Genomic DNA, 57,671 nt, shown 5'->3' on the forward strand with positions numbered 1-57,671 from the left:
TCGCAACCCCGGAACGCCCGGCCGCAGCGGCCGCCGCATCGCCGGCCCCTGCCCCGGCAGCCGCAAATGGCGCCGCCGCTCGGCCCGGCGAGATCAATTCCCGTGGCGATGTCGAATTGGCGCTGGATCGGATCGTGGCCTTTTACGAACGCACCGAACCATCAAGCCCCATTCCACATGTCGCGCGCCGCCTGCGACGGATGGTCGCAATGGATTTCCTGCAATTGATGACCGAAATCGCGCCATCAGGATTGAAGGAATTCCGTAATATTGCTGGAATAGAAGAAAATAAAAAGTAATTGTTAACTGCACAACTCGGAAACTAGAAAGGGTCCGCGGATGAGCGAGAGCAAACAGAAGGTGATCGAGCGGAACAGGGCGCCGCGCGTCCAGATCGCTTACGACGTTGAGCACTATGGCAGTCCGACGACCATCGAACTGCCTTTCGTGATGGGTGTGATGGCCGATCTTGCCGGCGAATCCGAAACCGCCGAGGCCAAGAGGCCGGTCGGCGACCGGAAATTCGTCGAGACCGATGCCGGACGCTTCAACAAGTTCATGGAGTCGCTGTCGCCGCGGGTGAAGACGCGGGTGCCGAACGCCCTGCCCGCCGCCGAGGGCGCCGAAGCCGACGAGGAACTGTTCGTCGATCTCAGCTTCAAGAGCATGAGCGACTTTGCCCCCGACAAGATCGCCCAGCAGGTGCCGGCGCTGAATGAACTGCTGAAGATGCGCCAGCAGCTGGAGCAGTTGCTGAGCTACATGGATGGCAAGGTCGATGCCGAAAAGCGCATCGCGCAGTTGCTGAACAACGAACCCTTGCTGCAGCAGGCGGCCGAGCAGGCCATGGCGGCGGGCAAGTCGGGTGAGGAGGGCTGAACATGGCTGACGCGAAACAGGAAGCCGCCGCGGGCGGTGCTGCCGAGGCCGAAGCCATCGACCTGGCCGAGTTCAGCGAGCTTCTGGAAAAGGACTTCCGGGTCAAGGACAGCGAGGGCGAAAAGCTGAAGGCCCTCGTCTCGAACCTTGCCATCGCCGCGAAGGAACGCTCGGGCACGGCGACCATCTCGGGCAATGCGATCAAGTCGATCAAGTCGCTGATCGCCGGCATCGACCAGATGCTGTCCAAGCAGATGAACGAGATCCTGCATGACGAGAAGCTGCGCAAGATCGAGGGGACATGGCGCGGGCTGCATTACCTGGTCAACAACACCGAGACCGATTCCAAGCTGAAGATCCGGGTTCTGAACATCAAGAAGAACGAACTGGCCGATATCCTCGAGGATTACGAGGGCCAGATGTGGGACCAGTCGCCGGTCTTCAAGAAGATCTATACCGATGAATACTCGATGTTCGGCGGCGAGCCGATCGGCTGCATCATCGGTGATTACGAGTTCGGCCATAAGCCCAAGGATGTGGGCATGTTGCGCAACCTGTCGGGCATCTGCGCCTCGGCCCATGCGCCCTTCATCGCGGCGGCGGCGCCGCAGCTGTTCCGCATGGAAAGCTGGCAGGAACTGCCCAATCCGCAGGACCTGCAGCAGATCGTGTCCGGGCCGGAATATGCCAGCTGGCAGTCGCTGCGCGAAAGCGAGGATGCGCGCTATCTCGGGCTGGCCATGCCGCGGGTGCTGGGGCGGCTGCCCTATGGCGCGGATACGGTGCCGGTGAAGGGCTTCGACTTCGAAGAGGTCATCGACGCCAAGCATGACAACTATGTCTGGATGAACGCGGCCTTCGCGATGGGCGTGAACATCAACCGCAGCCACAAGCTTTATGGCTGGGGAACGCAGATCCGCGGGGTGGAATCGGGCGGCACGGTGCTGAACCTGCCGGTGCATACCTTCCCGACCGACGATGGCAGCGTGGCGATGAAATGCCCCACCGAGATCGCCATCGACGACCGGCGCGAGGCCGAACTGGCCAAGCTGGGGATGATGCCGATCCTGCATCGCAAGAATACCGATGTGGCGGCCTTCATCGGCGCGCACAGCCTGCAGGATGACGAGGCGCGGGCCGGGCGGCTGGTCGATCCCGATGCGCAGGCCAACGAACGGCTGTCGGCGAACCTGCCCTATCTCTTCCCGGTCTCACGCTTCGCGCATTACCTGAAGGCCATCGCGCGCGACAAGGTCGGCACGTTCAAGGAACGTAACGACATGCAGAAATGGCTGTCGGAATGGATCAACCGCTATGTGCTGGCCAATCCGTCCATGGCCGACGACCGGGCCAAGGCCAAGCGCCCGCTGGCCGCCGCCGAGGTCCAGGTCGACAGCGTCGAGGGCCGTCCGGGCTATTACAACGCCCGCTTCTACCTGCGCCCGCATTACCAGCTGGAGGGCATCAACGCGAGCCTTCGGCTGGTCTCGGAACTGCCGTCGGTCAAAGGCTGACGGCAGGCCCCGCGCCGGATGATCCCGAACAGGCCGGTCCCGGCCTGTTCAGCCTTAACACCGCTGGTCGCAGCCCTTTGGGCGATCAAACCCCTAATCTGGTACAGAAAGGAAGAACTCCATGGCATTCAGCGGCTATCTGAAAATCACCGACATCCCCGGTGAAAGCAAACGCGCCGACCACGAGGACGAGATCGTCATTTCGGCTTTCTCCTGGGGGGTCAGCCGGGCGGCGTTCCGCAACTCGGGCGGCCAGCGCGAAAGCGGCCTGGCCGATATCCAATCCCTGCAGGTCAGCAAGGATTACGACGCCTCCTCGCCCTATCTGGCCCTGGCCTGCATCAAGGCCAAGAACCTGGGCGAAACGGTCATGACGCTGCGCAAGGACCAGGGCGACGCCCATTCCGACTATCTGACGATCACCATGACCAATACGCTGGTCGAGAACTACCAGACCTCGGGCGGCGGCGGCGGCAATCCGGTCGACAGCTTGACCCTCAGCTTCGACACGCTGAAGATCAAGTATATCGCCGATGCCGACGACCTGACCGCCGGTGACGAGCACGAGGTCGAATACGACACGCTGGCGGCGAAATGAGCACTGCCTGCGGGCAAGGCTGACAGGTGGCGGAACGGGCAGATATGCAGCCATCCCTGCGCGAGGCGGTTCAACCATCCTTGTGGGACCGCCTCGTGGACGAATTGCATGGGCTGGGCGCCGAGTCGGCCGCGCTGCGGCGCGAGCTTGGCCGGAAACTGGGCGGCGAGGCTGCGGTGGATGCGCTCCTGTCCGACGGCCCCCGGACGATCGAGGCCGACGACTCGCTGGATGACGAGACCCGGCGGCGGGCGTATCAGCTGGCCGCGCTGGATCGACGCCGGCAGCGGCTGGAGGAGGGTGGCGTCATCGTCACCCCCGATGTGCTGCGCGAAGCGGTTCGTCGCGATATCGAGATGCTGTTCAACATCGAACGGTTCGAATCCAGCTATCTGCTGAGCGAGCGCGAACTGACCACCACCACCCTGCCCGAGGAACTGCTCGAGGATTACCCCGAGGTCCGCCGCTCGGTGGTGAATTACGGCGTGCCGTCCTTTTCTGGTCGGCACGGCTCGGATTTCGACCCCGATGTGCTGTCGCGCGAACTGGTCGAGGTGCTGCGCATCTTCGAGCCGCGGCTGAAGCGCGACAGCGTCAAGGTCAAGGTCTCGGCCAATGACAAGACCGGTCTCAGAATCGAGATCGACGCATTGCTGATGCTGTCGCCGGTGCCGGAACGACTGCGGCTGTCCACCATGATCGATCTGGACAATGGCCGCGCTGTCACCTCGATGGAGGAGCGGTGATGGACCGGGTGTTCCTCGACTATTACGAAGAGGAATTGCAGCATATCCGATCGCTCGCGACCGAGTTCGCGGCGCTGCATCCCAATGTCGCGCGCAACCTGTCGATGGATGCGATCCCCTGCCCCGACCCCTATGTCGAGCGGCTGCTGGAGGGCGTGGCCTTCCTGGCGGCGCGCACCCGGCTAAAGGTCGATGCCGAATCCAGCCGCCATGTCCGCGACATGATCGACGCGCTTTACCCCGATCTGGCGGGGCCGGCGCCGGCGATGACGATTGCGGAATTTGCGCCCGGTCCGCAGGTCGATGTCATGCTGGACGGCCATGCCGTGCGCCGCGGCACCCGGCTGGTCTCGGCCCTACGCGAAGGCACGCGGACTCGCTGCACCTATACCACGGCGCAGGCGGTGCAGATGTGGCCCCTGCGGCTGGTCTCGGCGGATTACCTGCAGGACAAGGGCGCGCTGATGCAGGCCGGCCTGTCCGAACGGGTGGCCCGCACAGCCAATGCCGGGCTGCGGCTGAAGATCGCGCGCCGGGGCGTCGGCCCGCTGTCCGAGCTGTCGCTCGACACGCTGCCGGTCTTCTTCGGCGCGGGCCAGCGCGGCGGCGTGATCTTTGACGCGATCTTCGGTTTCGGCGCGGGGGCGGTGGCGCGGCCCGCCGACAGCAAGGCGGTCTTCGCCCCCATCGCTCAGCCCACCATGGTCGGCATCGAGGACGACGAGGCCTTGCTGCCCCGTGTGCGCCAGTCCTTCGAGGGCTATCGCCTGCTGCGCGAATATTTCCTGATGCCCGAGCGGTTCCATTTCGCCCGGCTGAACGGCCTCGCGCGCAGCGTGCGGGCCTGCACGCAGGTCGGCATGGCGCTGGAGGTGGTGATCCTTTTCGCGCGCCAGCGCCCGGAACTGGCGGGTGTTTCCGCCAGCGATTTCCGCCTGTTCGCAACGCCGCTGGTCAATCTCTTCGAGCATGAATGCAACATCGTCGAACTGCGCAAGGGCCGCTCGGCGCACCTGGTCCATGCCGACCGGACCCGCCCCAAGGATTTCGAGATTTTCCGCCTGCAGCGTGTCCATGATGCTGCCGTCGAGGGACCGCAGGCCAGCCTCTCGCCGCTGATCTCGGTCGAGGCGCGGGCCGAGAGCGGCCATGTCTACAGCACCGAGCGCCGCCCCCGCCGCCCCGATACCGAAGAGGTGCGGCGCGGGCAGACCCGGTCCAGCTATTCCGGCGATGATTTCTATATCACCGTGGCCCGTCCCGCCGGGATGCCGAAGGTGGCGCCGATCACCCAGCTGGATATCCGCGCGCTCTGCACCAATCGCGACCTGCCGATCCTCGACGACCGCCCGACCCTGACGCTGGAAACCGGCGATCCGGTCCAGCAGGTCAAGCTTCTGGGTCCGATGCGGCGGCCGCGCGCCTCGCTGCGTGCCAGCCTGCCCTCGGGCGCGACCGATGACCGTCGGATGGATGACCTGACCTGGCGCTGGATCGCGCAGCTGAGCCTCAACCACCTGTCGCTGGCCATCGATGACAAGGATGCCGAACCGCTGCGCGCCGTGATCCGGCTTTACGCCGACCGGGGCGATCCGGCGCTGACCCAGCATGGCGATGCGCTGATCCGCGTCACCTCGCGCGCCGTGGTCGACCGGCTCGAAATACGTGGTCCGCTGTGCTTCGCCCATGGCACCGAGATCACGCTGGATATCAACGAGGCGCTGCTGACCGGCGGAAGCCAGTTGTTGCTGTCGGCGCTGCTGGCGCGGTTGTTCAGCCGGCAGGCGGCGATCAATTCCTTTGTCCGCACCCGCACGCGGTTGGTTCAGTCACAATTGGAGGTGGTATGGCCGATGACGACCGGCACCCGCGCACTGATCTGACCCCCGGTCCGGCAGAGGCGTCGGCGCCCGAGATCGCCAACATGGATTTCTTCGAGCTTCTGCGGCAGCTCGAAACCGCGACCCTGCGCTTTGGCCGGGCCGGCGGCGCGGCCACGGAGCCGGCGCGACTGTCGCAGCAGCCACGGCAATCCTTCGCGGTCAGCGACCTGGCCGAATTCACCCCGGGCGGCGAGGGCCAGCCGCCGCGCATCGCCGTCAATCTTCTGGGCCTGATCGGCCCCGAAGGCCCGATGCCCCTGCACCTGACCCGCTGGATCATCGCCCGCCAGTCGAGCCGATGGTTCGCCGGGGCGGAAAGCGGCGGCGCCTCGGCGGATACCTCGTTCCTCGATTTCATCAACATGCTGCAGCACCGGATGATGGCGCTTTACTGGCGGGCCTGGGGCGATGCGCGCTCGTCGGTTCAGCTGGCCCATGGCGATGGCGGCCAGGTGGTGGCGATGATGCGCACGCTGGCCGGGATCGGCCTGCCCGGGAGCCGGGGCGATGATGCGCGGCTCGACGGCTCGAAGCTCAGGCACGCGACCTCGCTGGCGCAGGAGGTGCGCGGACCCGACCGGCTGACCTCGTTCCTGCAATCGGTGCTGGGAGTGCCGGTGACGCTGGGGGAATTCGTCGGCGTCTGGCTGGACATCCCCGACCACCTGCAGACCCGCGTGGGCGTGCAGCACAACCATCTTGGGGCCGGGGCCATGGTGGGGGCCCGCCGCTTCGACCGCCAGTCGCGCGCCGAGATCCGGCTTGGCCCCCTGTCGCGGGCCGAGTTCGACCGCTTCACCGATGACCCGCAGATCCGCGCGCGGCTGCGCCACGCGCTGGTCTTTGCGCAGGGCAACGATATCGATTTCGACGTGCGCCTGATCCTGGCCGCGGATGAGGTCCCCCACGCCCGGCTCGGTGCCTGCCGCCTTGGCCTGACCACGTGGATCGATCCGATGAAGGGCCGCGATGCCGATGATCTCTGCTATACTCGGGTCAACGGGGACACTTCGGCAGCCGGCATGAAAGGTGCGGCATGAGTGTAAGACTGGTCATAGAATCCTCGCCCCATGCCCAAAGCGTGACCGAGCGCGTCTTTTCCGGCGGGCGTCTGGTGATCGGGCGCAGCGACGATGCCGATTGGGTGCTGCACGATCCCGACATGTACGTCTCGCGCCAGCATTGCATCCTGACCGAGCAGAACGGCAGGGTGATGGCGACCGATGCCTCGAGCACCGGCCTCTTCATCGACAATGCCGCGAACCCCGTCGGCACCAGCAAGGCCGTGCCGATCGAGCCGGGAATGCGCCTGCGCATGGGCGATTTCGTCCTGAGGGTCGAGGCGGTCTCGGGCGTAACGGCGGGACCCGCACCGCGCGCGCCTGTAACCGGCGGCATGGTCTTCGATTTCAGCCGTCGCGAGGACGAGCCGCTGCCGCCAGAGCCGGCGCCCCGCCCGAAGGACCTGCCTGATCCCTTCGGCCTGTCGAGCAGCGCCCGCAGCCACGAACGCCAGCGCCCGCCCGCACCGCCGAAGCCGCTGGATCAGGAGGATGCCTTCAGCCTCGATCTGCGCCGGGCCTTCGACCAGCCGGCGCCAGCGCCTTCACCATCGCCGACACCCGCACGCGCCGCGCCGCAAGGGACGGGTGGCGGCTATTTCGACAGCCCGGCTTTGGCAGGCACGCCCCCTGTCGCCCCGGCTCCGCCCCCCGTCGTGCCGGTCGAGACCCCGGCCGCCGCGCCCGATCTCTTTGCCGATTGGGGCCGCCCGCGCGAGGAAGCGGCAGCCGACCGGACCGAGGCCATCGAGGCCACCCCGGTCCTTTCCGCGCCGCCCGCCCTTGCGCCGGAGCCAGAGCTGGAGCTTGAGGCGCGGCCCGACCCCGCGCCCCAGGTTCCAGAGCCGGCCCCTGCGCGCGCGCCTCTGGACCAGTCCCCATCCCCACAACCTCAAAGCACCGGCGGCGATGCCTACGAGGCGCTGCTGCGCGGCATGGGTCTGGACCCGGCGCAATTCGCCGGCGATCCGGCGCAGCAGGCCGAGCAGATCGGCCGGTCGATGCGGATTCTGGTCGACGGGCTGATGCAGCAATTGCGGACCCGCGCGATGGCCAAGCAGCGGGCACGGGTGGCGCAGACCATCGTTGCCGGGGCCAATGTCAATCCGCTGAAATTCCTCGCCACGTCCGACGAGGTTCTGGCCAGTTTCCTGCAGCCGCGCGGCCGCAGCTACCTGGGCCCCGAGGAGGCACTAAACGAGGCCTTCCGTGACCTGACCGACCATCAGCTGCGCATGTGGGCCGCCTTGCAGACCGCCCTGCGCCGGATGATCGACCGGTTCGATCCCGAGCAACTTGAAAAGGCGATGGCCGATGTCGGCCTTCTGGAAAGCCTGATCGCCGGTGGCCGCAGCGCCAAGCTGTGGCGCCTTTACGAAGAGCGCTATCGCGAGATCGCCCGCTCCGCCGAGGATCAATTCCTCGGCGAGGTCGGGGCCGATTTTCGCGAGGCCTATGAAAGTGGAAGGAGTTAGCAGGATGACGAGCTATTTCGACAGGCGGGCCCTGCTTGCGGCATGCGCCACCGCGCTGCTGCTGGCCAGTTGCGGCCCCGGTGAAACGCCACCCACGGTCCTCGCGGTCACCGCGCAGGGGTCAGCCGGGATGAACCCCGGTCCCGATGGCGCCGACCGGCCGGTGACACTGAATATCCTGCAGCTCTCGGGCACGGGCGCGTTCGACGCCGCCGATGGTCTGGCACTGCAGGACCCGGCGACCGCGCTTGGCGCGGATCTGGTCAAGGCCGACCAGATCGTTCTGGCACCGGGGGCCAGCGCCTCGACATCGATCACCGTGCAGGCGGGCGTCACCACCATCGGCGTGACTGCAGGCTTCCGCGATCCCTCGGGGCGCAGCTCGCGCCAGAAGATCCCGGTTCCGGCGGCCTCGGCCCCGGTGACCATCACGGTCGGATCGGGTGGCCTGTCGGTAAGCGGCGGCTGAGCAGCGGGATTCGCATGACGGATAGAAACAAGGTCGTCTGGTCCGAGGGACTGTATCTGCGGACCCAGCACCTGCAGCAGCAGGACCGCCATCTCGGCTGGCTGGTGCGGCAGGCTTTGCGTGCCACGCCGCTGCAAAGCTTTGGCTTCGTGGCCCTGCAGCTCGACCGGGCGGCGCTGGATGCCGGGCAGGTCGCGCTCGAGATCGCCGACGGGATCATGCCGGATGGCACGATCTTCTCGGCGGTCGACAGCTGCCTGCCGATCGAGCCGGTGCCGGTCACCGCCAAGACCGCCGCCGGGCTGGTCCATCTTGCGATTCCCTCTGAAACCTCGGGCGGGGCCGAGATCGACCCCGCCCATGAAGACCCGTCCGGAATGCGCTATCGCGGTGATTTCACCACCATCCGCGATGCCATTGCCGGCGGCGCCGAGCCGACCGAGATCGAGATCGCCCGGTTGGCGCCCACGCTGCTGCTGCCGGGGCAGGAAACGCGCGGCTATACCACCCTGCCACTGGCGCGGCTGACCGGGTTGACCGCCGAGGGCGCGGTGGCGCTGGATGACGGTTTCCTTGCCCCCGCCCTGCATATCGGGGCGGTGCCCTGGTATGGGCAATTCCTCAAGGAGATGGTGACCGGGCTCGACCGGATCGCCGACGCCCATGGCTCGATGGTGCTGGGCGGTACCGGCGCCTCGATGGAGAACCTGCTGATCCTCGAACTGGCCAACCGCGCCCGGCCCCGGCTGGCGCATCTTCTGGCGCAGGACGATTGCCACCCGTCCGAGCTGATCTGCGAACTTGCCGGTCTGGCGGGGCAGATGGCGACCTATGGCGCCTCGGCCCGGCGGATGACGGAACTGCCGGTCTATGACCATGCCGATCCGCAGGCGGCCTATACCGCGCTGGCCGATACCCTGCGCTCGCTGATGCTGTCCCTGCGCCATGTCGAGCCGAAATCGCGCGCCCTGCCGGTCTCGCGCCATTCCGAGAACATCTGGACGGTGCGCATCGACAATCCCGAGATCATCAAATCCAGCCGCATCGTCCTGCGCATCGGCGGCGACCTGTCCGAGGCGATGCTGCGCAAGATCTTCGTCGATCAGGCGACGGTGGGTGCGGCGGGCGATTTCGACAAGCTGTGGAAATCGAAGCTGCCGGGCATCCCGCTGAAGCCCTTGAATTCGCAACCGCGCGAGATCCCCTATGACGGCGACCGGCTGTGCCTCGAGCTGGACCGGGGGTCCGAACATTACGCCGCGCTGGCCGATGCGCCGGGATTCGTGCTGGGCGTGGCGGGCAAGCTGGAGCGTGAACCGCAGATCGACTGCTATGCCGTGAACCGATAGGGCCGAAATGACCAATGACGATCCCTTTGGGCTGGATGCGGACGCCGGGCGAACCCGGGTCCGTCCGCGGCGTGCGGGCGGCGAAGCTCGACCCGCGACCCCCGCCGACGCGGCCCGGGGTGCGCCGCTGCGCACCGTGCGCGCCAGCGACAACCCGCTGGTTCGGGCCTTTGCAGCGCTTCTGGGGATCGCGCCGGAATTGCAGCGCGCCGTCGCCCCCGACAATCCCGACGTGCTGCGCACCCGGCTGCAGGACAACCTGACCCATGCCCGCGACGCGGCGGTGACCCTGGGCGTGCCGCTGACCCGCGCCGATCAGGGCGCCTGGTTCGTCGGCGCGCTTCTGGACGATGTGGCGATCAACACGCCCTGGGGCAGCGCCAGCGGCTGGCCGCGCCAGCCCCTCGTCGCCTCGATGTATGGCAATGTCGATTCCGGCAGCCGCTTCTATGACCTGGCCGAGGAATTGCTGCGCTATCCCGAACGCGACCCGCAGCTGCTGGAGCTGGTCTTCCTCTGCCTGTCGCTTGGCTTTCGTGGCAAGCACCGGATCAGCGGCGCCTCGGGCGAGGCCGAGATCGCCCGGCTGCGCGCCCAGATGGCCCGCGTGCTGCATGACCGCGATACGGCGGATGCGCCGCTGTCGCCCAACTGGCGCGGGGTCGAGGCCAAGGACGAGGATCGCAAGTTCATCGTCCCGATCTGGTCGCTGGCCTTGATGGCCATCGCCCTGACCACCGCCATCTATGTCGGCCTGTCGCTGCGGCTCTCGGGGCGCGGCGAGGACCTGTTCACGCTGGCGGGCGTGCTGCCGCCACCCGAACGCACCGCGATCTTCCGCCCGGCCATCGGCACGCCGGACGCGCCGCCGCTGGCCGCCAACCCGCTGCTGTTCGAGCTGCTGCCGCTGTTTGCCGAGGCCGCGCCCAAGGACACCGCAGCCGCGCTGACCGGGCGCGAGGATGTCTCGATCGCCGTGGTCGTGGTGCAATCCACCAATCCCGAGCTGTTCCAGTCGGCCAAGGCCAATATCAACGACAGCTATGGCCCGCTGGTCGCCTCGATTGCCGGGGTCATCACCGAAAATGCCGAGCTGATCGGCTCGGTGCGCGTGGTCGGCCATACCGACAGTGTGCCGGTGCAGACCGCGAACCCGTTCAAGTCGAACCAGGGGCTCAGCGAGGCGCGGGCCAAGGTGATCGCCGATCTTCTGGTCGCGGCGGGGGTGCCGGCGGGGCTGATCACCTCTGAGGGCAAGGCCGCCACCGAATCCATCGCCGACAATGCCACCCGCGAGGGCCGGGCGCGCAATCGCCGGGTCGAGATCATCCTGCAGAAGAAGGTCTAGGTGATGGCCGTCCTGAAGAAAATCCTGGGCTTCCTGTTCTCGCGCTTTCTGTGGACGCTGATCGGGGTCACCATCCTCTGCGTGCTGATCTGGCTTTACGGCCCGCTGATCTCGTTCGGCGAGATGCAGCCGCTGGCCTCGGACCTGACGCGGATCATCGTCATCGGGGTCATCATCATCCTGTGGCTGCTGTCGATGCTGCTGCGCCAGATGCGCGCGGCGCGGGCCAACCGTGTCTTCGTGCAGGAACTGGCCGCCCCGCCGCCCGAGGCGAAGCGCGGTCCGGGCGACGAGAACCTGGCCGAGGTGCAGAGCAAGTTCCAGGGCGTGCTGGAGCAGATGAAACGCTCCAAGCTCGGCAGCCGCAAGTTCCTGCGCGACATGCCCTGGTACGTGATCATCGGCCCGCCCGGCACCGGCAAGACCACGGCGCTGCGCCAGTCGGGCCTGCATTTCCCCATCGACCTCAGCGACGATCTGAAGGGCGTCGGCGGCACGCGCAATTGCGATTGGTTCTTTACCGAGGACGCGGTGCTGATCGACACCGCCGGCCGCTATGTCGAACAGCAATCCGACCCCGAGGTGGACGCCGCCGAGTGGAAGGGCTTCATGGACCTGCTGGTCAGGCATCGCGGGCGGCGGGCGCTGAACGGGGTGATCCTGACGCTGTCGGTGCAGGAACTGGCGGGCGATGACAGCTCGATCCGCGACCATGGGCGCGAGATCAGGAAGCGGCTGGCCGAGCTGCGCGAGCAGACCGGGCTGAAACTGCCGGTCTACCTGATGATCACCAAGGCCGACCTGATCCCCGGGTTCGAGGAATTCTTTGGCGACCTGAATTCCCGCGACCGCGAGCAGGTCTGGGGCGCGACCCTTGGCACCGCCGACCGCATCGACGGGCTGACGGTGGATCGCGAGATGCAGGCCCTGCAGGCGGCGCTGGAAACCCGGCTGGTGGACCGCATCGCCGACGACTTGCCGCTGCCGCAGCGCGCCGCGATCTTCCGCTTTCCCGCGCAGCTCGACCAACTGACCGCGCCGCTCAAGGTGCTGATCGAGGCGGCCTTCGGCGAAAGCCGCTACGAGGAAAGCCCCTGGCTGCGCGGCATCTACCTGACCTCGGCCACGCAGGAAGGTTCCCCCATCGACCAGATGCTGGTGGGGATCTCGGGCTCTCTCGGCCTCTCCGCGCCGGTGCCGGAACAGCGCCGCCATGGCGAGAAGCGCAGCTTCTTCCTGCGCAACCTGCTGACCGAACTGATCTTCCCCGAGGCCGGGCTGGGCCGTTTCGACCCCCGCGCCGAGGAACGCCGGCGCTGGCTGTGGCGCGGTGCGCTGGCGGCTTCGGCGGCAGCGGTGGTGCTGCTCGGCACGCTGTTCCTGTTTTCCTTCCTGCGCTGGACCGGCGCGCTTGGCGACCAGGAGCGGCAATTGACCGACCTGACCGCGCGGCTGGCCAATGTCGCCGCGCGCGAGGCACCGACCGATCCGCTGGACCTGAACCTCGCGCTCGAGGCCGCCAATGCCACCGCGCTGGCCGCCACCCCGGCCCCCGAAGGCCCGCTGACGCTGGCCGGTCCCGGCGCCCTGCCCGAGCTGAACCAGATCCATACCATCGCCTATGACCGCACCTTGCGGAACATCCTTGAACCGCGCATGGTCGCGATGGTCGAGGCGACCATGTGGCGCCACAGCCGCGACCCGGAATTCCTGCTGGACGCGCTGAAAGCCTATCAGATGCTGACCGGGCAGGCGCCCTATGATGCCGAATTCCTGTCGAACTGGTGGCAGGTGGCCTTGCCGGAATATGCCCCCATCGACCCCTTCCCGACCGAGGAAAGCCTGGACCACCAGCTGGCCGCGCTGGACCGGATGCGCTCCGAGGAAGCCAAGATCGAACCCGACGCGCAACTGGTCTCGGTGGCGCTGCAAAGCATCTGCACCATTCCGCTGGCAGTCCGCGCCTATCGCAGCCTCTTGTCCAACCCGACGGTGGCCGGCCTGCCGGAATGGGTTCCGGCCGAAGAAACCGGCCCGAACGGCGCCCGCGTGCTGACCCGGCTGTCGGAAAAGACCCTGCGCGACGGGCTGCCCGGGGCCTTCACCTATGACGGCTTCCACAGCACCGTCCTGCCGCTGCTGCCCGAGGTGGCGGCGCAGGCGGCGCTGGACCGGGCGGTCTTTGCCGGCGGCTGCAACGAGAATGCCGAAGCCTCGGAGGAAAAGCTGCAGGCCGATATCCTGAAGCTCTATTACGACGATTTCATCGCCCAGTGGGATGGCTTCCTGCGCGACATCCGGCTGACCCCGATCACCGACCTGACCGATGCGCAAAGCAATCTGAAGGACCTGTCCTCCGCCGACAGCGCGTTGAAACGCCTGCTGCTTTCGGTCGTGGCCGAGACCGACCTGACCCGCCCGCCCGAAACGCCCGAGGCCGAAGGCGGCGACAACGCGGCGGCGGAAAAGGCCGGGATGAAGGCGGTGTCAAAGCTGGGCCGTATCGGCAAGCTGGTCAAGACCGGCGTCAGGATCGCCGGCAGCGGCGGCGATGCGGCGGCAGAACCACCACCCCCGCCGGGCCTGCCGGTCTCGGAGCATTTCATCCCCATCCGCAGCACCGTGCAAGAAGTCGACGGCGCACCGCCGCTGCTGGATGATGCCGTGGCCGCGCTGGCGGCGCTGTCGAACGAGTTGCAAACCGTCGCCGCCAGCCCCGATCCGCAATCGGCGCTGCTGGCGCGCGGCGGGTTGCCGCAGCTGACCGGCACCATCGCGAACGAGGCGACGCGCCTGCCCGACCCGATCGACAAATGGGTGGCGGGCATCGCCGGCGACACGATCAGCGTCACCCGCGAGGCCGTCATCGCCCAGTTGAACGCGCGCTGGCGGGCCGATGTGCTGCCCTTCTGCCGCTCGGCCACGGGCGGGCGCTATCCCTTTGACCAAGGCTCGGCCATCGACGTGAACACGCAGGATTTCCAGCGCCTGTTCGGGCCGGGCGGGCTGATCGACGGCTTCGTCAACGACAACCTTGCCGCCTATGTCGACAGCACCGTGAGGCCGTGGAAATGGCGGGCCGATTTCGGACTGGACGCCAGCCTGCTCGCCCCGTTCGAGCGGGCGCGCTCGATGCGCGATGCCCTTTTCCCCGGTGGCTCGGGTCCGGTCATGGCCTTTACCCTGCAGGCGACCGACCTCTCGGCCAATGCCAGCCGGGTGACGCTGAACGTGGATGGCCAGGTGCTGACCTATTTCAACGCCGCCACCCGGCCCGAACCGATGACCTGGCCCGGCCGCGACGGCACCAACATGATCACCCTCAGCTTCGCGCCGGTCGATGGCACCTCCGAGATCATCAGCTCGGAAAGCGGCAGCTGGGCGTTCCTGCGGCTGATCCGGGGCGGGGCGCTGTCGAAGACCGCGCAGCCCGATGTCTTCGCGCTTCGCCTGTCGGCGCGGGGCTTTTCCTCCAGCTTCGACCTGCGCGCCAATTCGGTCGAGAACCCCTTCGACCTGACCATGTTCTCGGGCTTCAGCTGCCCGGTCGGGTTCTAGGGGCGTGGCGACCGGGTTCTTCGGCAAGCTGCCCGCGCGCGGCGATTTCGTGACGCGCGGCCTCCCGCCCGGCGCCCGCCCAATGGTCGATCGCTGGCTGACCCGGATGCTGGCGCCGCTGGCCCGGCAGCCGGAGGACTGGCCCGCCGGGGGGTTCCGGGCGCTGCTGGGCCATGGCGATGAGGCGCTGGCGCTGCTGATCCTGCCAAGCCGTGACACCTCGGGCCGCGAATTTCCACTGGCCGCCGTCAGCCCGGCCACCGCCGCCGGGCAGGCCGAGATCGACCACTGGGCCGATCAGGCGCTGACGGCGCTGGACCGCGCCTGCCGGGGCGATCTCGATGCCGATGACCTGGCCGCGGTGCTGGACCCGCTTGCGGTGGCAGCGGGCCAGACCGCGCTGACCCCGCCCTTGATCTGGGCGGTGGGTCAGCCACCGACAGAGCCGGTGGCGGTCAGTTCTGGTTGATCTTGCTGCCCTTGATCGTCACGTCGCTATCGGCCTTGACGTTGATCTTGCCCGAGCCAGTGACGGTGACATCCTTGCCCTCGATATTGATGGTGCCGTCCTTCTTCATCGCGATCGCGGCGCTGCCGCATTTCAGGATGATGCTGTCGCCCGCCTCGATGATCAGGTCCTTGCCGACCTTGATCGCCATATCCTCGCCGATCGACTCGCTGGCGGATTTGCCAATGCTGATGACGCTGGCCTCGCCCACGGTCAGGCTGCTGTTCTTGCCGATCGTCACCGAACGGTCGATGCCCACGTTGATCGTCTGGTTGTCGGCCACGGTCCAGCTGTCATCCGCGCCGATCAGGTGCTGCTGCGCCGCACCCACGGTCACCGCGCGTTCCGCGCCGATGGTGTTGGTCTGGGCCGCGCCGACCGTCCGCACCTCGGCCGCGCCCACCGTGTCGGTGCGGGCGATGCCGATGGATATGGTCTGGTTCGAGCCGACCGTCTGGCTGTGGTTCGCGCCGATCGTCTCGGTCGAGTTCGAGCCGACCGAGATGGTCTCGTTCGTGCCCACCGTCAGCGAGCGGTTGACCCCCACCGTCTCGTCATCATTGTTGCCGATGCTGACGGTGCGATCGACGCCCACTGTGGTGGACTTGTTGTTATCCACCGATTCCGTCCGGTCATGCCCCACCCATTGGGTCGCGTCATGCACCACCTCCTCGGAAAAATCATTGCCGATATGGCGGGCCTCGTTGTTCTTGACCAGTTCGTTATGGTCCTTCTCGGCCTGGAAATAGACCTCTTCATTGCCCTTCTTGTCCTCGAAGCGCAGCTCGTTCCAGCCGCCGCCGCCGGGGCTGGAATTCGACTTCCAGCCCGATTGCGTGGCATTGCCGGGCAGCGCATAGGGCGGCATCTGCTCGGCGTTATAGACCCGGCCGGTGATGATCGGCTGGTCCGGGTCGCCGTCGAGGAAATCGACGATGACCTCTTGCCCGATGCGCGGGATCTGGATGAAGCCCCATCCCGACCCGGCCCAGGCACTGCTGACGCGGATGAAGCAGGTGCTGTTCTCGTTCCGCCCGCCAAGGCGGTCCCAATGAAACTGAACCTTCACCCGGCTGTATTTGTCGGTATAGATTTCCTCGCCGCTTGGCCCGACCACCACGGCGGTCTGCAAGCCCTTCATCGCCGGTCGCGGGGTCAGGCGCGGCGGGCGGTATTCATGATCCGAGGGCACCATGCGGTAGATGGCCGAAAAGCCGCCATCACCGGCCTCGCGGGCCTGAAATTCCTGCATCGACAGAAAGCGGCCGGCCCCAAGCGCCGCATTTTCCTCGGCCCGGAACAGGGTGGTCAAGGCGCCTTCGCCGCCCCTCTCGCCACCACGCTGCTGCCAGGCAAGCGAGCGGAAACGGCCGCCGCGAATGTCGTAATCCACGCGCTCGACGGCGAATGAAGCATTTTCGGCGGCGCGCGGGAATTCCGTGACCGTGACGACGCTGCCCGAGGCCGGGTCGGGATAGTTCGACAGCGCCGTGATCAGAAAGGCATGGGCCTGATCCTGCTGATTGCGAATCTTGGCCTGCAGATCGCCGCGCCCGTGTTCGATGTAATTGCCCGGATAGCTATAACGCTTGCCGGCGCTGTTCTTGTGGGACAGCGCATTTTCATATTGCGCGGTCAGATCGGCCGAGGGTTTCTCGAAATCATAATCGGTCAGCAGATGACTTCCCGAAACCACGCTGTCGACCCGGCTGAAATTCACGATCTGGCCGCCTTGCGACCTGGTGTCCGGCAGCTCGTGCCCGTATCGCAACACAATCGGGTCGGCGCCGGTATCTTTCAGCAATGGCACTGAATCGCTTAAAATCAGCGTATGCTTACCCTCCTCGAAGCGAAAAAAATAGAATATCCCTTCGTGTTCCAGCAGGCGCTGAACAAAGTTCAGATCGCTTTCGCCATACTGAACGCAATATTCGCGCTTGGGCAGGGGTCCATTCAGATGCCAGTCGTAACCAGAGACCTGATGCTGATTCAGAACGAATTCGACGATCTCGCGCACCGTCTGTTCCTGAAAGATGCGGTTATTGGTGGCCTTTGACAGCAGCCACAGCTTGGGGCGTAGCACCAGATGATACAGCCAGCCTTCGGATGCCAGCCCGGCAAATCGGAAGCTGTCGACGATGCCGTGAAAGATCCTTGGCTCGCCCAAGGCGCCGGTGTCGATGCCCAGGGTCAGCGTCACCTCTTCGCCCAGCAGATCGTTTGCGAGGATGTCGGGGCTGCCGCTGACGGCGGTGATGTCATATTCGAAGCATTGGCTCAGCATGTCGTGGCCGCGCATCGACAGAAAGGCCAGCCCCCGAAAATCTGCCAGGTTCCCGGATGCAAGCGACCCTTCGAAAGCCAGGGGCGTCTGCAACGTGGCATAACGTTCCGTCGACATTTTTCCGTCCCTTCATTAACCGCGTCTGCGATGCAGAATACGCGCCGTCGGATGATATCGCGAATTATCCAATTCACGAAACGTTGCGCCAAAAAATATCGTCACAGATTTGGCGGGCACTCAAATCCCCGCATCGCAGCGCGCACGGAAACCGGATTCAGCTTGTCGGTAAAGATCATCTCCAGAAAGACCCGCCCGGTATCGCTGCGCAGATCCAAGAGCACCCGCGCCCCCTCGTCGCGCAGCCGCAGCCGCAGCGTGTCCATCAGGTGCAGCAGCCCCCATGGCCCCGGATGCACCAGCCGCCCGGCATCGGTACCCTCGCGGAAGCTGACCTCGATGCCCTGATCGGGCGATGGGCCGGGCCAGACCAGCTGCACCGGCGCGCCGCTGGCCAGAACGGGTTGCGCGACCCCGCCGATGGCCACCAGCGTCTGGCCACGTTCGGCCAGCGCACTCAACGTCAGCGGCCGGTCCAGCGCACCCGCGCTGCCAAACAGCCCCTGCGAGATCCGCGCCGCGCGTTCAAAGAACAGCGCGCTTTCGGGGTTCAGCCCCTCGAACCGCGCTTCGGGCTTCCAGCGCCAGGGCGATTCCGCGGTCTCCAGCAGCGGCAGGGCATTGGCAGCCAGAAACTGGCTCAGCGTGCCCTGCGGCCCCAGCAATCCGGCCAGTTCCGCCGTGGTCGTATCCGCCCCGCCATCGGCAAAGGGATAGCGGCCCTGGACGATCTGCTGACAGGCGGGAAAGACCTGCTGCTGCCATTGCCGGGTCAGGGTATTGCCGCCCGCCTCGGCCACGGCGGCCTGCGGACTGGCAGACTGCGCCAGCACATCCTCGGCGATCTGCACGACGATGCGCGGCGCCGCCTGCAGCGCGGTGATCGAGCGCGCCCGGTCGCCAATGCTCATCAGACGGTCCATGCCCCGGCGCTGGTCCAGGTCGATCGCACCAAGCGCCACGTTCAGCTGCGCGAAAAGCGCCGAGATCTCGGCCATCCGCCCCTGTTCGACATATTGGATGAACGGCCCGAACTCGCGCGCCAGCTGCAGTTGCTGGTCATGGCCGCGCTGCCGGTCCGGCCCGCCGACCTGCACCCAGACCTCGCGGAACAGCCGGGTCAGCGGGTTGTCGGGCCGGGCCAGCGCGCCCGAGACCACGATGGCGGTTTCGCGCTGCGCGAAGGGCTGGACGCGCAGATCGGCCAGCCAGTCCTTCCATGCGGCGATGGTCTGCTCCTGCAACCGGCCCATCAGCAGGTCGGGGGTGGCGTTGTCCGGGGGCAGCGTCTTGCCCAGCACCACCGGCGCAATCGCCCGCGCCTTCTGCACCGCCACGCCGACGCCATAGTCGCGCGCGTAATTCCAGCCCTCCTGCGTGAAGAGGCCCGGCAGCGGCGTTCCCATCGGCAGGCCCGATCGGCGCAGCAGCACCTGCGACAGGCCCGGCACCCGCGCCTCGGGCGACCAGGCCGGCAGCGCCCGCATCTGGTCGGCGCGCTGCAGTTCCAGCCAGGCACGGTCGGCCTCGGGAATCTCGGCGGCGAAACCCATGGCCTGATCGCGCAACTCGCTGTCGCCCGCCGTCAGGCTGGTATCGGGTCCGGCCAGCGGGCCGACATGCGCGCCCAACCCGGCCAGCCCGACACGCGCACCGTTATCTTCCAGCCAGCCGGCCAGGTAGCCGGGGGTCCAGCTGTCCTGCCCGGTCAGCACCGACCAGGCCCGCAGCGCATCGTAAAGCACCAGCCCCTCGCCCTCGGTGGCAATGGTCGTCTCGATCCCGGCGGCGATGGCACCGGGCACCTGAGCGCGCACCGCCTCGGCATAGGCGGCCTCGGCCCGGCTCTCGCTGTCATAGTACGGCAGCCTGACCAGCCGTTTCAGCGGCGCCTGAACCGCAGCGTCCGACACCCGGCCCACGGCGGCGCGCATGTCATCCAGCCGCCGCACCAGGTCGGCACCGCTGCGCGGGCGGTCCAGCCCGATGACCAAGGCCTCGGCCTCGAAGCTGGCGTTGATTCGCTGGTGATAGCGGTATTCCAGGAAGCCGGCATAGCCGACCAGCGCCAGAACCAGCACCAGCGCGAAACCCGCGACCTTCCAGCCCCAGCCGCCGCTGCCCTTGCGGCGATGGGCATCGCGGGCGGTATCGGCCCGCGTCAACAGCCCGCGCAGGAACTGCTCCAGGTCGGCAAAGCTCTCGCCCTGCGCGGCAGCGGTGCGCTGGAATTCGCGGATGCGCGCCAGCGACATGTCGCGCCCGTCGAAAAGTTGCCGCCGCGCCAGCACCGACCATGTCGCCAGATCGATCTGCGCCAGCGTCCGCGCCCGGTGGTCCAGCAGCACCGCCAGCCCGTATCGCGCCGGCTTCAGCGCCGGTTTCGCCGTGCCGCCCCGCGCGGCATCCGTCTCGAATCGGTCCAGCAACCCCTGCGCCTCGTCGATCAGCCGCGCCGCACCGCGCCGGGCGCGCAGGTCCAGATCGTCGATCATCTGCAAGACCGGCGCGGCGGCGCGATCAAGGGGCGAGGGCTCTCTGCGTCTGGCCGCCATCGCCTAAAGCTTGCCCTCGGCCTGCCATTTCCGCAGCGTCTCGACGCCGACCTCGAAATGCATCGAATCCTCGCGGCTATAGGTCGCGCCCCAGAACCAGCCTTCCTTGTTGAACAGTTCCGCCAGCAGCAGCAGCCCGAATTGCGTGCCGCCATCGGCAAAGCCGTCCAGCTGATCCTCGAGCTTCAGATCGATGGCCGTGCCCCAGGAATGGTTCGAGACCGCCGTGCGCGAACCGCGGATCAGCCGCGCGCACATCGCCCCGGCAGTGCCAAGCGCGTTGTAGATGTCGGGCTCGCTGGCCTGCAATTCGGCCAGGATGCGTTCCAGGCTGTCCAGCGCCGGCTTGACCATGGTGACCTTGATCGGCCCGATCTGGCGCGTTTCCAGCAGGGCTTTCAGCCGCGGCTGCGTCACCGACTGGCAATCGGTGCCGTAATTGTCGCGCGGCGGACCCAGCACCTCCATCATCACCCGGTTGCCGGGTTGGGTAACACCCTGGTTGAAGCGGGTCTTGGCCAGCCGCATCACCTCGGTCATCTGGGCGGTGCCGCCGTGATCCCCGACCTCCTCGTCGCCGGTGCCAAGTTCGGGGGTGGCGGCCGTCACCTCGGGGACCACGCCCGCAGTGGCCACTGGCGCGGCCATGCGGGGCTGGGCGGCCTGCAGCGCCAGATCCTCGGACAGGCGCTCGATCTCGACCTGCGCATCGCGGACCTCGGCCCGCAGCTTTTCGATATCGCTGCGCTGCGTCGCCAGTTCCGCCTCGTTGCGGTTCAACCGCAGCTCCGCGCTGCCATCAGCGGTTTCCAGCAGCGCGCCGACCACGGCGAAGGCGATGGCCGCGATCACCAGGCCGATCGCCACGATGATCGGGCCGATCAGGGCACCCTGACGCATCAGCCGGCCTCCAGCGCGAAGATGCTGACCACCGAGACATTGTCGGGCGCGCCGTTTTCCAGCGCCCGCAGCGCCAGACCCCGGCACAGGCTTCGGGGATCGGCGGGCCGCGCCATGATGGCGGCGATCTCGGCATCGCTGACGCAGGTGGTCAGACCGTCCGAGCACAGCATCAGCCGGTCCCCCAGGATCAGCTTCACCGTCATCGTATCGACCTCGAGGCGCGTCCCGACGCCGACCGCGCGGGTCACGACATGGCGCTGCGGGTGGCTTTCGCGCTGCTCGGGACGCAAGAGGCCGCCATCAACCAGTTCCTGCACCACCGAATGATCGTTGGTCAGTTGCCGCAAATGCCCGCCGCGCCACAGATACGCGCGGCAATCGCCGACCCAGGCCACGGTCGCCGTGCCGTTCTGGATCATCGCCGCCACCACGGTCGCGCCCATCCGGTCGATGCCCTCTTCGGCGCTGCGGGCCAGGATCATCTGGTTCGCATCCTCGATCAGCTTCCTGAGCCCCGACGCCGGCGGCGCGTCATCGGCCAGCGCGGCGATGCGATCGACCACCATGTCGGCCGCCATGTCGCCATGGCCATAGCCGCCCATGCCGTCGGCCACCGCCCAAAGCGCGCCGCCGGGATCGGTCAGGATGGCGTCCTCGTTGTTTTCCCTGACCCGGCCGACATGGGTCAGCCCGCTGCCGCGGAAGACCATCGGCGAGCTGCCGGGAAGAATCGCGGGCTGGCGGGTGATCGGCCCAGTCATTGGCGGCGCGTGCCTTCCTGCCGGGACAAGGGGGTCATCCAGAACCTCGGAATTTGGCTGAATTTCACTTGGATTAATGATAACCTACGAACCGGCCATATCAAAACTTTTCCCTATTCGGTGCCGACATGCGTTTCAAACCCCTCGTCTCCCTCTCGACCCTGCTTTGCGCGATGTCGCTGGCCCTGCCCGCCGCCGCGCAAAGCGATCTCTCCGTGGATGATCTGCTGGGGCTGTGGAACAAGCAGAAACAGGTCTTCCACGAGGCGGGCACGAACCCGCTTGGCAAGACCCGCGGGCTTGAACTGGTGACCATCGACGACCCCGCGACCGCAGCCGCCGCACCCGATGCCGGCGCGTCCGTGTCGATGACCCCTGCCGCTGCCGAGACGGCGGCGACCAGCGAAACCGCCGCTGCAACCTCGGCGACCGATCCGAATCGGCCCCTGACCGCCGCGCCGGAAACCGTTCAGCCGGTCGTGTTCGGGCAGTTGGCACCCGAGCTGCAGGTGAACCTGCAGATCAATTTCGGCTTTGACAGCGCGGCCTTGGCCGAGGACGAGAAGCCGAAGATGCAGAAGATCTGCGAGGCGATGAAGCAAAGCGATGTGCAGGTCTTCCGCATCGTCGGCCATACCGACACCGCCGGCAGCGACGACTATAACGAGCGTCTGTCGGTCCTGCGCGCCAACGAGGTCGTGCGCTTCCTGACCGAGGAATGCGGAATCGACGCCGCGCGGCTGGAGGCGCTTGGCATGGGCGAGCGTTTCCCCTTCAACGCCGAGAACACCCGGGCCGACGAGAATCGCCGGGTCGAGTTCCAGGCGATCAGCTAGCGCCGGACGCAGCGGCGCACGAGTTTATGCATAAATAATTCTAGCCGCCCAAAAATGTTTTCCGGCAACAGCGAAAGGATATTCGCTGATAAACGTCTGGACAGTAACACCTTTCGGGTTATTCTGAAATTAACCACGATCCAAAAGATTGCCTCCAAGGGGTTCCCTATGGCCAAAGCTGACGCCAGACAAACCGGCCGTGCGGCGATCTGGAGGCGGATGCAGCTGGCTTGCGCCGCCTCGCTTTGCCTCGCGGCACCGGCAGCCCTGTCGCAGACCGCAAGTTCGGTCACGCCGGACTCCTTCCAGCCGCAACTGCAGGATCTCGGCGGTTCGGTCGTGTTCAGCGGCAATACCGGGACGCAGGCGCCACCGGGATCGGACCAGATCGGCATCACCCTCTCGGGCGTGACGCTGGAGGGGGCATTTCCGCAGATGGCCGCGGCCAATGCCGGGTTCGAACAGCGGTTGACCCGTGGCCGGATTCCCGTTTCGGAGCTTTTCGAGGCCTCGAGCGAGCTCGAAGCCGCCTATGCCCAGGCCGGGTTCGTGCTGGCGCGGGTGGTGCTGCCCCAGCAGTCGCTGCGCGATGGCGGTGTCCTGCGCGTCAGCGTGATCGACGGCTTCGTCGAGGCGATCGACACCTCGCGCACGCCGCCCGAGATTCGCCGCCGCATCGATACGCTGACCGGCCCGCTGCTGGAACGCAAATCCATCACCCTCGCGCAACTGGAACGCCAGCTTCTCTTGGCCGGCGATGTCTCGGGCGTGGCGCTAGGATCGGCATTGGCCACCGGGCAGCGGCCGGGCGGCACGGTGATCGCCCTGGAGCCGGAATTCCGCCGGATCACCGGCTTTGTCGGCTTTGACAATTTCGCCCCGCCGGAACTGGGCAGCATCGCGCCCGACGACCTGCACGGGCTGGTGTTGAATTCCGGGTTCGAGTTGAACAGCCTTCTGGGCTATGGCGAGACCGTCTATGGCCGCCTGTCCGCGTCGCCCAAGGGCGTGCTGTCCAGCGATCCGCGCTATCGCGTGCTGGCACTTGGCGGGGTCATGCCCATCGGCTCGTCGGGGCTGGCGCTGAACCTCGAACTGACCACCAGCGACACCACCCCCGACACCGACGAACAGCCGACCCGCTCGGATTTCGACCGCCAGTCCTTCCGGCTGATCTATCCCTGGATCCGCTCGCGGCAGATGAACCTGACCTCGCAACTCATGCTCGACCGCCAGACCGACGAGATGAACCTGCGGACCTCGGGCCTGCCGGCGGTGTTCCGTGATCAGTTGACCGTGCTGCGCTTCGGCACCAGCCTCGCCTATACCCATCAAAGCGGCAGCTTCTCCGAGGCCGGTGTGGTCCTGTCCCGCGGCATCGATGCCTTTGGCGCGCGAACCGCCGAGGATGCCGCCGGAACGCTGGTGCCGCTGTCGCGGCAGGGGGCGGATGCGACCTTCACCAAGATCGTCGGTTCGGCCACCCATCAGCGCGCCCTTGGCGAACGCTTTGCCCTGTCGATGACCGGGCGCTTCCAGACCGCCTTCGGCGACCCGCTTCTGACCTCGGAACAGTTCAGCATCGCCGGCCCGAACGAATTGTCGGCCTTCGATTCCGGCGATCTGCGCGGTGACAGTGGCTGGGTCTTGCGGGCCGAACTGTCGCATCCCCGCTCGGTCGAGCTGCGCGGCACCCCCTTCACGCTCAGCCCCTATGCCTTTGCCGGGGTCGGCGAGGTCAGCATCGAACGGCCAACCGCGGTCGAGGCTTCGTCGGAATCGGCCCATGCCATCGGCATCGGCCTCGATCTTGTTTCGCAGACCGGATCCCGTTTCCGGTCGAATTCCCTGAGAATCGAATACGGAAGAGGAGAGCGCGATCATGGCTCGGACAATTCTCGCGTCAGTCTTTCCGGGAATTTCCGGTTCTGATCACCCCCGGCCGCTCCGGGCCGTGCTGCTGGCCAGCACGCTCATCGCCGCCCTGCCGACAGCCGGCCTGACGCAGGAACTGCCCACCGGCGGCTCGGTCGCCAGCGGCTCCGTCTCGATCGGTTCCAGCGCGCCGGGATCGATGCAGATCCAGCAGGGCTCGGACCGGGCGGTGGTCAACTGGAACAGCTTCTCCATCGGCAGCGGCGGCGCGGTGAATATCCGCCAGCCCGGCACCAGCAGCGCCATCCTGAACCGCGTCACCGGCGACACCACCAGCCAGATCCACGGTTCGCTGACGGCCAACGGCCAGGTCCATATCGTCAACCCGAACGGCATCCTGATCGGTCGGAACGGGCAGGTCCGCACCGGCGGCGGCTTCGTCGCCTCGACGCTGGATGTCTCGGACGATGATTTCAACCGGGGCCGCTTCAGCTATCGCGGCAACGGCGCCTCGAAGGGCGTGACCAACCTTGGCTCGATCACGGTCGGCAGTGGTGGCTATGCTGCACTGATCGGCGGGCGGGTGAACAATGCCGGCACCATCGTCGCGCCGCTTGGCCGCATCGGGCTTGGCGCGGGCGAGCGGGTAACGCTGGACCTGTCGGGCGATGGCTTCCTGCAGGTCGCCCTGCCCTCGGAAGATGACGGCGATGACAGCGCCCTGATCCAAAACTCGGGCCGGGTCTCGGCCGATGGCGGGCGTATCGAGATGAAGGCCGCGACCGCCCGCGATGCCGCGCGCAACGCCATCAACCTCTCGGGCGTGGCCGAGGCGCGCTCGGTCTCGATGCAGAACGGCGCCATCGTTCTGGGCGGCGGCAGCGGCGGGGTGGTGCGCGTCACCGGCCGCGTCAGCGTGGCCGCACCCCGCCAGCCGGTCCGCAATCCGGGGCTGAGCAGCTCCAGCCGCCCGCCCCGGCAGACCGGCGGCACCATCGACATCACCGGCCAGCAGATCATGCTGCTGGGTGCGCTGCTGGATGCCAGCGGCGATGGCGGCGGCGGTCGCGTGCGCATCGGCGGCGATTTCGCGGGCCAAGGGTCCCTGCCCCATGCCGACAGCGTCAGCGCCGATGCCGAGACCCGGATCACCGCCGATGCCCTGACCGAGGGCAATGGCGGGCGCATCGTGCTCTGGTCCGACCGGCGCACCGGCTTCGTCGGCAACATGTCTGCACGCGGCGGCAGCGAGGGCGGCAAGGGCGGCTTTGTGGAGGTCTCCAGCGGCGGATCGGTCCTCTATGACGGCCGCACCGACCTGCGCGCGCCGAAGGGCAGTTGGGGGACGCTGCTGATCGACCCCACGGATATCTTTGTCCCCGGCACAGTGAGCGAAGACACGATCGAGACAGCCCTCGCGCTGGGGAATTATACGCTGGATACCTCGGCGGCCGGCGAGGGTGCGGGCGATATTTTCATCGGCGACGACTCGATTGGCGGCGGCGACATCAGCTGGACGGCTGACACCCAGTTTCGGCTGATCGCCAACCGCGACATCGTGATTACCAGCACGATCAGCGGCGCGAACGGTCGGCTGAGCCTCGAGGCAGGCCGCGACATCACCCTGCGCGGCGCCGATCTGACCACATCGGGGCTGACGATGGATGCCACGACCATCTTCATATCCGGCTCCAGCGTGACCGAAACCGGTGCCAGGGGTCGCGTCAGAACCGACAATTTCATCATGTCCGACGGTCAATGGACCCAACGCGGCGGGACGCTGTCGCCTTTCGCGGCCGGCAACTTCAATCTGACCGAAGCGGCCAGTTTCCTGCGGGTCCGGGGTGGCACCGGCACCGCCACCAATCCCTATCTACTGACCGATGTCTACGGCCTTCAGGGGATGGATTCCTTCGTGAGCCGGGGTGAGGAAGTTCCCCCGCTGCTCAACAGCCATTTCGCATTGGCAAACGATATCACTGCCAGCGGAACGGCAGGCTGGTTCAGTGGGTTTACCGACGCGGCGGGTTTCAATCCCATCGGCTTCGACCAGGGCGAAGGCAGCGATCCGTTCACCGGCAGCCTCGATGGGCGCGGATACAGGATCATTGGCCTTTCCGTTGGCAGCGGCAATGCCGAGGGCGGGCTCTTCGCCTATACGGATGGTGCGACCATTCGCAACCTCACCCTGACTGGCCTACAGATCAGCGCCAGCGATGTCGCCGGCGGACTTATCGCACTGGCCGATGACACGACGGTCAGCAATGTCCACACCGCCGGCAGCGTCGCCATGCAAGGCAACGACTTTTACAAGACAGCCGGCGGCCTTGTCGGCGTCATGGATGGCGGCAGGATCACCCTTTCCTCATCGGCAGCAACAGTTCAGATTACCCAGAGCCCCGGTGAGGGCGCCGATGTTTCGGCTGGTGGCCTGGCCGGTGAAGTCTATTCAGGCAGCGTCATCGACCGCTCGCGCGCGACCGGTAATGTGACCGTCACATCAAGCGAGAGCGGCTTTTTTTCGGGCGCTATCGGCGGTTTTGTCGGCTATCTGAGCGGTACGATCACCGATGCCTACAGCAGTGGCGATGTCAGCGTTGTTCTCAGCGATGGGTTCGGAGCCTCGGCCGAGACCTCTGTGGGTGGCTTTGCCGGATTCCATCGCATCGCCGGCAGGGACGCCACCATGATCCGAACCGCCGCGCATGGCGATGTCACGGTCACCGGCGGCGATTTCGCGGTGAATGTCGGCGGGCATACCGGAACCAATATCGATGGCGACATCATCGACAGCTATGCTGACGGGGCGGTGACCTCGTCCTCGAACATGGAACAGACTGTCGGCGGCTTGGTCGGCTTCACCAGCGGCGGCGCGCTGACGAACACCTTTTCCAGCGGCAGGGTAACGACCAGCGGCACGGGCTCGCGCAGGGTGGGCGGGCTGATCGGCGGCAACGGTTTTGCGATGCCCACCACCACCGTCACCGCCTCGTTCTTCGACCGCAACCGCAGCGGACAGGCACCGAACGGCCTGCCGGGCTATGGCCAGGCGATCAGCACGACGACGCTTCAGGATACCGCCGCCTTCCTGGCGCTGGCCGGATCGCAGGGCTGGAATTTCAGCACGGTCTGGGCCCCGGGGGATCGCGGCGTGAACCCGGCGATCTATACCATCGACCGCGTGGTCTTTGCCCGCCCGAACAACGTGACGCTGCAATACGGTCAGGCCGAAAGCACCAGCACCACCGGCACCACCTACGGCGGCCCCTCGGCCTATGTCTTCGCGCCCACCGGCGACACGCTGGCTGTGGCATCGGTATTTGACAGCCTGACCTTCCCAAGCCGCAATGTCGGAACCGGCCAGTTCAGCCTGACCACCACCTCGCTCACCAGCGCGCGCGGCGAAAGCTACCGCGTCGTCGACCTGCCGGCGACCTACCGGATCACCCCGGCCCCGCTGACCATCCGGGCCTCGGACCAGAGCAAGGCGGCGGGCGCGGGCTTCACCTTCACCGGCGGAGAGTTCACCACCTCGCGGCTTTTCTATACTGATCGCGTCGGCAGCGTCGACCTGGCCAGCCTTGGCGCGGCATCGGGCGCCGGGGCCGGCAGCTACGCCATCAGCGGGTCGAATGCCGCAGGTGCGGGCCTGTCGAACTACACCATCACCTATGTGCCCGGTACCATGACCGTGACCCCGGTGGCAGGGCCGACGGGTACGCCGATCCCGGACGGCATTCCCCGCCCCCTCGACATCCCCGCCTTCGGCCTGCCTAATCCGCAGGACACGATCCTCGTCTCGGATGGTCCCTTCGCTTCGCCCGACCCGGCCAGCGCCTCGGTCAACGCCACCGGCGCCGCCGTCTCGCAGATCATCCTCGAGGCGCGCAACTCGGCTTCGAGCACGCTGGCCGAGGTGAACCAGATGTCCTCAGTGCTCGAGATTGCTGCCGCAAGTTGTTCGCAAAGCGATGCCGATGTCAGCCGCTACCTGGCCTGCCTGTCGGACGCGCTGGATGATTTCGCCAACAAGCTCGACGAGATCTCGACCGACCTGCCGCCCGGCATGGAGAACGTGGCCGAGATCGTCCGCGATGCCCGCCGCAACATCGACAGCGCCCGCACCCGTGCCGAGCGCCGCCTTGCCGGGGCGACCACCACCGCCGAGCGCGAGGATATCCGCCGCGATGCGATCAACGAGGCGCGGGGCGCCATCGCCAGCGCCTCGGCCCAGATACGCGAGGCGATCACGCTGGTGCGCGCCGATGACCCTGAACTGGCCCGCGTCCATGCCGCGACGATCAACCGCGTGGCCGAGGCTGTCGACAGCGTCGGCATCGAACTGGCGCGCGCCGTGGATCTTTGATGGCGGCGCTGCGGTTTCTGCTTCTGGCCGCGCTGGCGATCCTGTGGACCGGCGCGGCGAGGGCGGCGGACCGCGTGGCGCTGGTCATCGGCAATTCCGACTACCAGGCTGTCACCACGCTCGAGAACCCCCGGAACGACGCGCTGGACCTGTCGGTCGCGCTCGAGGGGCTGGGCTTCGAGGTCATCCTTGGCCGCGACCTGACCCGCGAGGGGATGCAGCAATCGACCCGTGATTTCGCCGATGCCGCCAAGGATGCGCAGGTGGCGCTGTTCTTCTATGCCGGTCATGGCTTCCAGGTCGGCGGCCAGAACTACCTGGTTCCCACCGATGCCCGCATCGCCCGCCCCGAGGATGCGACCCTGCAGACCTTTGCCATGACCGAGATCCTGGCCGCGCTGAAGGACAGCCCGGCGCTGAAACTGGTGTTCCTCGATGCCTGCCGCGACAATCCCTTTGGCGCAACCCTGCAGCGGGATGGCGAGGCCGGTGAGGGTCTGGCGCGCATCGGCACCGAGGCCGATTTCCTCTTTGCCTATGCCACCCAGCCCGGCAATGTCGCCTTTGACGGGACCGGGCGGAACAGCTTCTTTTCCGCCGCGCTGCTGCACCATCTCTATACCCCGGGACAGCCGATTTCCGACATGATGATCGCGGTGCGCCGCGACGTGATGACCGCCACCGGCGGTCAGCAGATCCCGTGGGAGAACTCGTCGCTGACCCGGCAATTCGCCTTTGATACCGGCCCGCCCGACATGTCGCAGGAAACCCTGTTCTACCAGGTCGCGACCGGCGCGCAGGATGACGCGCTGATGCGGCTCTATGTCGATCTTTACCCCGAGGGTGCGCATGTGGGCGAGGCGCAAAGCTGGCTGCAGACCGGCACCAGCACCCGCTCGATCGAGCGCGGCGACGACGCCGAACAGGCGCGGCGGTTGTGGACGCTGGCGCAGCGCAGCCGGGTGCGGCCCCTGCTGCAATTCTATCTCGACCGCTATCCCGAAGGGGCCGATGCCGCGCAGGCCCGGCAATTGCTGGATCTTCTGCCCGACCTGCAGGACAGCACCCCCGCCGCATTGTGCGAACGTCTGGCGACCCATCCCCGCGATGCCGTGGCCGGGACCTCGGGCGTGCCCTTCGAGCGGCTGCAACAGAATGCCGTCGCCGCGATCCAGGCCTGCTCGGCGGCGGTGACGCAATCACCGAACCTGCCGCATTACGTCGCGCTGCTGGCGCGGGCGACGGCCGCCTCGGGCGATCTTGGGCGGGCGGTCGCGCTGTACGAAACCGCCGCCGACCGGGGCGACCTGCGCGCGATGGTCAGCCTCGCCCAGCTGAAGGAAAGCGGCAATGGCATGGCCGTCGATATCCCCGGCGCGATGGCGCTTTACGAAAAGGCCGCCGAGGCCGGCAGCCTCGATGCGATGAACAACCTCGCCGTGACCCTGTTCGAGGGCAAGGACCTGCCCAAGGACCAGCCCCGCGCATTGGCGCTGTTGCAGCGCGCCTCGGACGAGGGTTCGGCGCAGGCGACCTATAACCTTGGCTACATGCGGCTGAACGAGGTCATCGGCACCCCGCCCGAGGCGCTGGATTTCTTCCTGCGCGCGGCCAAGGGCGGCGACACCCGCGGCTATCGCGCCGCGGCGATCATGCTGGACAAGGGCGGCATGATCGACCGCAACCCCGCCGAGGCCGCCAACGCCCTGCTGCGCGCCACCGCCGAGGATGACGGCACCGTGCTGGCCGATCTCAGCGCCAATACCGGCGGCTGGTCCAGCGACACGATCACCCAGGTGCAGCTGAAGCTGGCGGCGGCGGGGCTCTACACCAGCGATGTGGATGGCCGAACGGGGCCGGGCTTCACGGCGGCGCTGACCGGCTGGCGCAATGGCGGGTTCGATGCGGAGGTGCTGGGCGAGTGAGAGACCGTCCCCCAGCCCGAAGAGAAGGTCCCCTCAGAGTGTAATCGGCTCTAGCGATGCGCAATATTTGAAGCTGACGGGCGTGGTGAAATACTCCTCCACATAGTCTTCCTTCCCGCTCATCGAGAACAGGGAACTGGCCGAACCTTTTCGCGGGCCCGCCGAACCGGAGCCAATCAAGAACCGGAGCGACATCAGGAACGCATCGATCGGCATCTGGTATTTTTCGAATTCCATCCATTCAAACAAGGTCATACCGCTGCCATCGCCCCTCTTGCGGGACTGGAAGGCCTGCAACAACGCAAGTTCGGTGCCCGAAAGCAATGGAAGCAGGACAAAGTGATGGTCCGGTGAAATTCCGATCGCAACGATCTTGTCATCGGCCAGCGCCTTTCTGATCGCTTTCTCGCAGGCCTGGAAATTGGTGTGTGGCAGGACGACTATCGAGCCCGGAACCGCAAGACTCTCGGACAAGACCGTGGCGTTCGCTGAACATGCCGTCGGATCAGCGCTTTCCCCGCCCCCCGCTACAAGCTTCGCATAATGCTGGGGATCTCTCTGGAGGTTTCCCAGAACGATATTCAGCAACTGCTGTCCTCTTTTTCCCATCGCCGGTCCTTTCACGTCTTTGGGTGGTCGCGTGGACTGGAGCTACTCGAACCCATATTCAAACCCGCCATCTCCGCCACCGACCGTCACTTTCTTCAACTCGCGTCCCTCCAGCCGATAGCCCAGTATCTGCCGGCTCAACTCGGGCATCAGCGTGTTGGTCAAGATCGCATCGATCATCCGCCCGCCCGACTCGATCTCGGTGCAGCGGTCCTTGATGACCTGCATGGCGCCATCCTCGATGACCAGTTCGGCGCCATAGCCCTCGCCCAAGCGCTTCGCCAGGCTGCGCAGCTTGTGGCCGGCGATCGCCTCGATCATCACATCCGACAGCGGGTAATAGGGGATCGTCACCACCCGCCCCAGCAGCGCCGCCGGAAACACCTTCAGCAGCGGCGCGCGCAAGGCCCCGTTCAGATCCTCGGCATCGGCGGCGACCTTGCCATCCTCGGTCATCGCCATGATCTCTTCCGATCCAACATTCGAGGTCAGCAGGATCAGCGTGTTCTTGAAATCGATCCGCCGCCCCTCGCTGTCATCCATCATCCCCTTGTCAAAGACCTGGAAGAAGATCTCGTGCACATCGGGATGGGCCTTTTCCACCTCGTCGAGCAGCACCACCGAATAGGGCCGCCGCCGCACGGCTTCCGTCAGGATCCCGCCCTTGCCGTAACCGACATAGCCCGGCGGTGCGCCCTTCAGCGTGCTGACGGTATGGGCCTCCTGGAACTCGGACATGTTGATCGAGATGATATTGTCCTCGCCGCCATACATCAGCTCGGCCAGGGCCAACGCGGTCTCGGTCTTGCCGACGCCCGAGGGCCCGCACAGCATGAACACCCCCACCGGCTTTTCCGGCGATTTCAGCCCGGCGGCCGAGGTCTGGATGCGGTTGGCGATCATCTCCATGGCGTGATCCTGCCCGACCACGCGCTGCGCCAGGTTGGCCGCCAGCGACAGCGCCTTCTCGGTCTGGCTGGCCATCATCCGGCCCATCGGGATCCCGGTCCAGTCCTGCACCACCGAGGCCACCGCCACCTTGTCCACCGCCGGCAGGATCAGGGGCGTCTCGCCCTGCGCCGCGATCAGCGCCGCCATCTTCTCCTTCAGCGCCGCCAGCGCCGCGGCCCGGTCAAAGGGCGGCGGCGCATCGGCAGCGGCCTCCCCTGCCCCCTCCGCGCCCTCCTCGGCCGCGTTCTCCCCGGCCAGTACCTCTTCCGCATCACCCACGACGCCGGTCTCGTCGACCCGTGCCCCGGCGCTGCGCAATTCGGCCCTCAGGTCAAGGATCTCGCCGACCAGCGCCTTTTCCGCCTCCCATCGCGCCCTTGCCGCCTCCAGCGCCTCATGCGCGGCGACCAGCCCGGCCTCGACCTCGGCCTTGCGCTCCTCGACCTCGATGCCGATGGCCTCCTCGCGCTCGATGATCCCCTGCTCGATCTCCAGCGCCGAGACCCGGCGCTCGAGGTCCTCGACCTCGGCAGGCGTGGCGTGCTGCGACACCGCCACCCGCGCGCAGGCCGTATCCAAGAGGCTGATCGCCTTGTCCGGCAATTGCCGCGCCGGGATATAGCGGTGCGACAGCTTCACCGCCGCCTCGATGCTTTCATCCAGCAGCTCGACCTTGTGGTGTTTTTCCAGCACCCCGGCGATGCCCCGGCACATCAGCACCGCCTTTTCCTCGTCCGGCTCGTCGATCTTGACCGTCTGGAAGCGCCGCGTCAGCGCCGGGTCGGGTTCGATATGCTGCTTGTATTCGGCCCATGTCGTCGCCGCGATGGTGCGCAATTCGCCCCGCGCCAGCGCCGGTTTCAGCAGGTTCGCCGCATCGCCGGTGCCCGCCGCCCCCCCGGCCCCGATCAGCGTATGGGCCTCGTCGATGAACAGGATGATCGGCACGTCGGATGACTGCACCTCGTCGATCACCGATTTCAGCCGCTTCTCGAACTCGCCCTTGACGCTGGCCCCGGCCTGCATCAGCCCGATATCCAGCATGTGCAGATCGACATTCCTCAGCTGCGGCGGCACGTCGCCCCGCGCCAGCCGCTGCGCGAAACCCTCGACCACGGCGGTCTTGCCCACCCCCGCCTCGCCGGTCAGGATCGGGTTGTTCTGCTTGCGCCGCAGCAGGATGTCGACGATCTGCCGGATCTCGGCATCGCGCCCCACCACCGGGTCCATCTTCCCGTCCCGTGCCCGCGCCGTCAGGTTGGTGGCGAACTGCTCCAGCGACGATTTTCCGCCCGGCCGGGGCTTCGCGGCCTTCGCCGCATCCGGTTCCGCCGTGCTGGTCCGCTCCAGCGACCCCGCCAAGAGATCGTCCAGCTGCCCCGCCATCACCGCCGGGTCGAGTTTGTCGAATTCAAGGCTGATCTTGTAGAGCAGCCCCTCCAGCACCGGCAGTTGCAGCGCCCCCAGCAGCACATAGGCCGATCGCACCGTGTCATCGCCGAAATTCAGCGAACCGAAATTCCACGCCTCCTGGATCGCGCGGAAGATATGCTCGGAAAACTCTTCGACCGAACTCGCGCCAGTGGGCAGCGCATCGGTCGCGCGCAGTACATCGCCATCGAACCTGTGCCGGTCCACCCCCGCCGATTCCAGCAGGATCGCCACGTCCGAGCGTTCCGTATCGGCCAGCGCCGTGATGAAATGCACCAGCTCGACATAGGGATTGCCGCGCCGCTTGGCCGCCTGCGCCGCCTCGGAAAAGGCCTTGAGGCAGATCGGGTTCAGCTTGCCGACGAGTTCTTTTCGCTTGATGATCTGCTGCGATCCGCGAGCGGTCATGGGAAACGCCTCCAAAACGCCCGCTGAATTCAGTGGCGATTATCAGAATGGTTTAAGGATTCGCCTGCTGATATTATATTGGAACCGGGTTTCTGACCAGATTGTTGATGAAAATTCCAATCGGTCCGTTTTGCACGACAGATCTGTAGCTGCCGTGCCTTACCACCGGCTAGGACACTGTCTCAGCAACGGAATTCTGGACCCTTGCGAAATCTCTGATTCTCCCATCCGCCGGCCCTGATTCCGATTGCGGCCCGACCAATCCTCCCGCGCAGGAATATCCTTCGGACCTGCGCCGGGCATTTATCCGCTCCCGATCTGGATCGGTCTAACCACGGAATAGGTCCGTCCTGCAGCACTCGACAGATTCCCCGGCGGGGACCCGTGGATCGCCCGGGGCCGCCGCCGCTTCCGGGATGTCACCCTCGGTCCGGCAAGCCCGGGCGCGTCGAATTAACGCTGCGATGACGGCGGTGTTCTAGGAAGGAACTGCACGAGAGGTTGCGCGGATGGGGGCCGTTCGACAGGGCGGGGCAAGGGGCGATGGCACAGGAACTGGCGCGAGCGGAGAGGTTTTCAGAGCTGAAGCTGGCGCTCGTCGATGCGATCTGCGCCCTGAGCGAGCATGAGCGCGATCTCGAGTCGCGGCCGGACAAGACGCCCGGGGATCGGGCCGACATCTCGGCCTTCTTCCTGCTGCGGTGCCGGTTGAACGACGCCATCCTGACGCTGCACGCGGTCGAGGCGGGGTGGCGCTCCGGGGATGCGGGATCGGTCGGGAGGATCGGGGCCGCGCTGGCCGAGATCCGCGCCATCGCCCCGGCCATCCAGCAACGCGGATCGGCGCAGGCGGCCTGCCGCCGGATGATCGATCTGATCGAGGCGCTGCCGGTGCGACCCGGCAGCGGGGGCAAGCGGTGATGCGGCGCGGTCACGGCCTTCCCGCCCCCTCAATAGAGGGATCGCAGCACGTCGTTGGGCAGGTTCGACCGGCGCAGCGAGGCCACCGGATAGTCGGGATCATCGGCGATCTGCCGGATCTCGAACCCGTTCTCCAGCGCCGTCAGCCGCCGGATCGCGGCCGCCGCCCGGTCGAGGTTGCCGGCCCGAGCCTCGAAGATCGCCTGGTAGCGCAGGGCCGGGCGCGAGGCCGGGGCGATGGCGACGGCGTGATTGGCGAGCTTTCGCGCCTCGTCCATGCGGTTGGTCACCAGCGCCGCGAGGCAGCGCCCCATGTCGAAGAAATGCGCCGCCTGCGTCATCTCGGCGATGTAGCTGGCCCGGACCGCGGTGCGATAGGCCGCCTCGAAGCGACCCAGGCGCAGCAAGCCGGTGGTCAGCGCGTCATAGGCAAAGGGATTGGAGGGACTGATCTGCACCGCCCGCCGCGCCAGCGCCAGCCCGTCCTCGGTGCGATCGAGGATATGCAGGCAGGCATTCGCGGCCCCCGACAGCGCCATCGAATTCGCCGGGCCGTACAGCAACGCGTCATGCAGCAGCCCCTCGACCTCGTCGATCATCCCGCCATCGGCCGGCCGGGCGCGCTCGACCACCTGCAACAGCCTGAGCATCATGCGCCAGCCCGCCACCGTCGCATCTTCCGCCGGCAGGTCGCGCAGCAGGTCCTCGGCCGCGGCCAGGTCGCCAAGGCGATAGCTGAACATGCGCCGCACGGCCATGTGGATGCGCCGGTTGCCCGAGGCGATGCCGGACTGGTTGTCCAGTTGCGCCTTCCACGCGGCCTCGATCCCGGCATTCACGAAACGCGCGATCCCGGCCTGTTCGAAGGGCCTGCCGGGGCCGGGGCGCAGGGTCATCATCCGCGACCAGCAGAGGCGGTGGCTGCGCCGGTCCAGCAACTGGCCGCGCAGCACGCAGCGATCACCGGGGAAGACCATCAGCGCCAGTTCGAAATCCGCCGACTCCTCGGTTTCCGCCAGCCGCACCTCGGTCAGCGCCCGCTCCTCCAGCGCCTGCGCGAACATGTCGGCGACCAGCTGGCCCAGCAGGTAGAGATCGGGAGACAGCGTCCGGTCGACGGAAATCTGCACGGTCGTCGGCCGCTCGGTCGCGCGCGTCGCCCGGGCCTGCGGCGCTGGCTGGTCCGCCATGCGCTGCAGGTTCAGCCAATGCTCGAATTCGGGATCGCGGATGTCGATGCCCTGCAGCAATTCGCTGTCCGGGCCATCCTCGGGTGGCAGGATGGCGATGCGCGAGGGATCGAAGGACAGCACCTGGCGATCGCTGTGCAGCAGCGCGCCTGCCGATCCCAGGGATTGCCGCAGTTGATAGACTGCCTGCCGCAGGCTGGCCGAGGCCTGCGCCTCGTCACGGTCGCTCCACAGCCGGTCCTGCAGCCAGACCCGGCTGCGGCGCATGTCGGGGGCCAGCGCGATCAGCGCGACCAGGGCCTGCGTCTTCATCCCCTTCGGCGTGAGCGGGGTGCCATCTTCGGCCAGAACGGCCATCGGACCATAAAGTCGCAGCCTGATCATCAGCATGAAAACCCGGAATCACGGAATTCGGGTATAATAACACAATACTCTGCCCGATCCGCGACTGAACGCCGGATAAATCGCCTTGCGGTCGTAGCGCGGATCGACCCCCGGACTCGATCGAACACCATCACCAAGAGGAGGACGAACCATGGGCACGTCAGGACATTCCGGCCATTCCGGCCACTCGGGACAATCCGGTCACTCGGGCCATTCCGGCCATTCCGGTCACTCCGGCCTTTCGGGTGATGCCGCCTCGCATGCCGGCAGCGGGTCCTCGCCGCTGCTCAACCAGGCGCTGGTCACCACGCGGGACGGCATCGTCGGCTACTGGAAGCCGCAAGGCGCGGCCGTGATGCCCGGCAATGCCAACATCCTTTACCTGCGGCCGTTCCGGCGCGGCTATATCCTCGATCACGAATTGCAGCGGCATGTCGTTGTCGGTTCCCCGACCAGTTTCAACGGTCAGCCCGCGGAGGGGGCAAACCTCGTGCTCACCGGAACAGCGCAAGTCACCGTGGCGATCCCGCGCCCGCCTGCCGCTGTCTTCGACCAGCAACTGAAGCACATGCACAGCTATGCCGATCTGCGCGACGACCGGCTGGCCGAGATCAATGTCCAGATCGGCGACCTGCTGTCGTTCTTCGGGGCGCAGGTCTACCTGGACGACGAGCGCCACCGGCTTCAGCTCGAGGTCTTGACCGCCACCGTCCGGCTGGCGGGTCATGTCGAGATGATGGTCAAGCATTTCTGCCGCTCGCCCCGGCCGCTGGATCTGGCTCCCGAGGTCCAGCCGATGATCCAGACCCCCGATCACAGCAGCTACCCCAGCGGCCATGCCTGCGAGGGTTTCGCCATCGCCTGCGTGCTGAGCCGGATGCTGGGCGGAGGCGATCCGGCGGCGGTGATTGCCAACCCGAAGGATAAACGGCATCTGCTGTTCCGGCTGGCCGCGCGGATCGCCGAGAACCGTACCGTCGCCGGGGTGCATTTCCCAATCGACAGCCATGCCGGCGCGATGCTGGGGATCGTGCTGGGCGAGTTGGTCTGGGCGGTATTGGCGCCGGGAAGGAATGCGCAGAACACGTTCGACGTGCCGGAAATCATTGCGCCCTATGTGAATGCCAACGGGGCGCAGGACGAGTATTACGACATCGATTTCACGCTGCCAGAGCTGAGCGAAAGACTGAGAGCTGCGGGAAATCAGCCGGTCGAGATCACGCGCTCTCAGGTCTTGACCGGGATCTGGAACAAGCTGACCTGACCGGCAAGGCCGTTCTCAATACCGCCGCCGCGGCCTGCGCCCCGGCGCCAGCGGCGGCCCAAGAACGCCGATGCCAAGCCGGGGGTCGGGCGGCTCGGTGTCACTAAGCACCTTAACCAGGATCTCATCCTTGCTGCCCGGATTCGGCGTTGCGCTGTACAGATCGACGAGGGCCCGCGTCACATGGGCCGTCGCCGTCGAGCTGCCGCTGAACAGGACCGACGAGCCGCTATAGACGCCGCTCGCGCGCTGACCCGGCGTGGCGGCACCATCCTCGGCCACCGCGCTCAGATCGGGGCGAAACCTGGTCCCAATGGCCCCGCCCGAGCCGGTATAGGTGGTCGCGCGGCCTTCGGGCGACAGGACTGCATCGTCATCGTCAGTGGCATTCGTCATCGCCGCTCCGACGACGATGAAGTCCTCGCCGGCCTTGGTGGCAAAGGCCGAGATCGTGTTCTGCCGGCTGACCGGCGATGCGCCGGCGGGCAGGTCGAACTTGCGGGTTCGGGGATCGCGCCCGGTCAGCGTCGAATGATCCAGGTAGGATTGCTTGCCGTAGGCCGGATAACCCGACAGCGTGTCATCGCGCTGGATGCCCAGCTTGATGCTCAGGGGAGAATTGCCCGTGTTCGTGAAGGTCAAGCAATAGGTCCCCGATGGTGCCCGCAGGAAGTCCGCATCCAGTTCCAGCGTCGACCTCAAGGCGAAGGTGATGACCCTCTGGTCGCCTTCCTTGCTGGGATAGACGCGCCCCACCCGCGCCCCATTGCATACCAGCACCGCATCGAATCCCCCGGCCTCGGTCAGCGTGATCTCCTCGCCCGACGGCGTGACGATTGTCAGTTCCAGATCATGCGCCGAATTCGGACGTATTTCGAGGAAACTGGCGCTTTGATCGCCGGGCGGCACCCGCCACTCGACCGTTTCCGAACCGCCATGTGTATCCAGCGCGAATGCGCCCGACATCCGCGTGCGATAGTCATTGCCCGCCGCGATGACGACCTTGGTCGGCGCGCTGTGGTCGCTGCGTTTCCGCGCCAGGTATTCCAGCCGCGATTCCAGGAAGCCGGTGCCGTCCTTCGGTCCGGCGGCATTGGCGAGACTGATATTGACCACCACCGGCACCGCACGTCCCGAATTCTCCCAGTTGTCGACCCAGTCGAGGATCCGCTGCATGGCGATCAGCACGAAGACTTCCAGCCGCGCGCCCGAGGTGTCCTCGATCACGTATTCCGGCAGTTCGACCGCGACGATGGGGCGGTTACCGGGCGCGTCGTCGGGCGGGAAACCGGCGGCAATGTCCAGGATATGCGTTCCATGCCCGGCGCGGAATCCGACCGGGCGCTCGCGCGCGGGTGTGTCATAGTTTCCGCCGCGCAGGTGCGCCGCGTATTGCTGTGCCCGCTCGCGATATTTGTCGGGTATGCCCTTATCCCGGTCAAGGTCTTCGGCCAGGATCAACCGCTGCGCCACCCGGTCAAGGTTGTTCCGATCTGTCCCGGCGATCTCCTCCAGCAGCTCTTTGACGACGCCGAGCGCCCGTTCGGGATCCGAGTTCGCACCCGGCAGGGGGTGAAACCTGACCAGCTCCGAGACGCCATTCACCGGCGGGCTGATGCTCAGCATGTGCTCCAACCGCCGCGCCAGTTCGAGACTCCACGAGAAACCCTCGTCCCCGGGACCCTCCTGCGTCCGGTCATCTTCCAAGCGAAGGGCCTCGTCCTCCATCAACGGATACATCGCAGATCCATAGTCACCACTGCGCAACAGGTCGTAGAACAGCCGCTCATCGCCGTTCGAATCGTTCAGCATCAAGTTGATGGCAGTGGCGCTGAACTCCCGCCCGATCATCAGGTCGGTCAGACCCGCCAGCGTCTCCTGTCGCTGCCGCCAGAAATGCCGGATACGGGTCCCGCCATTCGCCGCGCGGAAGCGGGCATTGGCAATCCCGATCTCGGCATCGATGATCGCGGTGACCACGGGGCTGTTGGCGACGGTCGGAGGAGCGGCCGGGGCAGCCGGTGCCGGTGTCGGTAACGCTACCGGAACCCCGGGATTGAGCAGCGACCGCAGCGAGAGACCCGGCACATAAGGGCCGGTGCGCAGCTCCTCGAGTTGATTCGCCAATGGAAAGGGCCACCATTCCAGCGTGTAGATGAAGAAGAACCGGGCCTCGTCCGGCAGTGTCGTGCCGGCGGCGAATGAGAACAGTGTATCGCTGGCATGACGGTCGAGCAGGATGATCGGCAAGGGCCAAGGAGACTTTATTTTCCCTGCTGCCCCGAGACACGTCTTCGCATTGTCCTCGAGCTCGGTAGAATCTTTTCCCTTCAGCCGGACATAGACTGGGCGGAAATGCGGCAATTCGAACGTGCCCATCACTGCTTGATCGGCAACTTTTTGATCGGCAACTTTTTCACTCGCGTCCGCGTTCGGCACGATGAAGCTCGGAAACCTGTGCTTCAGATGTTCGGGCCGGATCTCCTGCGCCCAGTCTGCATAGGGGGTTTTCGACCCCAAAGCCTGGCTGTTGAGCAGAATCCATTCGCAATCCATGCCGGTCGCCTCCCCTTGGGTCATTTTGCCACGACAGGGGGGCCGCAAGCAACGGCCGCCCCCGTTTCCTGCACGGTTCCTAGGCCAGCAACTCGGTGGGGTCGGTGACTCCGGACAGATCGAGAAGCGTGATCGTCGCGCCCGACGACAGTTCCACCAGGGTATCCGGCCCCGCCTCGCCGCCCAGTTCGGCCTCCGAGATCGCGGTGATGGTGACCCCGCCGGTCAGGACCAGCAGGTCCGTGTCGAGGCCGAAATCCTCGATCAGGTCATCGCCCGAGCCCGGGGCAAAGACGAAGACATCCGCACCGTCCCCGCCGTTCAGCGTGTCGTTGCCCGACCCACCCTCGAGACGATCCGCGCCCGCCCCGCCCTCAAGCCGGTCATTGCCCGCATCGCCGCGCAGATCGTCATCGCCAAGGCCGCCCTCGAGGAGATCATCGCCGCCGCCGCCCCGCAGGTCATCCGACCCCGCCTGGCCCGAAATGCCATTGTCGGCGGTGTCACCCCAGATCGTGTCCGCGCCGCCGGTGCCGCGGATATCCTCGACATTTCGCAGCAGGTCGACATCGCCGAACCCGTCTGTTACCCGTGCGAAGCCATCGCCATCGACCTGCGACAGATCGGCGAAGATCGGCGCGCTGCCGCCAAAGTTCGCATCACTCGAATAGTCGGCGCGATCACGCCCGGCGCCGCCATCCAGCGTATCGTCCCCAGCCAGCAGGCCGAACCGTTCATCCCCGATGCCGCCGGCAATGCTGTCTGAAAATCGCGTCGCCTGCAGTCGTTCGATCCCGGTGAAGTCATCACGGTCGCCGAACGGATCGACAAGGACGGTCCCGGTCCCCGCCTCGGTTGCACTGAATGCGACCACCAGGCCGCGGCTGCCGCCGTGGTCATCGGCGGTCTGATAGATCAGGATGTCCCGCCCTCCGCCCGCACCGTGGATCGTGTCATTGCCGCCGAAGGGGTCGAAAGCGTCCGGGTCCTCGCCGTCGCTCCCGATGATCAGGTCATCGGAATTGGTCCCAAAGACCCGTTCGATGTCGATCAGGATATCGGTATCGCCATAAGGGTCGGTGGCAATGCCGCTGGCCAGATTGACCGTGACACCGGCCATCCCGCCATCGAATTCAGCCTGGGAATAATCGACGAGATCCCAGACAAAATTCGCGTCATCCTCGGTGCCGCTGCCACCATCGATCGTGTCATTGCCGCGACCGCCGTCAAACAGATCCTCGTCGGCGCCCCCGTTCAGTCGGTCATCGCCCGCAAAGCCCGACAAGCGGTCGTGGCCATCTGTGCCGTCCAGAACATCATTGCCCGAGGTGCCCTCGATATGGTTGACGCCGGCGACAACCCAGGTGCCGATTGTCACGTCCGCGAAAGCGATCTCCTCGATGCTGCTGAAGCGATCCTCGCCGTCGCGCCCCGCCACCAGGTCGGTCACGACATAGACGCCGTTGCTGTTGGTGAAGCTGTAATCGGCGCGGTTGCCCTGCAGCACCAGGGTGTCGAAGCCCGTGCCGCCCTGCAGGCTGTCATTGCCCGCGCCGCCCTCGATCACGTCATCTGCGCCGCCGCCGTCGATGCTGTCCGCGCCCGCGCCGCCGCGCAGCGTGTCGATGCCGTCATGGCCGCTGAGCTGGTCCGCACCTTCGCCCCCCTCCAGCACGTTGGCCGCATCGGTGCCGATGATCGTGTCATCGCCGTTCCCGCCCCCGGCGTTCTCGATGCTGACCAGCACGTCGGTATCGACCCAATCGCCGCCATCGGCCAGCCCGACCGGCGTATCGGCCGGCAAGCCCGCCAGTGTCAGCAGGTTCACGGCCTCGACCACCGCCGAGCGGTCCATGGCGCGCAGGTCGATCCTGACCGGCTCATCGGCCTCGAGCGAGGGATAGACGACCCAGTCATTGCCCGGTCCGACATCGATGAAGTCGTTGCCGCCGGCCTGGCCGGCGATGATGGTGTCATTGCCGGACCCGGCGTGAACCACGTCGTCGCCATCGCCGATGGTGATGCGGTCGTCGCCCGCGCCGCTGTCGACCGTGTCATTGCCGGCACCGGTGTCGATCACGTCATTGCCGCTGCCGGTGATGACCCGGTCCGCGCCGGCGCCGGTGGTGATGACCAGGTCCTCGGTCGCACCCGGCATCTCGATGGTCTCGGAGGGATCGCCCTGCGGATCGACCGGCTCCCCGTCAACGACCAGGTCCAGCGCCTCGAAGCGCCGAGCCTGCAGCGACAGCGTGTCGAAGCGATAGGGCTGATCGAAAAGGCCCGCCTCCAGCTGCGCGACATAGGCCAGGATCTCGGCCCGGATCGCCGGGTCATTCCATTCCGCCGCGGTCAGCGACAGGCGCAACACGTCGCGACCACTGCCGCCGTCATAGATGTCGGCGCAGCCCCCGTCATCGCCGGCATCGCTGGCGACGAAAACCGCCAGGTCATCGCCCGAGCCGGCCAGGACCCGGTCTCGGCCCGCGCCGCCGTCCAGCGTGTCGTTGCCCCGGCCGCCCAGCAGGAAGTCGCGCCCGCCGCGCCCCCAAAGCCCGTCATCGCCGCCAAGGCCGATCATCACGTCAGAGCCGTCGCTTCCGAACAGCTGGTCTCCGCGCCCGCTTCCCAATCGCCGTGCCATCTTTCCCTACCTCCGTGTTTCCCGGGTCAAGTTGATGGTTCGATTGTCCAGGCATCCGGCGGCGAAACAAACGGGGTGGCGGGCAAGGGCCGCATTATTGACGGTGGGATGACGGTCGGGGGGTTATTCGGGCGTGTTCTGCTGGATCCAGCAGCCGAAGAGATTGACCATGTCCGCGGTCCAGCGGTCCTCGCCCGAGCCCGGTGGCGGCATGCTGCCGCTCTTGACACGGGAATAGATGGCCACCGCGTTTATGCTGACAGATCGATAGTCGCCCAGATCGATGCCCTTGGTCTTCATGTGGCTGATGTCGGTCTGGGTGAACATCTTGCTGATGTCGTTGGTCCAGGTCACGCTGCTCGGGCAGCCAAGTGCACTGAAATGCTCGCGATCATGGTTTTCCATTCGGTCTTCTCCCTCTGCTGAAAGTTGCTTGCTCACCGGGTCAGATAGCGGTTCCGCGGTATGTCGATCAGGCCCTCGGGGCCCTCCGGCGCGGGCGTCTCTGGCTGGCCCGTGCCGCCGGAACCGCGCGCAAGGATCACGCTGAAATCGCCCGCCTGCCCGGTGGGATTCTGTCCCTGGCTGCCGTGGCATCCCATGCAGCCGCCCATGTTGTGGAAGGACCCGCCGTAATAGGTATTCTTGTGCGGCGTCCCGTCACTGTTCCATTCGGTGGTGATGTCCGGCGAGAGGCCGCCAGCGAAAAGCTGCAGCGAGCGGTTGGTCTCGACCACGATATTGGCCTGGTAATAGCTCGAGGGTGACGGGTTCGTAGCCGAGAACGGCGGTTCCGCGGTGTAGAGCGAGCCGTTCGGCAGGTTCGGATCCGGTATCTTGTCATAGGGGAAATACTGGACATTCACGAGTTTGTAGGAAAGCCAGGGCGCCTGTTCGATGCCGTTCTCTTGCAGGTAGCTCGCGATCGCCGCATGGGCGCCGGCATTCGCATCGATCACGTAATCCGGGATGGCGTTGTCGCGCTTGTCGACGCAGATCCGACCGGCTTGCGGCTGATGCTCCGCGTCGTTCTGGTAATAGAGCCGCTTGCCGGGTTCCTCGCAATAGCTGACATCTGCAGGCAGGCAGGTCGCCGGATCGCTGGTCAGGATCACCTCGCCCAGGTTGCTTGGCACCTCGCCGCCCTGCGCACCCGGACCGGGTTTGGGATCGAGCAGGCAAACCTGCGGAGTCGTTGCCTTCGCCGGTTCGGGTTCAAGGATGATGGCACCGTTCGCGTCCTCGACCGGCGCGCCCTCCGCCGTCAGGATATTGTCGGCCTGTTCGAAGGTGGCATAGATGAAATAGGGCGCGGACGGTGTCTTGTGGATGATATGCAAGGCCTGCAGCCCCCAGGTGGCATCACGGTAGCAGGTGTCACCCCCGGCGGACTTCTCGTAGAAACGCGCGTTCTGCGTGTGGAAGCGGCCGGACGCCTGTTCGGACGGGTTCAGCGGACGCCAGCCCGCCTTGACCTCGATGGTGCCAAAGGGAAGGCTGACCATCTTCGGGCTGCCCGCTTCCGGGCTCGCCTTGTTTGCCGCCAGGTAGGCCTTGGTCTCGGCAACCACCTCGTCGGGCACCGCCGACCACCAACGATTGCCCTCGTCCGTCGGGTCGCTGTTTCCTGCGACATATTCGTAAAGCGTGCGGTTGGACTTCGCCAGGAACCGGATCAGCTGCGGCGCGGAGTTCCCCGGCGAACTCGACGGCTCGACAACGCCGGCATACATGCTGGCCAATGTGATCTGGTCGGTCTCATCAAGATTGATCCAGGGCACGGGATTACCCGACTGCGCGGGATCGCAGGCCGCGATCGCGGTCGAATAGTTGTATTCTGGCAGCGCATCATAGCCATAGGACGTGTCGCCCGCCGGACCGGGATAGCCCGGAGGATTCACGAGATTGAACGGGTTGGCATTTCCCGGGAAGGTCTCGACCTTGTGCCGGTAGGTTTCCCAGACTAACAGCCCGCAATCGGCTGACGGGTCGCCGAAGCGGCAGGTCGGGCTGGGGGTATCCCGCTGCCCGGGCTGTCCCTCCTGCGCGACGGCGGGCCAGTTCAAGGCAATGAACTCTTGCCATGCGAAGGCCGCGGCCTGCGCCGGCGTCGCCTCCGGGGCACCGCCCGAAGGCGGCGAGGCCACGAAGGGCGGATTGAGCTCGGCAGGAACCTCGGACGAGATCACGATCGGCGGGCCAGCCTCTTGGGCCAGCACCGGTCCGACCAGCGCGACAATGGCGGGCGCCAATACCAGCAGCCCGGAAAGACAGCTTCTGACCGCTCTTGAAATGATGATCGACATCGCCCCGCCCTTTCGCTGGTTCCCCGAAATTCCGTCCTTGATGGTCGTGCTGGTTAGCTATGGCACTGGAGGCAACTTGCTACGCGATGCGCAAACCTGGTTCCTTGGGTGGCTTCGCGGACTTGCAAGTCCCTTCACCCTGCCCGTCAGGTCAATGCGCCTGGAACGCGATCGGCCACATGAAGTCCAGCGACTTGTACCCCTGGCCCAGGTAATGCACCGTTCCCGCGCTGTCGGACACGTTGTAGGCCGGGTCCAACGCCCCGGTCGGCACCGAGAACGGGAAGAACTGCCCGGTCCCGGGATCGTAGGACGCGGTCGCGTGACAGGCATGGCAGCTGGCCTCGAACCGAGTCCAGTAGCGCGGCTGCGCGGTATTGGGCGCGCCGGCGAAATCCTCCATGTCCGTATGGCCAAGGATCACCGGCGTCTCGCCGGTCCCGTCCTCGGTGAAGCGGATCTGCGTGCCATTGGGACCAAAGACCTCGAGCCCGAAGCCTCCCAGGCCCGCGGCCTCGAGGATGGCCCCGACCTGGTCCTGCGGCAGCGGCGCCCGTTGGGTGATCAGCGTCTCGCGCACCTTGGCCACCCCGGGATTGTCGTTGAACTCGAAGGTGGTCCAGAACCAACTGGGATCCTCGGTATAGAGCGCCGTGGCCGGGTCAGCCAGTTTCCGCATCTTCACCATGATATGCAGACCGCGCCACCAGTATTCGCCGCTGTCGAACTTGAAGGTCAGCGCGCCGGCAGGGGCCGGGCTGCCCGGTGTCACCTGCAGCCACGAGGCCTTCAGCTCGACCGATCCGACCGGCATGTCGACGTAGTCGTTCGTCGTGAAGAACGTCGCCACGTCCACCTTGGTCGTCAGCCCGCTCTCGACCAGGTAATCATAGCTGACCTCGTTCCGCGTGACCTCTTCGTTGGCCCCGTCGGGATCGGCCGTCGAGACGCGACCGGCATTCAGATCCTTCTTCTCGATCGACGGCTCCATCTCGATGCGCGGCGTCATGGCGGCGAAATCGAACATTGTGCGCGAGCCAAAGGTATCCGGATCGGTCGGCCAGGCCATCCACAGCGGCGCCTGGCCCGAGCCCGACATGCCACCGTTCTGCGGACTGGGGATCAACTGGTTTACCCGGGCGAAGAACATCCAGGCCAGCCGCTCGCGATCCTCGAGGCTGCCGTCGAAGGCAAAGGCCGCGCAATCGGCGGCGAAGGCGGCATCCGGCTTGTTGACCCAGTCCCCATCGGTGCAGCCTGCCCCCGCATCCTGTCCGAGTGCGGAAAGCGGCAAGATGGTCACGCCGAACGCAATCGATGCGCATATCGCCAGCTTGGTCATGATGCCCCCAATGCCAATGTCGCCAGAAACGGACTCGAACGACAGACAGGATGTCCGACCGTTCGCTTGTCCCGATGCGCGTCGAGTCCGCGCCACTTCCCGAATAATCAACCCGAGATTGAAACGAGTCAAGTCATTGATCCGGCATATCTTCTCAGCGCAGATATTTTCTGGATCGCTTCCGTCGAAATCATCCATCCCGGAAAGAGAAAACAATCTGAATTCGATTTTCTATATCAGGAATTTCAGGGCACTAATCGAGTAACAGGTTTAATTGCCGATACTGCAAATAAATATTTTGCAGCAACGCAGAACCTGCCCAAGACGGCCCCCTCCTCACCGGCCGCCGCCGCGACGGGCCCGCCGCCCTACCCTTCCTCCCCCATCTCCGGCAGGTCCGCGAGGCTCTGCAGGTCATAGCTGGCGAGGAACAGGTCGGTGGTGACAAAGCTGTGCGGCGCGCCCCGCCGTGGCTCCCTCGGCCCGGTGGCGATCAGCCCGCGGGCCGAGAGGCGGCCCAGCAGGTCGCGGCTGATCTCCTGCGCGAAGATCTCCTTCAGCCCGTCGCGGCTGATCGGCTGGTGCCAGGCGATGGCCGCCAGCACGGCGGTTTCGATCTCGCTCAGCTCCAGCCGCGCTTCGCCCAGATCGGCGGCCGTGCGGATGGCCGGGGCATAGGCGGGCCGGGTGCGCAGCATCCAGCCGCTGCCGATCCGCGCCACGTCATAGGGGCGGTCGGCCAGTTCCGCCGCCAGGTCGGCGATCAGCAGATCCACCGAGACATCGCCCACCACCCGCGCCAGGTCCTCGCGCGCGACCGGCGTGGCGCTGGCAAACAGCACCGCCTCGATCCGCCGCATCCATTCGCGCCAGCGCAGCTCGGGCGGCAGCTCGTCAAGGTGGCGGTCAAGCTCGGGGTCGGGTCTGCGTGCCATGGTCAAAGCCCGTAGAGCCGGAAGGTCTCGCGCCCGGTCAGCTCGCGCGCCGCGCCCAGTTCGACCAGCCGGTAGCAGAAGCGCCTTGCGGCGCGGTCCGACATCAGCCCGGTCAGCATCGCGGGGGCAACGGCGTCGCAGGTGAGGACCAGTTGCACCGCCCGGTCCGACTGCTTCGTGCGCAGCTTCGGAGCGATGGATTGCAGCCGCGCCGCCTGCCGGGCCAGGTCGGCGGCCAGTTGCAAGGCCGGACCGGCGGCCTTCAGCACCGCCCGGTGACAGGCCAGCCGCAGATCGCCGCCCCCTGCCCCGAGGTCGCGGCGCGTGAGGCCGAGGCCCAAAAGCGGGATCAAATGCGTCCAGCCGAGCGCCCGGGCCAGCGCCGCATCGCCAAGGATCAGCGCGGCGAGATGATCGCGCGGGGCCTCGGCCAGCGCCGCCTCGATGGCGGCAGCGGCCTGCTGGATCGGCCCACCGCGCAGCGGTGCCCCCTGCCCGTCCTCCAGCTGCGGCAAGGCACGGGCCAGGGTCTCGGCGCTCAGCGGCCGCTCGACCGCGCGCTGCCAGGCCAGCCCGATCTCGCCCGCCGGTCCGGGCGCATCGCCGGGCCGCAGCAGGCAAAGCGCATCGCGGATCGCCGCCTCGCGCTCGGGCCGCCCGGCATGGCGCGCGGTCTGCGCCGCCGCCTGCAACGCCAGCCGCGCCCGCCACAGCGCCAGCGGCACCTCGGACCGGCTTTGCACCTGGTGCAGCAAGGCCAGCGCCGCACCGGCGGAAAGCGCTGCATCCTCAAGGGTTTCGCCCGGCAGGCCGCGCAGCCAGTCGGGCAGGCGCGGCGGGTTGGCAACGGGGTTGGGATCGGCGGAAGGGGCGCGGGTCATGCGGGTCGGTCTACCCGATGACGGCGGTTGTCGCCAGATATTTCGATGATAACCGCCGCAACTCGCGCAAACGCGCAATGTCCAATAATCTTGCCTTATCGGACGTAATGGGATGACCCTCCGCGACATGGACGAAACCCCGCCAGAACAGCCCTCGCCCACCGTTGATCACCTTCCCGGCGGGGAAGATGACGACAGCGCCCCCCTGCCCGCTTCCCTCGCCCTCGATCACAAGCATGTCGCGCGGCGGGTCAAGCAGACCGTGCGCGATGCTTGCATCGGTCCCGACGCGCCGGTCTCGCCTCCTCGGCCGAGGTCGATGAGCGGCATGTCCAGAAACAACTCAGCCATGCCAGCGCCGCAGGGACCGGTCAAAGGGGTCGGCATGGTGCGGCGGCAGATCGCGTACCGCGCGGGCATGGGCTTAGGTGACCGGCAGGGGCTGCGCACCGGACGGCCATAGCGGGTCAGTTCGATCTCTTCCCCGGCCTCGGCGCGTCGGATCAGATCGGCAAACTGGGCCTTGGCTTCGGCGATGGCGAGCTGCATGGGAACCTCCGGTTCTGATCATAGTGCAGGGCAGGACGCAACCGCCCTGCCCTGTCACCCGCTGCCCCGCGTCCCTGTTCGGTGGCGCGGGAAAGCACCTTCCCCGCGGGGAAGATCACTCGATCTGGTCGAGGAGCGAGGCGACGGCGGCCTCGAGCCGGCGGCGGTCGACGGTCGAGAAGTCGCGCGGCAGGCGGATCTCGAGCCTTCCGTTGGCGGCGGTGCATTTGGCGCTGCCCTGCGGACGGGTCAGCTGGAAGGTGGTCTTGGCCTTGCCAGCGGGCACCGGCGTAGCGGGCTTTTTCGGCGCGGGCGCAGGCTCGCCGAGCGGGTCGTCGCCCTGCCCCGCGTAACGGCGCAGCACGTCGAGCTCGTCCTTGACGCTGCGGTTGTCCCAGTCCTTCAGCTCGGCCTTGATCGCCGCCACCATGCCCGGCACCTCGTCGATGCGCGCGGACAGCGCGAGGCCGAGGGCGCGCGGGATGTCCTGCGGAAAGAGCAGGCTTTCCCAGAGCCGCCGGACCAGCGGGATGAAATTGCGGATATAGCTGCGCTTCTGGTAGCCCGCCGATTTGAACAGGATCGCCACCGCCTTTTCCGGGTCGGTCTCGGCGGTGCCGGGGTCCATGGCATAGTCCACGGCCAGCTGCGCCATCTCGGCGAAGGAGATGTCCTTGCGGACCAGGTTCTCGTCGACCATGCGGCGGTACAGCCGTTCCAAGTGGTCGCCCTTGGCGATGATGCCGGCGGGAATCTTGCCCCAGGCCTCGGCATCACCGGTTTCTTTCAGCAGTTCGCGATAGGCAGAAAGACGGCGCCAGCCCTGCACCAGTTCATAGCGACCGTCACCGATCGGCTCGACCCGGATCGGGTTCGACAACCCGATCTCGCGGATCGAGGCGACCAGTTCGGCCAGTTCGAAATCGGGACCGTTCTTGCGGTCGCGGGTCAGCTTGTAGGTCTGGATCGCGTCCAGCGGGACCAGGTCGGTGATCAGTCCGGCGCGCTTCATCCGCACATGTTCCTGCGCGAGCGCGTCATTCTCGGCCCGGATCTTCGCCTCGACCTCGGCACGGTCGCGGCTCGATTCCGCGGTTTCGGCAATGGCGGTGGCCATCGGGCCACGGCGCGGCTCGGGCGTGTCGGCCTTTTCCGCGACCTTCCCCGCGGGGAAGGTTTCCACCGGCTCCTCCGGCATCTCGATCTCGAACATGCGGCGCTTGCGGCTCATGCCTCACCCTCCAGCTTGTCCCATGCGGTCAGCACGTGACCCCGGAATTCTTCATAGGCCTGGTCGAAACTGGCGCGCGCGCGACGCCATGTGCCGCGCGTCATCTCGCGGTAATCGATCTCGTAGATCGAACTTAGGAAGCGGCCCGACTGCTCGACGGCGCGGGTCAACTCGATCGGGTGCTGGGCCATGCGATCGCCGAAGACCTGCTGGAAGGCGCCGAGCATGGCCTGGTGCAATTCGTTCGACGGCTCGTAGCGGGTCATCAGGAAGCGCACATCGGCGAAGGCCTTGGGCAAAGCGATCTTCCCCGTGGGGAAGCTTTCGAACCCGTGCGACAGGTCCTCGAGCGCCTCGGCCAGCTGGCCGATGAAGCTGGTGGTCGAATCGTATTCCCAGTAGCCGGGACCGGAGGGGATATAGAGCATGTCGGCCGCGAAGACCGCGTTCATCGACTGGTAGCCGATGGCCGGCGGGCAGTCGAAAAGGATGAGGTCATAGGCATCATCGGCGAGGCTGTCGAGGAAGCGCGAGACGGCACCGAAGAAGGTCCATTCCGGGTTCAGGTGGCGATACTGGGCGCTGGCGAACTCGACGAAGGCGGCGTTGGCGCAGCTGGGGACGATGTCGATGGTCGGCCAGGCGGTCGGCTTGATGAAGTCGGCGGGCCGAAGCGTGCCAAGGCCCATGTCGCGGATCGAGGCCGGCAGCTTGCGCTGGGGCAGGGCGGTCCCGCTCTCGGCACCCGCCGCACTGCCATTCATCCGGTCGGTCTCGCGTTCGAGGTCGCGGGCCATGATGCCCCAGACGGTGTGATCCTCGCCCACGTCATTGAGGCCCATCGAGTGGCTGAGCGTCGCCTGCGGGTCGAAATCGACGACCAGCACGCGATAGCCGTCGAGCGCGGCGGCATGGGCGAAGTGCAGCGCCACGGTGGACTTGCCGGCACCGCCCTTGAAATTGGCGATGGCGGCGCGGAAGGCGCGCTTGCCCTCGGGGCGCGGCGGCATCAGCGTCTTCTTGTTGATGCGGATGCGCCGGCGCAGCTCGTTGATCTCGTCGAGGCTGAACCAGCGCTGGCGGCCATCCTCTTCGACTTCCCCGAGGGGAAGGTTCAGGTCGGCCAGCTTGCCGCGGAAGGTCGACTGGTTGATGCGGAAGATGAGCTCGGCCACCTCCCAGGAGGAGAAGCGGCGCAGGGTCTTTTCCAGCTCGGGCGAGAAGGTCTGCCGACGGATCCAGCCCTGCATCTTGAGAGATTGTGCCTGAAGCTGCGCGAGGTTTTCGTGCGTATACATGTTGTGCCTGTATTTCCGGACGCTAATTACTGCTGTATTGGCTTTTACGCCGGATTTGCGCTTTTGGCAAAAGGCAAGTTAAGGTGAGGGCAAGAATAACCCAGTCCAGCGCCTGTTGCGCGAATCGGGCTTGCAGCGTTCGCAGCGGGGCGCGCGTTGCATACCGGGGAATGGGGGACGCACCGGGGCCATCTGCAAGATATTGGGTGACATCCGAGGCGAAATAGGGGTCACCCAGGATGTCCCCCCATACCAGTGATACCGTTTTTTCTTGCCGGATTTGGACAGGGAAAGACGCAACAGTTCAAATGGCTTGACAGAATCGCTGATCCGGACGCAAATGCGGTAAGGATGGTGAAAAGCGTTTTACGCAGCACAAGACCAGCGGGGCGGAAGACCTCGCAGCGCATCCCCAGAGGCAAAGGCCTGGCAAGGGTCGCGAGAGAGAAGCCCGAAACGGGCACGAGGCAAACGCCCGAAAACGGGCACGAGGGGCCGGGTCAACCGGCGGGCAGGACCGTGATGCAGATCATTCGGCCGGTGGGTCGTGAGGCGTCAGCGAAGAAATATGACCTCCTGTCGGCGCTGATGGCACATGCGCTGGCCGGGGACCAGCATCGGCAACGGCTGGTGCTGCGGCTGATGGCGCTGATCACCACCCGCTATAACTGGCAGCGCGACGAGCTGACCATGGGCCAGCGCGAGATGGCGCGGCTGTGGTGCGTGGACGAGCGCACGGTGAAGCGCGACATGGCGCGGCTGAAGGCCCTGGGATGGGTCGTCGTAAAGCGGCAGGGCGCGCGGGGCAGGGTGTCGGTGCTGGGCCTCGGGCTCGAGCGGATCATGCTGGATACGCGGGCCGAGTGGGAGCATATCGGGCCGGATTTCGTCGAGAGGGCAGGGGGGACGGCGCCGGTTCCCGAGAGCACGGTGGTGCCGTTCCGCCCGCGCGGCGCGGTCGAGGCCGGGGACGGCACCTGGGGCGCGGCCTGCCGGCAGCTGGCGGGCGAGGACCCGGCGCTCTACGAGGCCTGGTTCGCGGCGCTGAGCGAGGCGGGCTGCGAGGGTGGCGTGCTGGTTTTGATCGCGCCGACGCGGTTTCATGCGAGCTACGTTGCGGGCCATTTCATCGGCCGGCTGCTGAGCGCGGCGAGCCGCGCCGACCCGGCCATCCGCGCGGTGCGCATTCGCAGTGCGGGGGAAGGGTAGGGGCGGGAGTCCTTAACAAAGATTTAACCGGCTTTGATGCAGATCAATGTTCCGGTTGAGCAGGCCCGGTAGATCGCCCGCATGAGTTGGGTGTTACAGCATGAACGGCCAGTGCCTGCGGGCCTCGATCGGGGGGTTGCGGCTGCGCCGGTGCTGGTCGCGGTGGTTTGGTGGGTAACAACTCTGCTGGCAGGGGCCGTCTATGCCCTGCCGGCTTCCACCGCCCCGCTACTGGACATCCAATTCACCGAGTCTCCGGCCGCCAGCTTGGTGGCCGGGGCCGAGGGCGAGCGGCCGTGATGGGGCGCGCGCTGGCCCTGGTGCTGTTGCTGCTGACCGGCTGTCGCGAGGAGCAGACGCAGGTCGTCGATCCGCTGCCGCTGACCGGGGCGGCACTTCAGCAGGTCGGACCCAAGGCGCAGGTGCATCTGAAGGGTCTCGAGGGCGCGCCGTTGTTCTTTGCGCAGGTGCGCGATGCGGTCGCCTATTCCCGCCATCCCGACGCCAGCCATCCGGTGCTGGCCATCTGGGTGAGCGACATGGGGGCTACCGGCGCGACATGGGAGAAGCCGGGGGCGATGAACTGGATCCATGCCGGGGCGGCGCATTACGTCGTTGGTTCGTCGCGAAGGGGCGGGTCGGGCAAGCCTGAACTGGTGCCCTTCGCGCAGGAAGCGGCGGCAAGGGATTTCGCGGCGGCGCAGGGCGGGGTGGTGATGGACCTGGTGACGATTCCGGATTCGGCGGTGGACGGGGCAGGGGAATAGACCTTTCCCTCGGCCCGCCCGTCATGCCACAGTCGGGCTTCCCGTCCCCGGTTCCCTGTTGCCCATGTCCGAACCTGTCCCCGAGATCCTGCGCAAATCCATGCTGCTCAGCGGGCTGAGCGAGGCCAATCGCGCCCATGTGCTGAAGGATGCCCTGCGCCGCAGCTATGGCGCGGGCGAGACGGTCTTCCTGCAGGGCGAGCCGGCGCGGGCGGTGTTCATCGTGCTTTCGGGTGCGGTGAAGCTGGTCAGGATGACGCCCTCGGGGGCCGAGGCGGTGGTGGCGATCATCGGGCGGGGGCGCAGCTTTGCCGAGGCGATGGTGCTGCGGCGGACGCCCTATCCGGTGACGGCCGAGGCGATCACGGCTTGCACGCTGTTGCAGATCGACGGCACGCGGCTCAGGCAGTTCCTGGTCGAGAACCCGGAATTCGCCATCGACCTCTTGGCCTCGACCTTCGTGCATCTGCAGGGGCTGGTCGAGCAGGTCGAGAAGCTGAAGGCGCATAGCGGGGTGCAGCGGCTGGCCGAGTTCCTGGCCGGGCTGGCCGAGGCCGAGGCGGGCGGTTGCGCGGTCGAGCTGCCCTATAGCAAGCGACTGATCGCGGGGCATCTGGGGATGCAGCCGGAAAGCCTGTCGCGGGCCTTTGCCAAGCTGCGCGAGAGCGGGGTCGAAAGCGAGGGCAACCGCGTCCTGATCGCCGATCTCGAGGCTCTGCGCGCGGTGGCGGCGGGCGAGCGGTAGGCCGGTCAGGCGGCGGCGGTGGTGCTGCGCGGGGCGAGGAACACCGGCAGCATGGCGGCCAGATAGAAGAGGAAGGCGAGGCACCAGAGCAGGCCCGAGCCGAAGACGCCGATCTGATAAAACCCGCCCGCGCCCGCCGATCCGGCCCATCGAAACGCCACCGCGAGCGGCATCAGGGCATAGGCCAGCGCCACCGCGCGCGGCGCGATCAGCGCCCGGCCAGAATGCCCGAGCGCCGCGCGGCTCATCACCGCAAGGGTCATGCTGCCGACCGCGCCGATGCCCAGCACATGCAGTGCTCCGGTCTCGGAGCCATGGCCCATCAGCGCCAGCCCCCAGAGCCCGAGGCCGAGCGCCAGCAGGGCATAGCCCAGATGCAGCGACCAGAGGATCGGCTGGCGCGCGGTCTGCAACCCGGACCAGCCCGAGAGGCGCAGCGCCGCGACCAGCCCGGCCAGCAGCGCCAGCCCTCCGGTCAGCGGATCGGGCAGGCCCGCCAGTGCCGCGAGCGCGGTCAGGATCGCCAGCGCGATGCCGGCGCCGGTCAGGACCGGCTGATCGACCGGCAGGGCGCCGGTCCGGCCCTCGCGCTGCAGGGCATTGCGGGTAAAGGCCGGCGTCACCCGCCCGCCCAGCACCGCGATCATGGCGCAGAGGATCAGCAGCCCGCCGCGCAGCCCCTGTCCGCCGGTCGAGGCGAGGCCAAGCCAGTCGAGATGCAGCATCAGGTTCGCGGTCCAGAGCAGCGTGAGCATGATGAGCAGCATCAGGTTCTGCGGCTTTGGCCGTTCCATCAGCTGCATCAGCAGCTTGGCGGCAAGGACCGGCAGGAAGGCCAGATCGACCAGCGCGACCACGAGCGGCGGCAGGAGGCCGGTGAGGCACAGCGCCAGACGCCCTGCGAGCCAGAGGGTCAGGGCCAGCAGGATGAAGCCCGGCCCCACCGGCTTGGCGCCGGTCCAGTTCGGCACGGCGGTCAGGAAGAAGCCGGCGATGGCGGCGCTGGCATAACCGAAGATCATCTCATGCGCGTGCCAATAGGAGGGCGCGATGCCCAGATGCGCGCCGCCGCCCAGATAGCCCGCCAGCCACAGCATCCAGACCGCGACCGAGATCACCGCCCAGAGACCGGCGGCGAGGAAGAAGGCGCGCCAGCCGGCGGTGAAGAGGGGGATGGGGGTCATGCTGTCCTTCCTGCGGGTGCGCCGGCGCGTGCTGCCGTGTCTTCGGTGATGACGCAGCCGGGTCGGGCTTGCCTTGATCGATGTCAAGTTGCCATGGCTCGGGCGGATGCGCGCTGACCGGCCCTCAAGGCGTTGAGATTCCGCGCCCGATCTGACAAAGCCCTTGGAAAGAACAGGAATCGGCAGAAGAGACGCAGGCGGGTGAGCATGTCCCGAACCATCAGGATCGCATTGGGAAGCATCGTCGTGGGCCTCGTGGTCCTCGGGCTGAAGCTCTTGGCCTGGTGGCTGACGGGCTCGGTCGCGCTGCTGTCCGATGCGCTGGAAAGCACGGTGAACGTGGCCACCGCCTTTGCCGCGCTGATCGCCATCCATGTCGCCGCGCGGCCCGCCGATGCCGGCCATCCTTACGGCCATCACAAGGCCGAGTTCTTCAGCGCCGTGCTGGAGGGGGTGATGATCATTGTCGCCGCGCTTCTGATCATGCGCGAGGCGTATTTCGCCTTCCAGCATCCGCCGGTGATCGAGGCGCCCGCCATGGGCATCGCCATCAACGCCGCCGCCGGGGTGCTGAACGCGTTCTGGTGCTGGGTGCTGATCACCAAGGGCCGCAAGCACAAGTCGCCGGCGCTGGTCGCGGATGGCAAGCATCTGCTGTCCGACGTGATCTCGTCGGGCGGGGTGCTGCTGGGGGTGATCCTTGCGGTCACCACCGGATGGGCGATCCTTGATCCGCTGCTGGCGGGACTGGTGGGGCTGAACATCCTCTGGTCGGGCTGGAAGGTGACGGCCTCCTCGCTCAGCGGGCTCATGGACGAGGCGGTGCCCGACAAGACGCTGGAAACGATCCGCGCCATCATCTCGGACAAGGCCACCGGCGCGATCGAGGCGCATGACTTGCGCACCCGCCACGCCGGCAAGGTGACCTTCATCGATTTCCACCTGGTGGTGGATGGCCAGACCACGGTCGAGGACGCGCATGAGATCTGCGACCGGATCGAGCAGTCGCTGCGGGCGAAGCTGCCCGAGGCGCAGATCACCATTCATGTCGAGCCCGACCACAAGGCCAAGCATTCCGGCGTGCTGGTGCTTTAACCGGCGAGCTCGGTTGCCAACACGGCGCGCAGACCCTCGGCCCGGATGCGGGCGAGCGTGCGGCTGGTCGCCCCGGTAAAGCCCTCATCCCAGACCAGCGCATCGGGGGCGAGGCCGGGCAGGGACAGGACCGAAGCGGTCAGCGCAGTGGCATCGCTGCCCGCCTGACTCACCAGCTGCATCAGCCGGGCGGCGCGGGGATCGTTCGGTTGCTCGCCCTTCGCTGCCAACTCCGACAGCCAGCCCAGCCAGACGGCGGTGGCGAAGGCATAGGCGCGCGGGTCGCCGCCGCTGCTCAGCAGATCGGCCGCCGGAGAGAACCAGCGCTGCGGCAGTTTCTCGGTGCCGTCCATGGCGATCTGGCGGGTCTCATGGGCGATGGCGGGGTTGCGGAAACGGTCCATCAGCGCCTCGGCATAACTGGGTGCGTCGAGGCCGGCGTTGCGGGGCAGGGTGGTCCCCGCCGCCCGCATGTGCCGCAGGACCAGCGCCGACAGCGCCCGGTCCGCCACCAGGTCGCGGACATAGCGCAGGCCGAGCATCTGCCCCAGATAGGCGATGAGGGAATGGCTGCCGTTCAGCATCCTCAGCTTCATCGCCTCATGGGCGCTGACATCGGTGACGAACTCGGCCCCGCCGGCTTCCCAGGCCGGGCGGCCTTCAGGGAAATGATCCTCGATCACCCATTGGGTGAAGGGCTCGGTCTCGACCGCCGCCAGATCGCGATGGCCGGTCAGCCGTTCCACATCGGAAAGCGTGCG

At 66.6% G+C, this 57,671-nt stretch carries 41 protein-coding genes and 1 pseudogene (2 of these 42 cut by a window edge); 23 read left to right on the forward strand and 19 right to left on the reverse strand.

Annotation, left to right across the window (positions count from 1 at the left end):
* The 13 genes from CX676_RS19635 to tagF all read left to right on the forward strand — a co-directional run.
* A protein-coding gene (locus tag CX676_RS19635; RefSeq protein WP_101754495.1) for a type VI secretion system protein TssA crosses the window boundary here: on the forward strand, positions 1 to 299 show its final stretch. 853 nt of this gene lie to the left of the window's left edge; the window shows 299 of its 1,152 coding nt (coding positions 854-1,152); its start codon lies beyond the left edge, outside the window; the stop codon is at positions 297 to 299.
* A gap of 40 nt (positions 300 to 339) precedes the next feature.
* The gene (gene tssB / locus CX676_RS19640; protein ID WP_101754496.1) at positions 340 to 879 is read left to right on the forward strand and encodes a type VI secretion system contractile sheath small subunit; all 540 of its coding nucleotides are present in this window, start codon (positions 340 to 342) and stop codon (positions 877 to 879) included.
* A gap of 2 nt (positions 880 to 881) precedes the next feature.
* Positions 882 to 2,393 carry a type VI secretion system contractile sheath large subunit gene (tssC, locus tag CX676_RS19645; protein WP_101754497.1) on the forward strand — a complete coding sequence of 504 codons (1,512 nt, stop codon included), beginning with the start codon at positions 882 to 884 and terminating at the stop codon, positions 2,391 to 2,393.
* A 121-nt stretch (positions 2,394 to 2,514) separates the two neighbouring features.
* Positions 2,515 to 2,991, forward strand: coding sequence for an Hcp family type VI secretion system effector (locus CX676_RS19650; protein WP_101754498.1), 477 nt, complete (start codon positions 2,515 to 2,517; stop codon positions 2,989 to 2,991).
* Between the two features lie 95 nt (positions 2,992 to 3,086).
* Complete coding sequence (locus tag CX676_RS19655; protein WP_232816703.1) at positions 3,087 to 3,737, forward strand: type VI secretion system baseplate subunit TssE; 651 nt, start codon at positions 3,087 to 3,089, stop codon at positions 3,735 to 3,737.
* Positions 3,737 to 5,620, forward strand: coding sequence for a type VI secretion system baseplate subunit TssF (gene tssF, locus CX676_RS19660; RefSeq protein ID WP_101754499.1), 1,884 nt, complete (start codon positions 3,737 to 3,739; stop codon positions 5,618 to 5,620). Before CX676_RS19655 ends, tssF begins: the two co-directional genes overlap by 1 nt.
* A complete protein-coding gene (gene tssG / locus CX676_RS19665; RefSeq protein ID WP_101754500.1) occupies positions 5,584 to 6,660 on the forward strand; it encodes a type VI secretion system baseplate subunit TssG in 1,077 nt (358 codons plus the stop codon). The genes tssF and tssG overlap by 37 nt, the downstream gene beginning before the upstream one ends.
* Entirely contained in the window at positions 6,657 to 8,156 is a 1,500-nt protein-coding gene (tagH, locus tag CX676_RS19670) for a type VI secretion system-associated FHA domain protein TagH (RefSeq protein WP_101754501.1), read from the forward strand. Before tssG ends, tagH begins: the two co-directional genes overlap by 4 nt.
* 4 nt (positions 8,157 to 8,160) lie before the next feature.
* Entirely contained in the window at positions 8,161 to 8,625 is a 465-nt protein-coding gene (gene tssJ, locus CX676_RS19675) for a type VI secretion system lipoprotein TssJ (protein WP_101754502.1), read from the forward strand.
* 14 nt (positions 8,626 to 8,639) lie between these two features.
* Entirely contained in the window at positions 8,640 to 9,974 is a 1,335-nt protein-coding gene (tssK, locus tag CX676_RS19680) for a type VI secretion system baseplate subunit TssK (RefSeq protein ID WP_101754503.1), read from the forward strand.
* Between the two features lie 7 nt (positions 9,975 to 9,981).
* Positions 9,982 to 11,322, forward strand: coding sequence for a type IVB secretion system protein IcmH/DotU (gene icmH, locus CX676_RS19685; protein ID WP_101754504.1), 1,341 nt, complete (start codon positions 9,982 to 9,984; stop codon positions 11,320 to 11,322).
* 3 nt (positions 11,323 to 11,325) lie between these two features.
* On the forward strand, positions 11,326 to 14,880 hold the full coding sequence (tssM, locus tag CX676_RS19690) for a type VI secretion system membrane subunit TssM (RefSeq protein ID WP_101754505.1): 3,555 nt from the start codon (positions 11,326 to 11,328) through the stop codon (positions 14,878 to 14,880).
* A gap of 4 nt (positions 14,881 to 14,884) precedes the next feature.
* On the forward strand, positions 14,885 to 15,349 hold the full coding sequence (gene tagF, locus CX676_RS19695; protein WP_101754506.1) for a type VI secretion system-associated protein TagF: 465 nt from the start codon (positions 14,885 to 14,887) through the stop codon (positions 15,347 to 15,349).
* On the opposite strand, the gene CX676_RS19700 is transcribed toward tagF, so the two are convergent.
* From CX676_RS19700 to CX676_RS19715, 4 genes are all read right to left on the reverse strand, one after another.
* Positions 15,336 to 17,789: a type VI secretion system Vgr family protein gene (locus tag CX676_RS19700; protein ID WP_101754507.1), complete on the reverse strand. Its 2,454-nt coding sequence runs from the start codon at positions 17,787 to 17,789 to the stop codon at positions 15,336 to 15,338. The two genes, tagF and CX676_RS19700, sit on opposite strands and share 14 nt — an antisense overlap.
* Before the next feature lie 101 nt (positions 17,790 to 17,890).
* Entirely contained in the window at positions 17,891 to 20,344 is a 2,454-nt protein-coding gene (locus CX676_RS19705) for an ImcF-related family protein (protein ID WP_157936010.1), read from the reverse strand.
* A gap of 3 nt (positions 20,345 to 20,347) precedes the next feature.
* On the reverse strand, positions 20,348 to 21,244 hold the full coding sequence (locus CX676_RS19710; RefSeq protein ID WP_101754509.1) for a M15 family metallopeptidase: 897 nt from the start codon (positions 21,242 to 21,244) through the stop codon (positions 20,348 to 20,350).
* Positions 21,244 to 22,008, reverse strand: coding sequence for a PP2C family protein-serine/threonine phosphatase (locus tag CX676_RS19715; RefSeq protein WP_232816704.1), 765 nt, complete (start codon positions 22,006 to 22,008; stop codon positions 21,244 to 21,246). The genes CX676_RS19710 and CX676_RS19715 overlap by 1 nt, the downstream gene beginning before the upstream one ends.
* Before the next feature lie 128 nt (positions 22,009 to 22,136).
* On the opposite strand from CX676_RS19715, the gene CX676_RS19720 reads away from it, so the two are divergent.
* The 4 genes from CX676_RS19720 to CX676_RS19735 all read left to right on the forward strand — a co-directional run bounded on the left by CX676_RS19720 (position 22,137) and on the right by CX676_RS19735 (position 31,010).
* Positions 22,137 to 22,844: an OmpA family protein gene (locus tag CX676_RS19720; protein ID WP_232816705.1), complete on the forward strand. Its 708-nt coding sequence runs from the start codon at positions 22,137 to 22,139 to the stop codon at positions 22,842 to 22,844.
* Between the two features lie 168 nt (positions 22,845 to 23,012).
* Positions 23,013 to 24,776 (forward strand): ShlB/FhaC/HecB family hemolysin secretion/activation protein, encoded by a 1,764-nt coding sequence (locus CX676_RS19725; RefSeq protein WP_101754510.1) that lies wholly within the window; start codon positions 23,013 to 23,015, stop codon positions 24,774 to 24,776.
* Positions 24,727 to 29,085 carry a two-partner secretion domain-containing protein gene (locus tag CX676_RS19730; RefSeq protein ID WP_101754511.1) on the forward strand — a complete coding sequence of 1,453 codons (4,359 nt, stop codon included), beginning with the start codon at positions 24,727 to 24,729 and terminating at the stop codon, positions 29,083 to 29,085. The genes CX676_RS19725 and CX676_RS19730 overlap by 50 nt, the downstream gene beginning before the upstream one ends.
* A complete protein-coding gene (locus CX676_RS19735; RefSeq protein WP_101754512.1) occupies positions 29,085 to 31,010 on the forward strand; it encodes a caspase family protein in 1,926 nt (641 codons plus the stop codon). Before CX676_RS19730 ends, CX676_RS19735 begins: the two co-directional genes overlap by 1 nt.
* Positions 31,011 to 31,043: 33 nt before the next feature.
* Here the strand turns inward: CX676_RS19735 and CX676_RS19740 are convergent, their stop codons facing one another.
* Positions 31,044 to 31,619, reverse strand: coding sequence for a hypothetical protein (locus CX676_RS19740; protein ID WP_157936011.1), 576 nt, complete (start codon positions 31,617 to 31,619; stop codon positions 31,044 to 31,046).
* 42 nt (positions 31,620 to 31,661) lie between these two features.
* Positions 31,662 to 34,409, reverse strand: coding sequence for a type VI secretion system ATPase TssH (tssH, locus tag CX676_RS19745; RefSeq protein WP_101754514.1), 2,748 nt, complete (start codon positions 34,407 to 34,409; stop codon positions 31,662 to 31,664).
* Between the two features lie 543 nt (positions 34,410 to 34,952).
* Here tssH and CX676_RS19750 point away from each other — a divergent pair.
* Positions 34,953 to 35,330 (forward strand): hypothetical protein, encoded by a 378-nt coding sequence (locus tag CX676_RS19750; RefSeq protein ID WP_101754515.1) that lies wholly within the window; start codon positions 34,953 to 34,955, stop codon positions 35,328 to 35,330.
* A gap of 29 nt (positions 35,331 to 35,359) precedes the next feature.
* On the opposite strand, the gene CX676_RS19755 is transcribed toward CX676_RS19750, so the two are convergent.
* Positions 35,360 to 36,910 (reverse strand): hypothetical protein, encoded by a 1,551-nt coding sequence (locus tag CX676_RS19755; RefSeq protein ID WP_101754516.1) that lies wholly within the window; start codon positions 36,908 to 36,910, stop codon positions 35,360 to 35,362.
* 145 nt (positions 36,911 to 37,055) lie between these two features.
* Between CX676_RS19755 and CX676_RS19760 the strand changes: the two genes are divergently transcribed.
* Positions 37,056 to 38,168, forward strand: a complete 1,113-nt coding sequence (locus CX676_RS19760; RefSeq protein ID WP_101754517.1) for a phosphatase PAP2 family protein — start codon at positions 37,056 to 37,058, stop codon at positions 38,166 to 38,168.
* A gap of 15 nt (positions 38,169 to 38,183) precedes the next feature.
* Here the strand turns inward: CX676_RS19760 and CX676_RS19765 are convergent, their stop codons facing one another.
* The 10 genes and pseudogenes from CX676_RS19765 to CX676_RS19820 all read right to left on the reverse strand — a co-directional run bounded on the left by CX676_RS19765 (position 38,184) and on the right by CX676_RS19820 (position 51,910).
* Positions 38,184 to 40,724: a S8 family serine peptidase gene (locus CX676_RS19765; protein ID WP_101754518.1), complete on the reverse strand. Its 2,541-nt coding sequence runs from the start codon at positions 40,722 to 40,724 to the stop codon at positions 38,184 to 38,186.
* Positions 40,725 to 40,803: 79 nt separating this feature from the next.
* Positions 40,804 to 43,368, reverse strand: a complete 2,565-nt coding sequence (locus tag CX676_RS19770) for a calcium-binding protein (RefSeq protein ID WP_101754519.1) — start codon at positions 43,366 to 43,368, stop codon at positions 40,804 to 40,806.
* A 123-nt stretch (positions 43,369 to 43,491) separates the two neighbouring features.
* The gene (locus CX676_RS19775) at positions 43,492 to 43,773 is read right to left on the reverse strand and encodes a hypothetical protein (RefSeq protein WP_101754520.1); all 282 of its coding nucleotides are present in this window, start codon (positions 43,771 to 43,773) and stop codon (positions 43,492 to 43,494) included.
* 32 nt (positions 43,774 to 43,805) lie between these two features.
* On the reverse strand, positions 43,806 to 45,674 hold the full coding sequence (locus CX676_RS19780; RefSeq protein WP_101754521.1) for a hypothetical protein: 1,869 nt from the start codon (positions 45,672 to 45,674) through the stop codon (positions 43,806 to 43,808).
* A gap of 151 nt (positions 45,675 to 45,825) precedes the next feature.
* Positions 45,826 to 46,977 (reverse strand): hypothetical protein, encoded by a 1,152-nt coding sequence (locus CX676_RS19785; RefSeq protein WP_157936012.1) that lies wholly within the window; start codon positions 46,975 to 46,977, stop codon positions 45,826 to 45,828.
* A 407-nt stretch (positions 46,978 to 47,384) separates the two neighbouring features.
* Positions 47,385 to 47,951, reverse strand: coding sequence for an SMC-Scp complex subunit ScpB (gene scpB, locus CX676_RS19790; protein WP_101754523.1), 567 nt, complete (start codon positions 47,949 to 47,951; stop codon positions 47,385 to 47,387).
* A 2-nt stretch (positions 47,952 to 47,953) separates the two neighbouring features.
* The gene (locus CX676_RS19795; RefSeq protein ID WP_101754524.1) at positions 47,954 to 48,832 is read right to left on the reverse strand and encodes a DUF1403 family protein; all 879 of its coding nucleotides are present in this window, start codon (positions 48,830 to 48,832) and stop codon (positions 47,954 to 47,956) included.
* A gap of 492 nt (positions 48,833 to 49,324) precedes the next feature.
* Positions 49,325 to 49,381: pseudogene (locus CX676_RS23085) on the reverse strand (hypothetical protein); the annotation flags it as partial.
* 115 nt (positions 49,382 to 49,496) lie between these two features.
* Complete coding sequence (locus tag CX676_RS19815; protein WP_101754526.1) at positions 49,497 to 50,612, reverse strand: ParB/RepB/Spo0J family partition protein; 1,116 nt, start codon at positions 50,610 to 50,612, stop codon at positions 49,497 to 49,499.
* On the reverse strand, positions 50,609 to 51,910 hold the full coding sequence (locus CX676_RS19820) for an AAA family ATPase (RefSeq protein WP_101754527.1): 1,302 nt from the start codon (positions 51,908 to 51,910) through the stop codon (positions 50,609 to 50,611). Before CX676_RS19820 ends, CX676_RS19815 begins: the two co-directional genes overlap by 4 nt.
* A 522-nt stretch (positions 51,911 to 52,432) precedes the next feature.
* On the opposite strand from CX676_RS19820, the gene CX676_RS19825 reads away from it, so the two are divergent.
* From CX676_RS19825 to CX676_RS19840, 3 genes are all read left to right on the forward strand, one after another.
* On the forward strand, positions 52,433 to 53,119 hold the full coding sequence (locus CX676_RS19825) for a DnaA N-terminal domain-containing protein (protein WP_101754528.1): 687 nt from the start codon (positions 52,433 to 52,435) through the stop codon (positions 53,117 to 53,119).
* Between the two features lie 299 nt (positions 53,120 to 53,418).
* Positions 53,419 to 53,886, forward strand: coding sequence for a nitrous oxide reductase accessory protein NosL (locus CX676_RS19835; RefSeq protein ID WP_101754530.1), 468 nt, complete (start codon positions 53,419 to 53,421; stop codon positions 53,884 to 53,886).
* 64 nt (positions 53,887 to 53,950) lie between these two features.
* The gene (locus CX676_RS19840; protein ID WP_101754531.1) at positions 53,951 to 54,631 is read left to right on the forward strand and encodes a Crp/Fnr family transcriptional regulator; all 681 of its coding nucleotides are present in this window, start codon (positions 53,951 to 53,953) and stop codon (positions 54,629 to 54,631) included.
* A gap of 5 nt (positions 54,632 to 54,636) precedes the next feature.
* Here CX676_RS19840 and CX676_RS19845 read toward each other — a convergent pair whose 3' ends face one another.
* Positions 54,637 to 55,815, reverse strand: a complete 1,179-nt coding sequence (locus CX676_RS19845; RefSeq protein WP_101754532.1) for an NnrS family protein — start codon at positions 55,813 to 55,815, stop codon at positions 54,637 to 54,639.
* Positions 55,816 to 56,022: 207 nt separating this feature from the next.
* On the opposite strand from CX676_RS19845, the gene CX676_RS19850 reads away from it, so the two are divergent.
* Positions 56,023 to 56,910, forward strand: a complete 888-nt coding sequence (locus CX676_RS19850) for a cation diffusion facilitator family transporter (protein WP_101754533.1) — start codon at positions 56,023 to 56,025, stop codon at positions 56,908 to 56,910.
* Here CX676_RS19850 and CX676_RS19855 read toward each other — a convergent pair.
* Positions 56,907 to 57,671, reverse strand: partial view of a mannitol dehydrogenase family protein gene (locus CX676_RS19855; protein ID WP_101754534.1) — the 3' portion only. The gene runs 699 nt beyond the window's last position; 765 of the gene's 1,464 nt are visible here — the last part of the coding sequence; the start codon falls outside the window, past its right edge — the gene reads right to left on this strand; it ends in the stop codon at positions 56,907 to 56,909. The genes CX676_RS19850 and CX676_RS19855 overlap by 4 nt on opposite strands.

This window comes from Paracoccus zhejiangensis, from assembly GCF_002847445.1.
GTDB classification, from domain to species: domain Bacteria; phylum Pseudomonadota; class Alphaproteobacteria; order Rhodobacterales; family Rhodobacteraceae; genus Paracoccus; species Paracoccus zhejiangensis.

Excerpts from the sequence above, each read along its gene's own strand:
- tssK (WP_101754503.1), top strand. The coding sequence starts at position 8,640 with ATGACGGATAGAAACAAGGTCGTCTGGTCCGAGGGACTGTATCTGCGG.
- CX676_RS19815 (WP_101754526.1), bottom strand. The coding sequence starts at position 50,612 with ATGAGCCGCAAGCGCCGCATGTTCGAGATCGAGATGCCGGAGGAGCCG.
- scpB (WP_101754523.1), bottom strand. The coding sequence starts at position 47,951 with ATGGCACGCAGACCCGACCCCGAGCTTGACCGCCACCTTGACGAGCTG.
- CX676_RS19820 (WP_101754527.1), bottom strand. The coding sequence starts at position 51,910 with ATGTATACGCACGAAAACCTCGCGCAGCTTCAGGCACAATCTCTCAAG.
- CX676_RS19735 (WP_101754512.1), top strand. The coding sequence starts at position 29,085 with ATGGCGGCGCTGCGGTTTCTGCTTCTGGCCGCGCTGGCGATCCTGTGG.
- CX676_RS19725 (WP_101754510.1), top strand. The coding sequence starts at position 23,013 with ATGGCCAAAGCTGACGCCAGACAAACCGGCCGTGCGGCGATCTGGAGG.
- CX676_RS19840 (WP_101754531.1), top strand. The coding sequence starts at position 53,951 with ATGTCCGAACCTGTCCCCGAGATCCTGCGCAAATCCATGCTGCTCAGC.
- CX676_RS19760 (WP_101754517.1), top strand. The coding sequence starts at position 37,056 with ATGGGCACGTCAGGACATTCCGGCCATTCCGGCCACTCGGGACAATCC.
- tssB (WP_101754496.1), top strand. The coding sequence starts at position 340 with ATGAGCGAGAGCAAACAGAAGGTGATCGAGCGGAACAGGGCGCCGCGC.
- CX676_RS19835 (WP_101754530.1), top strand. The coding sequence starts at position 53,419 with ATGGGGCGCGCGCTGGCCCTGGTGCTGTTGCTGCTGACCGGCTGTCGC.
- CX676_RS19770 (WP_101754519.1), bottom strand. The coding sequence starts at position 43,368 with ATGGCACGGCGATTGGGAAGCGGGCGCGGAGACCAGCTGTTCGGAAGC.
- icmH (WP_101754504.1), top strand. The coding sequence starts at position 9,982 with ATGACCAATGACGATCCCTTTGGGCTGGATGCGGACGCCGGGCGAACC.
- CX676_RS19710 (WP_101754509.1), bottom strand. The coding sequence starts at position 21,244 with ATGCGTCAGGGTGCCCTGATCGGCCCGATCATCGTGGCGATCGGCCTG.
- CX676_RS19650 (WP_101754498.1), top strand. The coding sequence starts at position 2,515 with ATGGCATTCAGCGGCTATCTGAAAATCACCGACATCCCCGGTGAAAGC.
- CX676_RS19845 (WP_101754532.1), bottom strand. The coding sequence starts at position 55,815 with ATGACCCCCATCCCCCTCTTCACCGCCGGCTGGCGCGCCTTCTTCCTC.
- CX676_RS19730 (WP_101754511.1), top strand. The coding sequence starts at position 24,727 with ATGGCTCGGACAATTCTCGCGTCAGTCTTTCCGGGAATTTCCGGTTCT.
- tssM (WP_101754505.1), top strand. The coding sequence starts at position 11,326 with ATGGCCGTCCTGAAGAAAATCCTGGGCTTCCTGTTCTCGCGCTTTCTG.
- CX676_RS19825 (WP_101754528.1), top strand. The coding sequence starts at position 52,433 with ATGCAGATCATTCGGCCGGTGGGTCGTGAGGCGTCAGCGAAGAAATAT.
- CX676_RS19775 (WP_101754520.1), bottom strand. The coding sequence starts at position 43,773 with ATGGAAAACCATGATCGCGAGCATTTCAGTGCACTTGGCTGCCCGAGC.
- tssG (WP_101754500.1), top strand. The coding sequence starts at position 5,584 with ATGGCCGATGACGACCGGCACCCGCGCACTGATCTGACCCCCGGTCCG.
- CX676_RS19750 (WP_101754515.1), top strand. The coding sequence starts at position 34,953 with ATGGCACAGGAACTGGCGCGAGCGGAGAGGTTTTCAGAGCTGAAGCTG.
- tssF (WP_101754499.1), top strand. The coding sequence starts at position 3,737 with ATGGACCGGGTGTTCCTCGACTATTACGAAGAGGAATTGCAGCATATC.
- tssH (WP_101754514.1), bottom strand. The coding sequence starts at position 34,409 with ATGACCGCTCGCGGATCGCAGCAGATCATCAAGCGAAAAGAACTCGTC.
- CX676_RS19780 (WP_101754521.1), bottom strand. The coding sequence starts at position 45,674 with ATGTCGATCATCATTTCAAGAGCGGTCAGAAGCTGTCTTTCCGGGCTG.
- CX676_RS19720 (WP_232816705.1), top strand. The coding sequence starts at position 22,137 with ATGCGTTTCAAACCCCTCGTCTCCCTCTCGACCCTGCTTTGCGCGATG.
- CX676_RS19765 (WP_101754518.1), bottom strand. The coding sequence starts at position 40,724 with ATGGATTGCGAATGGATTCTGCTCAACAGCCAGGCTTTGGGGTCGAAA.
- CX676_RS19795 (WP_101754524.1), bottom strand. The coding sequence starts at position 48,832 with ATGACCCGCGCCCCTTCCGCCGATCCCAACCCCGTTGCCAACCCGCCG.
- tagH (WP_101754501.1), top strand. The coding sequence starts at position 6,657 with ATGAGTGTAAGACTGGTCATAGAATCCTCGCCCCATGCCCAAAGCGTG.
- tssC (WP_101754497.1), top strand. The coding sequence starts at position 882 with ATGGCTGACGCGAAACAGGAAGCCGCCGCGGGCGGTGCTGCCGAGGCC.
- CX676_RS19700 (WP_101754507.1), bottom strand. The coding sequence starts at position 17,789 with ATGTCGACGGAACGTTATGCCACGTTGCAGACGCCCCTGGCTTTCGAA.
- CX676_RS19755 (WP_101754516.1), bottom strand. The coding sequence starts at position 36,910 with ATGCTGATGATCAGGCTGCGACTTTATGGTCCGATGGCCGTTCTGGCC.
- tssJ (WP_101754502.1), top strand. The coding sequence starts at position 8,161 with ATGACGAGCTATTTCGACAGGCGGGCCCTGCTTGCGGCATGCGCCACC.
- CX676_RS19705 (WP_157936010.1), bottom strand. The coding sequence starts at position 20,344 with ATGGCGGCCAGACGCAGAGAGCCCTCGCCCCTTGATCGCGCCGCCGCG.
- CX676_RS19850 (WP_101754533.1), top strand. The coding sequence starts at position 56,023 with ATGTCCCGAACCATCAGGATCGCATTGGGAAGCATCGTCGTGGGCCTC.
- CX676_RS19715 (WP_232816704.1), bottom strand. The coding sequence starts at position 22,008 with ATGACTGGGCCGATCACCCGCCAGCCCGCGATTCTTCCCGGCAGCTCG.
- CX676_RS19740 (WP_157936011.1), bottom strand. The coding sequence starts at position 31,619 with ATGGGAAAAAGAGGACAGCAGTTGCTGAATATCGTTCTGGGAAACCTC.